Origin of the sequence: Ferrimonas aestuarii, assembly GCF_005116665.1 — a bacterium.
GTDB lineage: Bacteria > Pseudomonadota > Gammaproteobacteria > Enterobacterales > Shewanellaceae > Ferrimonas > Ferrimonas aestuarii.
Window position 1 is genome coordinate 1 of sequence record NZ_SWCJ01000018.1, and the last position, 57,671, is coordinate 57,671.

Here is a 57,671-nt window from a genome sequence, read left to right on the forward strand (position 1 = left end):
TGTCCGAGTGGCTGCCAAGATGTAGCAAAGAGTCACGCACAGCGTGCGACTCAGCCACCAATCAGCGAGTTAGATTCAGGCTCGTAAAATAATGGATCAGATATCTGGTTAGGTGTCCGAGTGGCTGAAGGAGCACGCCTGGAAAGTGTGTATACGGCAACGTATCGAGAGTTCGAATCTCTCCCTAACCGCCATATAGCAAAAAGCCCCTGCGCGAAGCGTAGGGGTTTTTTGTTATATGCGTTGTGGAGAATTTGGTTTGAACTCTTCAGTTCGCAACGCAGCGACGAAGGAGCAAGTAACGCCGAAGGCGGTAATCTCTCCAAGCGGCTTGCCGCTTGAGTTGAAATCCTAGTGAACTTGATGCCTGCACAACGTATCGAGAGTTCACTAATACCAAGTCTGGCTCCCCGCCATATATGAGCCGAATGCAACGCATCATCGAGGCGTTAAAATCTAGGACTCTGGCCCCTGACGTGCGCCAGGGAAACGGTGGTAAGCCCAATAGAGGGATTAAGTTTGCCGCTTGAGTTGAGATCCTAGTGAACTTGATGCCTGCACAACGTATCGAGAGTTCACTAATACCAAGTCTGGCTCCCCGCCATATATGAGCCGAATGCAACGCATCATCGAGGCGTTAAAATCTAGGACTCTGGACCCTGACGTGCGTCAGAGAAACGGTGGTAAGCCCAATATAGGGATTAAGGTTGCCGCTCGAGTTGAAAGCCTAGCGAACTTGATGCCTGCACAGCGTATCGAGAGTTCACTAATACCAAGTCTGGCCCCGCCATACATAAGCCAAACTCAGCGCATCATCAAGGCGTTAAAATCGAGGACTCTGGACCCTGACGTGCGTCAGGGAATATGTGGCGATCCAATAAAGACTAGGCTTGGCGCAATCACCCTCTAGCCATTACCGGTAATTTTAGTGCGTAAGCCCATGGGCTATTGGGCATCATCCACCACGTGAAACGCTTTAAGAAAATCATTGCGGCTGTTGGCTTCAAATCGTAGGTGACCGTGAGCATTCATCGGCCGAGAGGGCTCGCTGAAAGCGGGCATGATATAGCCCCAGCTTGAATTCCGAGCAAAGCAGATTACGTAATCCACATTGGAATGGTGCCAGCGGTTTTTCAAGGTCTGGTTTTCACCGCAAGCGTCAATGGTTTTAATTTGGATTCGAAAGTAGTTAGGACCATCTGAAATCAAGATGTCGGTTTGATGGCCATTATCCAGTACCGGTGTAAACACCTGCCAGCCATCGTACATCAGCCAACTGATCACCATACTCTCATAACTCATGTTCTTGAGCGTTTGGTGGGTCTCTTTGGTGGTTTGGGTTAAGCGTCTGGGCATATCGGCTCCGGCAGTGAAAACTGGCAAACGGTCAAATCGACCGCTTGCCATCAAGTGTAGCGCTTACGCCAGATACCCCCCATCGACGGGCAACTCCACCCCAGTGATGTACGCAGACGCCTCTGATGCCAGAAACAGAAACGCGGGTGCAATCTCTTCTGGCTGAGCCGTTCGACCTTGAGGGATCAACGGCATGATCTGCTTTAACAATGCTGGGTTGTCCGTAAGTGCTGAAGCAAATTTGGTCTCAGTCAGGCCGGGCAACACGGCATTGACCCGAATGTTATAGGGAGCGCATTCCTTGGCAAACGCGGCAGTCATGCTATTAACCGCAGCCTTGGTAATGGAGTAGATCCCCTGCCCCGCCGCCGGGCGTTTGCCATTGACTGACGCGGTGTTGATGATCACCCCGCCCCCTTGGCTTCGCATGCGCTGACCCGCAAGCTGAGCCATAGTAAAGTAACCCGACAGGTTCACGTCCACGGTCTTTTGAAGGGCCTCTTCAGGGGTATCAAGGATGTGGCCAAAGTATGGATTTGCCGCAGCGTTATTCACCAGAATATCGAGCTGACCGAAGCGTTCATCAATGCGATCGAATAGGGCTTGAATCTGAGCTTTATCGCCGCCGTGACAGGCAATAGCCTCAGCATCACCGCCGGACTCCACGATACTCGACGCTACCTCTTCCAGCGCCTCTTGACTGCGACTGGTTAAGATCACACTCGCCCCATGTTTGGCGTACAGACGGGCAACCGCCTCGCCAATTCCGCGGCTGGCCCCAGTCACCAGCGCCACTTTTCCGGTTAGATCCAACATGCCGGTTTGAGTGATCTTGTCGAAGTATTGCTGACGTTTTTGCGTCTGCTCTCGCTCAGTGATCACTCGAGAGGCTTGATCAATCAGCCGTGCTGCCAGCTCACCAAATTGTTTGAACGCCGGGTGCTTTCGCGAGCCCTCAACGTAGCGATACCAGATCTGCTGTACAATCACCGCCAATCGGAACAGACCAAATACGTAATAGAACTCGAACTGGCTGACGTCGGTGCCGGTCTTCTCGGCATAGTAGGAGACCATGCGCTGACGAGTCCACATACCAGGCAAATGAGTGGGTAGTTGCCTGAGGAGCTTAAGCTCAGGGTTATCTGCCGCCTCCACCCAGTAGGCCATGGCGCAGCCCAGATCCATCAACGGATCCCCCAAGGTAGCCATCTCCCAATCCAGTACCGCTCGGATGTCGCTAAAATTGTGCTCGGACAGCACCAAATTATCGAACTTAAAATCGTTGTGAATCAGGGCAGATTCGCTGAACTTCGGCATGTTTTTATCCAGCCACCACACCACGCGTTTGGCACAGCGAGCTCCGGGAGTGGTCGCTTGAAGGTAACGGCGGCTCCAGCCTTCCACTTGGCGCTCAACGTAGCCGTCTGGTTGCCCCAACTCCGACAACGGCCCTTTGGAAACGTCCAAACTGTGCAGTGCAATCAGGTTATCGATCATCGACCGACACAGGTTCGATGCCTGCTGTTTTGACAGCCCCACCTCTTTGGGCAAGTTTTTGCGCAGAATAAGCCCGGGTTCAAAGCTCATTAAATAGAACGGACATCCCACAACTGACTCGTCATCACAATAGTGAATGACTTCGGGAATCGGCTTATATTGGCCTTGCAATGCTGACAATACCCGCACTTCTCGTCCCATGTCGTGGGCGGTTTTTGCCTTGGTGCCCGGAGGCGGCATTCGCAGCACTACCTGAGCATTGGACATGGTCAACTTGAACGTCAGGTTTGACGCTCCACCCTCGAACACATCGAGCTGCTCAATGCTGCCAAGATCGCTGCAGTGAGCTTCTAAGTAACCGGCTAGCGCCTTAGGTTCAAATGGCAATCTCACCGCCTGAGCTGCATTATTTTCCATACATTTTACTCCGAAATTATCCCTAATCGTTGCAGTAAATAGTGGCAGTACTCATCCACAGCGACTCCCTGCTGTTTAAAATGACTACGCCGTAGATACCAGCCTTGAAGCTGATGCTTAATCAAACTGACCTCCAGTTCAGGGGAGCTCACCGATTTACCGGTTTTACTCAACGCTTCTAGCAGAAGCGTGTCCACCTGATTGGACATCGCCAGCGCTTGCTGTTTTGCCTGTTTAGAAAGGTGGCGAGACTCCATGTAGGAGAAGAAGAACCAAGGCTGCATCAACTCGCTTAGATAGAGGTGATACCGGCACAGTGTCGCCAGTTTTTGGCTCTCATGGGCGTGCTCATACTCAGGCAGCAACCAAGCTCGAAACTGATGGTCAATAAATCGATGTACACTGGTTGCTAACGCCTCTTTGCTGTCAAAATAGCCATAGAGACCGCCCAAGCTCAGGCCGCATTGCTGACTCAATTGCCGCAAGCTCATGCCCTGAAACCCACCTTGGTTGGCCAAGCGGAATGTGGCCTCCATGATGAGCTTCAGCTTTTGCTGAGCCCGCTGGGGATTTTTCAGATTGGTCAGCCCGGCGCCATGTTCAGCAAACGCTTGCCACATCCGCGCTTCGCTCCATTGGCGCTCACGCCGAAATCGGGCCATGGAGTCGCAAGGCTTAAGCGCCGTAGCCGCAATCACGCCATTCCCTGCCTTATCAGTTGTTTGGCCGCAGAAAGCTGATGCACTTCATCTGGGCCATCGTAGATGCGCGCGGCTCGCTCCTCACGGTAGATAAAGGCCAACACGGTATCGTCGGTAACGCCCAATCCACCGTGCAGTTGCACGGCCATGTCCACCACTTGTTGCAGCATCTGAGCGGTTTGAAACTTGATCATTGAGATGGCAGCTTTAGCATCGGTAAAGTTCTGCTGATCCACCTGCCACGCGGTGTGCAGCACCAACCAACGGGCCGACTCATACTGCGCCCACGCTCGCGCCAGCATCGCTTGCGCCACCGGCTGCTGCGCCAAACTCAATTCGGCACTGACCATGCGACGAGACAGGTAATCTCGAGTCTGGTGCAAAGCCCGCTCCGCCAACCCTAGCCATCGCATGCAGTGATGAATCCGACCGGGACCGAGCCGGCTTTGTGCCAATGCGAACCCCTGACCCCGTTCGCCAATGAGCGCCGTTTTAGGCACTCGAACTTGCTCAAACTTCATCTCTGCATGACTAAAAGGACCGTGGCCACTGCTGCCCATCACCGAGATGTTCCGCACTCGACTCACCCCTTGGGTGTCCATGGGCACCAGAAACATGCTGGCTTGCTTATGTTTTGGGGCATCGGCATCGGTTTTGGCCATCACAATGGCAAATTCAGCACCCTGTGCCGCCGTAGTAAACCACTTGTGGGCATTGATCAGCCAATGTTCACCATCAAGCTCAGCCCGGCTCTCCATCAAGGTTGGGTTGGAGCCCGCCAGATGACGCTCGGTCATGGCAAAGCAGCTTCGAATTTCGCCTAAGGCTAGCGGTTGCAGATAGCGGTCTTTTTGCGCGTCACTGCCTGCGTGCAATAGCAGTTCAGCATTGCCCGCGTCCGGCGCCTGACAACCGAATGCCAGATGCCCGAGAGGAGAATACCCAAGGCATTGAGACAACTGGGCAAACTCTAACAGCGACAACCCCATTCCACCTACCGATGCAGGCAGGTGCGGCGCCCAAAGTCCCTGCTGTTTCACCACGCGCCGAACCTTGTCAATCTCGACCATCAGCTCGCTGTATTGATGGGCTAACAACAACGGCTCTAGCGGCAGCAACTGCTCTCGAACCAATTTTTGCACAGGCTCAAGCAGCGATTGCACTCGAGCAGAAGGGGTAAAATCCATATCACCTCCAAGTTAGCATCTGCTGTCGGCGCAGATGACCGTTAATGTTAAATGCCTGCAGGTGCCATTGACCTCGGGCGTATTTCAGATGGGTAATGCTGCAGTTATTGACCTGATGAATCAGCTCCGCCATCGGCCGTGGGCCATCGCCTGTTGCCAGTGCGGTCATCAAGCTAATGACGCCACCGCTGGTTACCGCCAGTGTGGGCCTGTTGTGATCGCCATGTTCTGTGAGTGCGGTTAACACTCGCTGTTGAAACTGCTCAAAGCTTTCGGTTACCTGACCTTGGCCATCGTCCATCCATAAACGAATGGCCTCAGACAGCAGCGGCATAAACTGGTGCACTTGCTCGCTGGCTTGTTGCGGGCTGATGTCCAGCCCCAATCGAGCGCAGGCTTGAGGCCAATACACCGGCATCAGCTCAGCGACGTTGATCTCATTAAGTCCCGCATCGGCGTTGGCATCAACCAGCCACTGCTCAGGCAGGCGCTCCCCAAGGCCTGTGTGCACCCCAGCAAAAGTTTGTTGCTGGCGCTTTAATGCCCCAGTCATCAACTTGGCGTGGCTAAGTTGCCACTGGCCCAACTCATCCCCAAGGCACAATGCCTGTTTGTGCCCCAAATCGCTCAAGCGGTCATAGTCTTTACTGCCAAACATTGCCTGACCGTGACGAAGTAGATAGAGCTCCATGGATGCGCCTTGATTGAAATTACACTTGTTTTCACCCTACAAGCTGTTTACTTTATCGTCAACAATGAACAAACGTTCGTTTTATTTTTTGGCAGTATGATGCGTAAGGAGCGATATGGAGATCCTGCTGACGGGCGCCTGTGGAGGCCTAGGGAAAGCGCTGGTACAACAACTAGTCAATCAACACCCTGAACACTTGGTGCTGTGGTTAACCGACAGAGATGACGCTCAGTTAACCCAGTTTTGTGAACAGCTGGCCACGGGCGATAGCAAAGGCCGCCTAACCATCCGCACCTTAGCGCTGGATCTGTGCCAAGAGGACGCCAGCGAGCGCCTACAACGCTGGCTTGAAGGCGCTCGACTTACCCTGGTGTTTAATAATGCGGGCATCGCCTCCGGCGGCGCCTTTGATGCCCTGCCAGAAGCCGAGTGGCAACGCTGCCTAGAGGTGAACTTAATGGCGGCCATTCGCGTGGCTCGATCGTCCCTACCCTACCTCGGTCGAGGCAGCACCTTGATCAACATCGCGTCTATGGCGGCCATCGCCAATGCACCCTTTATGGCGGCCTACAATGTTTCCAAGGCCGCCCTGCTTAGCCTGTCGGAAACCTTAAGGCTAGAGTGGCAACCCAAAGGGATTCAGGTCAGTGTGGTGTGTCCAGCGTTCTTTGATACGCCGCTGCTGGATTCTCTGAATCAGGAAGGGCAAGGGGTCGCGAAGGTGGCACGCAAGATGATGACCAAATCTGAGCTCAGCGCAGAAGATGTGGCCGGGTACATCTTAAAACAGGCGCAGCGAGGGGAGTTTATGATTCTGCCCCATGGCAAATCTCGCCAAGCTTGGCGATTGAAGCGGTGGTTGCCGGAGCAGTTTTACAAGATCATCCTAAAGCAGAGCTTTCGCTAACTCGAAAGCTCTGGCGGAGATAACCGACTTAGAGCGATACGGCAGTACGCTGCTTAAACGCGAACTGCAGTGAGGTCATGCGGAACGTCTTAATGGCCTCAACAATGCTCAATGCGGTCGGGATCAAGGTCCAGCACGTGGCGAGGTAAAGCGTACCTTTAAGGGGCTGGCCAAGATAAAACTTGTGTACGCCAAAGCCACCTAGAGTCAGGCTCAGCCAAGCGGTCTTTCTGCGACTTTTAAAACAAAGATGTGGATCAATTCCTGCCAATGCATCGAGATGAAGGGCGGCGCCACAACTCTGGCATAGCGCCAGTTCTAAGGGTTGGTGTTGTCCGCATTGGCTACAGGCGTGCTGCATGGTTCTCTCTTTCTGTTGTTATTGGGTCGTCCTATCTTGATTATGCGTACACGCGTTCGCTGAGTCCGAGATTAAAATCACAAAGTTGAAACTTATTTCTTAAATTGACGTGGCCTCGGTAGCGGTCAACGAACGCAGACACCTGGGGCTACCTCTCCAAGCGTTGCTCCTCTGGCTCAAGCCGCTTGATCACCCGCGCAGGGGTACCACCAACCAAACAATCTGGTGGTACATCGCTGTTCACCACAGCGTTAGCCGCCACAACCGAGCGAGCACCAATGGTGACGCCTTGGTTTATCACCACGTTGCCGCCAATCCAAACATCCTCCTCGATGTGGATGGGCTTGCAGGTGGTCTCCCAGCCACGGCGTTGACGGTAGTCCAATGAGTGAGATGCGGTGTATAGCTGTACGCTCGGACCAATCATCACGTTGTCACCAATGACAATCTCCGCCCCATCTAAAGCCACGACACCGAGGTTAATGAACACCTTATTGCCCAACGTTATTTGCTGGCCAAACTCGCAGCTAAAGGGAGCCCGTACAATACAGCCCTCACCCATGGCTCCGAATAGCTGGGCAAACAGCGGTTGTGTCTGTTCGAAGCGGTCACAGTGTTGTATCTGGCGTTGGAGATCAAATGCCCTATCTCGCACTTGACTGATCTCAGGGTCGGCGCCGTTAAACACTTCGCCCATCAGCATTTTTTGATATTCGGTCATGATGGTTATTGTCATTATTTATGGCAAATCTAAGGTGAGCAGAGTATATCCCTCACAGGCAAATGCTGGCAGAGAACCAACTCACTAAAGCGATAAAATTCTCCTTGGCACCCATAACGCCCCAGCGGCCGTTTTTTGATATGGTGATCATAATAACCTTAGCGAGAGAGCCCATGACCGACACCTTCCGCCAGCATCTTGCCAACAATGGCTTTGGGCCAGCAGAGATCGCAGACACTCTAAAAGCGGCCGAAACCATCACCATTGCCAGTCATACGCCACTTATCGAGCAAGATGCCGACGCCAACTCGCTCTACTTCGTGGTTCGCGGAATCTGTCACGGGGCCTACCTCACCGACGACGGCAAACAGTACAGCAAAGAATTTTACTGGGAAGGCGACTGGATCATCGGATTTGAATCGTTGATTCGTCAACAGCCCCTGCCCTTTCTCATTGAGTCCATCGAGAGCTGCCAGTTGGTGCGCTTACCGATCCGTTGGTTAACCCAACTTCGCCGCCAATGCCACCCGTTCTATCTCAATTTGGTCGAAACTCAGCTGTGCCACAAAGAGAACAAAGAACGCTTTATGCTGCTGAACACGCCAGAGTCGCGGTATCGACGGTTCTGCCAAGATTACCCCAGATTATTGACCCGACTCAGTGACTATCAGATCGCGGCCTATCTTGGCATTACCCCCATCAGTCTCAGTCGAATAAAAAAGCGGCTAAGCAGTTAACAATGGTTAATGAGCACTGGCATCAAGCACGCTAAAGTTGCCTCACAATAACAACAGACAAAGGCATCACCATGATCCACTGGAAACTTATCCCTTTTCATGCGCTCACTAACATGGAGCTGTATCAACTGCTAAAACTGCGTACCGACGTGTTTGTGGTTGAGCAGACCTGCCCCTACCCAGAGCTCGATGACAAAGATCATCAACAGGGGGTATACCATCTACTGGGTTACCAAGAGGATGAACTCATCGCCTGTGCTCGCCTGCTGCCAGGGGGCATAAGCTACGCCAACGCCAGTATCGGCCGCGTTGCCACCAAACTCAGTAAACGAGGTGGTGGCCTTGGGCATCAGCTATTGGAACAAGCTCTATCCGCCTGTGAGCGGCTGTGGCCAAACGAGTCGGTCACCATCAGCGCTCAAGAGCACCTGGCGGGTTATTACGGCCGCCACGGATTTGTGCAGGTCTCTGAGATGTATCTGGAAGATGACATTCCCCACATCAAAATGACGCTAGAAAAATAGGGTGCCAAGTTACTACACCGCCATTGTGCTGCTGGTCGTGGGCAACTTGGCGGCGTCACTATCGGATGTGGCCGTCAAACTGATCAACGGCGAACTGCCCACGTTTCAATATGTGTTCATTCGCCAGCTGCTGTCGGTTTTGGTGCTGTTTCCCCTTTGGCGAATGCAGCCCCCTTCCGCGCGCCCCTTAGTCCACAGGAAATTGACGCTGCTGCGAGCGCATCTGGTGCTCATTGGCAGCGGCTGCATGGTGGTGGCAATTACTCACCTGCCTTTGGCCAGTGCCAACGCGGTGTTCTACGCCGCGCCATTACTGATGCTGCCGCTGTCGGCGATGCTGCTCAAGGAGCCTCCCACCAAAAGCAAGCTGCTGGCCAGTCTCATTGGCTTTGGTGGCGTGCTCATTGTACTCAGGCCATCGGAGTTTCATTGGGCGGCCCTGTTTGCCCTTGGGACCGCGTTCACGCTGGCGCTGTTTAATGTTACGGCGCGAAAAATCCCCAAAACTCAGAGCGTGATCTCAAACCTCTTTTGGACTTCACTGCTATCACTGCCTGTCTCTGCCATCTTGGCTCTGACATTTTGGCAGCCGATGTCAGCCAAGACGTTACTGCTCACTCTCGCCAGTGCGGGTCTGATTCTCAGTTACAATGGCCTCGCAGTGATGGCGTATCGTCGAGCCAGCGCCAGTAACATCGCCATTGCCGAAAACTCCGGCTTGGTGTTTGTCACGGCGTTTGGTGTACTGTGGTTTAATGAGATTCCAGATGGCTTTACGGCTTTGGGGATTGTGCTGATTGTGACGCCCTTGCTGCCATGGCGGCGACGCCGACAAGCAGTGGCTGTGCCCAGATAACACAGAGCGAAATCGCGATTGCGCTAATGGTTGTATCATTCCGCTGAAGTGAATCGGTTCTCAGGCAAGAAAGCGAAGCTTGAGTGACTCTACGGTGAGATTTACTAACGCTGTATGAGGGCTAATTAAAGCCCCCCTTCTGCACGGCACAACATACTAATGAAATCGGCATAGAGAAGAGTCCGGGGGCATTGCCCCCGTAAAGATGACTGCGCCGAGATTACTTATCCTGCTGACGCGCCTTAACGGCTTTTTCGACTGCCCGAAGCGCATGGGCTTCAGTGGGCACCTCACCCGCTTCAAGATCCAGCGGCACTTGCTTGTGCATTCCGGTGACATCTTCGGCCAGATGCAGCCAATTGGGGTGCCAATATAGCGTCACTTCGGAGTCGACCTGCCAACGATGAACGCCGCTGTCTTCCCCTTGATAGTTAATGTTGCCTGGTTCCCAGTCCATAATGAATTCCTCGCGGTTAATTTAATGACCCATGCAGCGTACAACACAGCCCTCGCCACAAACCCGACGCACATCACAAAATAGGAGATAACTTGATCTAGCGCCACGCAGCTTTTACTAGACTCATTCCATTTTTGACCCAAGCTTACCTTAATTAAAGCAGTAGATTACGCAGGCTGAGCCTCCACTTCTGGCAACGGCTGTAGGTATTTACTTAGGTCGACCGCATCAATTTGCGAAGGCTTAAGAAAGCGCTCCGCATACTCCAGATAAACCCCGGTGGTAAGAAACAGCCGGAACACCTCTTCGTCGACATGGTCATCTTTTACCATATGGTGAAGAATGTTGATGGCGCAGCTTAAAGACTTGGCTTTTTTATAGGGTCTGTCGTCGGCGGTCAGAGCTTCGAAGATGTCTGCTAATACCAATATGCGCTCCCCCACGGAAAGCTGGTCGCCGGTAAGCCGCCGTGGGTAGCCCGTGCCTTTCAAGGTCTCGTGATGAGTTGATGCATACCGAGGGACGTTGGCCAATTCAGGTGGGAATGGCAGGCTTTCTAAAATCTTAATGGTGCTGACCGTATGCTCATTGATGCGGAACCGCTCCTCATCGTTGAGAGTGCCTTTGCGAATGCACAGGTTATAGAGCTCCCCTTGATTGTTTTGCAGCTCTGTGGGCACCAGCTTAATACCGAGAGCCGGATCGTAACTGTGCTTACGCTCCCACGGAATGCAGTGTTCCGGCTTATTGCTCAGCAGGTTTTCCGTCGCCGGCAACGACACTTTGGGGTCGAGATAGCGCTTCTCCTCCAATGGCCCCAACCCCAAACGATCGTCAAAATGACGCTGCCAAGTTCGCTTGGCGATGCTCTTGAGCTGGTCAATGCTCTCGTCTGCCATAAACTCTCCCCCCACATTGCAGGTGGCGACAAACTCAAACTGCTGTTGTAACTCGCGCTGGCTTTGATCGCGCTCGGCTCTTAACTCAAGCTCTCGCTCAGGCGTTGCCTGTACTGCCTTTAAGTAGTGAATCTCTTCATCTCGCCACAGCACTTCGAATCGAGTGCGAATTTCATGGATGCGGTTGTAATTGGACTCCAGCTTACTGCCCTTATCAACCACATGCTCTGGCGTACTGATCTTGCCGCAATCGTGCAGCCAAGCTGCCAACTTGAACTCTCGATGTTTGTCCTTATCGGCAATGGAGAAGCCCTTAAACGCCTCACTGTCACTGATGCTGGCTTCTCTGGCCATCATCAGTCCCAACTCTGGCACACGGTAGCAGTGGCCGCCGGTGTAGGGAGACTTATCATCGATGGTTTGGGCAATCACCTCAACAAAGGAGTCCATCAGCCGTTGCTGCTGGGCTTCATGCTCGGCAATGGCCGCCGACATCTGCACCAGAGACGACGACAGCTCGTCCACCTCCTTGATAACCGATGGCTGCCTTCGTACTTGTTGATACTGGCGACGCATCACCTTTTCGTTCTGTTTGGCCAGTTGACGTATCGGGTTGACGATGGGGTTGGCAAGTAGGTAGCAAAGAGGCAGCAGCGCCAATATGCAGATGGCCGTGGCTGCTGCCGACACCATCACTTCACCACGACTTACTCGCAGTACGGCATCTTCATCCACCGCCAAAGCGAAAAAATGATCTTTACCCACTCGCAGTGGTTCGATGTACAAGAAGCTATCTCGACCATCCAGTTCCACTTGATTAAGCTGGCCCTGCAGCGACCGGTCCAAAGCCGTTGTCATCAACGCTTTGTAGGGCACAATCAGTGAGTCTTGTTGGCGAATCTGGCCCATATCTCCCAACCAGCGCTGGGCCAAATACTGGCGTTCATCGGGACCAACCTGAGCCAATGCTCGGTCGAATAGGGCTGCCAATGGCGCCAACTCGGGTTGGAACACCGCCCTTAGCCCAGCATCAAAGTTAACCGAGCCGATATCCAATTGCGGCTCGATGTGCAGCCCTTCGATAAAATAGACGCGCTGGGTGTAATCGAGGATGATTCGAGTTTCTAAGGTGGCGTCGGCTTCGCCACTGGCCACGGCCCTCAAAGCATCGGCAACACTGGCAACCTCCACAATTCGAATGCCTGGATAAGCCGCCTCAATTTCAGGGATGATCGACCAACCTGCAGGCACCGCTAAGACCGAGCCGTCCAGCGCTTGCAAGCTTGTATATCTGGCGTCCTGCTCTCGTGTCGCCAGCGCCATCGGCATCTCAACCATCGCAGCGGAGAACTGCCCCCAATCGCGGTTGCTGCCGGTGCGATATACTGGCGTCAGAACTTCCAGATCGCCCCGCTGAAAGTGGGCCACTAAGGTATCCCAGGAGACACCATTGATGAACTCTACCGACAGTCCAAGGCTGCGAGCAAGCATCTGAATAAGCTCCACGGTGTAGCCTCGAGGCTGGCCGGCGATCGAGTAATCCAAAGGCGCCCAGTCGGTCTCATTGGCAATGCGAACCGTACCTAAGCCGTTGAGGTAGAGACGTTCTTGCTCTGTGACCGGCAGCATCGGCAGATCTCGACGAGGCAGTTCGATGGCCGCCGCGCTGGATGCCACCAACTTTCCCTCCAGATCGTAGAGAAACACTTCGCTGTGCTCCAATGGCGTGCCACTGGCCAGTTGCTGAGTTAAAAACTGCGACATGGTGGACAGGGCGATGTCCACAGCAATCACCGCACCACTTTCCTCCATCACCATGGAAAACGTCTGTCCGGGCGCTTGCAGATGTTGAAAAAGATAGGGCTTGGTGCGACTGGCATTGATGGCATCGGCTATCTGAAACCAAGGGCGAGTTCGAGCGTCATAATCGCTGGACTCGACGAATTGGTGGCTAACCTCAAACGCCTCATTGAGAAACAGTGTCTGCTTGACCCGCCGCCCATCCAGATCATGAATGACCACCTTAGCAAACCGATCCGTTAAGGAGGCGCCAAGCTGATCTCGAATCAAGGGGCTGGCCTCAAGGTTGATGAGCTCGTAAAAATCCCCATTGGCTAAGCCTAGATAGACGGCGTAGAACTCATTATTATTCTCCAGCAGATTGGCAAACAGCTTATCGGTGGCCACTTCATCCACTTGGCCCGCTTCCACCAATGCGGCATTACGAGCGAGAATTTCCACTGAATGCGCGGCTTTAGTATGCAGCCCCTCCACTTTGGCTTGGGTGTTTTTAGCCAGAATTTCCGCTTGGGCAGTGACCGCTTCGGTGGCGATTTTGGAGGAGAAAAGGTATTGAAGCGTAATCGCCGTGGCTGCGGTAATAAGGGTACCGATAATAAACACGAACACCACGGTAACTCTAATAGAGATGCCTCGGTTCTCTAAGCTTGACATAGTGGTCTCCTCAATCCTTGAGTTTGCCAAATTCAGGTCATGCATCGTCGATGCCGTCTTAGGGTTCCTCGGGCATCAACATCGAACAATCATCGGATTACGCTTTAATTCAGCCGTAATCAGAAATTCCTTTCCTGTTCAATATTTACGCTACCGCTTATCGGTTTAAATGGAAAGTCATAAAGTATCAATAATTTGTGATTTAAGGCTGGGGTAATCTCATCGCCATAGTAAACTGGGCAGCGTCGTCACTCTGCCTTAGGAATTACCATGCCCCATTTTGTTATCGATTGCGCCTCTGAACTGCTGGACATCCAATCAGAGCAAACTCTATTAAAGGCCATCCACCAGGTTGCAGTTAACTCAGGGTTGTTTAATGAGGCGGCCATCAAAGTTCGCATCAATCCCTACAGCACCTACCTAGCAGGGGGAGCACAACAACCTTTTATTCATCTCTTTGCCCACATCCTGTCTGGCAGAACCCAGGAGCAAAAATCGGAACTGTCTCGATTGTTGGTGATGGAACTGACGAGGCTGTTCCCAGCCCTGACTAAGATCGCCGCGAACGTTTATGAGATGGATAAAGGCAACTACGTCAGCCGCCAGATGCTGGAAGAGTAATCGCCTTCGCCAAGGCTGGGGATTATATGAGTTTAGGCTGAGTTCGTAACTCGGGTAGCCAGCATTTCTAGCTACCCTAGCCCTTCAATTACAGAGCTTTTTCTGCCTTGGCCCGATAGGCTTCCAAAGTCTCATTCAGCAGTTCAGCAACACTGTCTTCGCCGGTTTTAAGCTCCTCTTGGGCCGCTTCGAGTAGCTCCATGATCTCTGGCTCGCCGGAAAATACCGCTTTCTGATACCAAAAGATGGCTTCGGGGATATTTTTCTCAACCCCAACGCCGGTGTGATAGAGGATCGCCAAATGCCCCTGTGAATGGGCATCGCCTTTTTTTGCGGCCGACTCATACAAAGCGAATGCTTGCTGTGGATCTTTCTCAACCCCCAACCCATTAAGGTATGCATGAGCCATAGAGCCGATGGCACGCAGATCACCGAGCTCTGCGGCTCTTGAGGACAGCAAGAACGCCTTATTGTAATCGACCTTTACCCCCATTCCGTGGTGATAGCACACCGCCAGATTCTGAATCACCTCCCCCTGAGTCCCCGCCTCCGCGAGGGTTAGCCACTTCACCGCTAACTCATGATTCAGTTCGACACCTTTTCCAAGCAAATACATGGTTCCCAACATACCTGCTGCCCTCAAATGCCCTTGATTGGCAGCCTGTTCAAATTTTTTCGCCGCCAAACGCCGATTTTCATCATCGGCCAATAGGTACTGACGTAAGCCGGACTCATACAGCTCGTCATTTTCGTCCTCTTCCTTTTTCTTCGGACCCAGACAGAAAAAGCATAAGGCCGCAATGCCCATGAGAACTAAAAATTTGCCGACCATTAACTACCTCAAAAAACAACGTCAAACACAATTCCATTACCAACTTGTCGTTCATCGGAATTCACTGCCTGAATCACCAAAAGCGAAGACCACAGCGGAGATCTGTCTTGCGAATGCACGAAATGAAACAGAGACTGAACGACGGACAGTCATTCCTTCACGGCTGAAACCACCAGCGACTAGATTGGTTTCGGGTATTCTAAAGGCAAGATCTTTCCATGTATATCAATGAGTTAAGCTCGTACAAAAACGCGAAGCTCACTCACAAACCTCAGTCAATGACGCTGATTTTTGATCAAAAAACAGAGCAAACAGCAGCGTAAAACCACGGGTATCAATATCGATCGGCTGAAAAAAATGAACAAGCCGCTCGTCCGTATGCAGTAACCGCTGTGACAACACTGCGCTTATTAGGGAAACTCTGCCCCAGATACGGAAACGCCCAAAGTTATTAGCTTTGGGCATTTCTTCTAGCAAGCAGGGCTACGACTAACCGAGCTTTACAGTGTCATGTGCAGAATTGGAAACGGTTTTCCCATATCATCAAGCGGTGAGCGTGCAACGACCTTGAACCCCATATGCTGATAGAAGCCTACAGCTTGCGGATTCTGTTCGTTAACATCCACCTTAGTCGCACCTAGGTGCTCCATTGCGTATTGCAGCAAAACTTTGCCTATGCCCTTCCCTCTGGCCTCATTCAAGATGAATAGCATCTCAATCTTAGCGTCATGCGTCCCCACAAAGCCAAGTATTGAACCGCTTGCGCTTTTTACGCATCTTAATGCAACAGCAGGGAAGGCTTGCTCAATGATAATTGGTTTAAAAAACTCAATATCTTCTTCTGTTATGAAGCTATGAGTTGCTCGGACTGAATTTTCCCAAACATTAAGCATTTCAGCGTAATTTTCGGGAAGCACATTTTCTACAACCATTGTGTTCTCTCATGGATTGACTGAATTCTATGTGCAGCCGCGAGCGCGCAGTTTAGCCTCAAAAAGCCTGAGGGTCTATGACCACTTGGGACTTATGGGATATACAGTGCAATTGCAGTCACGCAAAACAACTAAGTGCGATACAGCACCTTCACCACATGCCAACCGAATTTGGTTTTCACAAGGTGCGGCGTTAACACTTCACCACTAAAACAAACCTTGTCGAACTGAGGCACCATCTGCCCGCGGCGAAACTCGCCCAGATCACCGCCCTTTTTACCCGATGGACAACTGGAATACTTACGAGCCAAAGTCTGAAACTTTGCGCCTTTGTTCAGCTGTTTAATGATGTCTTGAGCCTGCTCTTTGTGTTTCACCAAGATATGCAAAGCGTGGGCAGTATTGGCCATGGAGGCTCCTAATGGTGGATGGAAAACGGCGGGCATTGTACCCGCCGCCGTGCAGAGATTAAAGCCAGCCTTTGCGCTTAAAGAACCAATAGGTTCCGACGGCACTGGAAAGCATCAGCCCTAAGGCCAAGGGGTAACCGATCTCCCACCCCAGTTCAGGCATGGAGGCGAAGTTCATGCCATAGATAGACGCAATTAAGGTCGGGGGCAGGAACACCACCGCCGCAACGGAGAAGATCTTGATGATCTTATTCTGCTGCAGACTGGTAAAGCCCATGGCCGCATCCAATAGGAAGTTGATCTTGTCGAACAAAAACTGGGTGTGAGGTAGCAAAGACTCGATATCGGAAAGCATCTCTTTAACATCTTTTAGCTCACTGTCTTCCAACTGGCGGCGATAATAGCGCTGAATAAAGCGCAGGCCTCGCTGGGTATCGAGCAAAGACAAGCGAACCTTTCCGTTACCGTCTTCCTGCAGGGTGATCTGCTTGAACACCTCATCCAGATCATCCGCTTCAAACACCTCATCAGACAAGGTATCCAATACGGTATAAACGTCCTCAAGCTGATCCGACAGATATTCCACCTTGAGGTTGAACAGCTCCACTAACAAGCTTTGAGGGCGGGTCACTTCCACTCGACCTAAGCGAAGATAGTTACGCATCAAGCGAATCAGGCCAACGTCTTCCTCACGGATGGTGAACAGCCGATTGGGCTGCAGCAGAAAGAACACATTAATGGCTCGAACTTCCGAACCCACTCGTTGAGGGAACAGAGAGTTTACGTGTAAGCCATCGTTATCAAGGAAAAAACGGGACGAAGCCTCAATCTCATTGATGTCCTCTTCATCTGGCGCTTCTTCATAAAGAAACCGAGACAGCCACTGACGCTCATCGTCATCAGGGCGATAGAGATCCACCCAGATGGTGGACTCAGGAATACTGTCTTCCGCCGTCAATTCTTGAGTAGTCCAGCGGTCGTCACGTAAAAGATAGGCAGTGATCATCTAAGTTCTCCTTTGTCACTGTCTTCGTGCTGGAATAGATGATACAAGAGCTGTAAAAAAATGTTAGCCCTTATTTTAATTCAGAAATTTCTAAACGATCGCTGGCACCCAGCTCCACGTAGAGCCCCTCTTTGGTAGTAAAACGACGACCATCTAAGTCTTTACGATAGACCTGATACTGCTGAGTTTGCTGTGAGTTGGCATCGTGAACCCGTACTTCAAGCAGTTGTTGTCCCTGCCACCATTGCCAGCCAGAATAAGCCGCCGCCGCCAGCAGCACCGCCCCAGCAATCGCAGGGGCGAGAAACTTAAGCCAAGTAGACGCCATCGAGGGCGGCTGGCTGTACTGCTGCTTCTCTTGGGGTTGACGCTTCTTCATCGACATCATCGCCACCACGATCACCAATAGGGTGACCAAAATCTTTGTCAGCATCTGCGCTCCTACGAAAAAAGGGCCGCAGCCCTTTTTAAAACTTAACCGTGAAAGTATATCGCGGCAAAGGTAACTAATTCACTGACGGATCAGAAAAACTCTGAACTGGATCAGGATTGACGCGCCAGCAAAATGGTCAGCATCCGGCGAAGTGGCTCTGCCGCGCCCCACAGTAACTGATCACCCACGGTAAACGCCGACAGGTATTCACCGCCCATCGCCAGCTTACGTAGGCGCCCTACCGGAATCTGCAGCGTGCCTGTGACGGCGGTTGGAGTCAGCTGAGCCCGAGTGGCTTCCGGCGTATTTGGCACCACGTGAACCCAAGGGTTGTGGTTTGCCAGCAAGCCTTCGATGTCAGACAGCGGCAGATCCTGTTTCAGTTTAATGGTTAGGGCTTGGCTGTGGCAGCGAAGGGCCCCTACTCGCACACACAGGCCATCGATGGCCACCGGTGTATCGGTATCCAAAATTTTGTTGGCTTCCGCCTGCGCTTTCCACTCTTCACGGCTCTGGCCGCTTTGCAGTGGAGAATCAATCCAGGGGATCAAACTGCCCGCCAACGGCACACCAAATTCGGTGGCATCCAGTTCGCCGGAGTTCATTTTGGCGGTAACGTTTCGCTCTATCTCCAATACCGACGAGGCCGGATTACTTAAATCTTCCGCCACACAATGGTGCAGCTCACCCATCTGTTTGAGCAGCTCCTTCATATGGCGCGCTCCCCCACCGGACGCCGCTTGATAGGTCATGGGGCTCACCCACTCCACCAGATCCGCTTCAAATAGGCCCCCTAAGGCGAGGAGCATCAAAGACACGGTGCAGTTACCGCCAACAAAGGTCTGCTTGCCTTCATCCAGCGCCTTGGCGATCGCATCGCCATTGACGGGATCCAAAACAATGGTGGCCGAATCGTCCATACGCAGTGATGACGCCGCATCAATCCAAATGCCTTTCCAACCACTGGCCATCAACGGGCCGTGCATCGATTTGGTAAACTCAGAGCCTTGGCAGGTAATAATGGCGTCCATTTGTGCAAGAGATTGCAGATCGTGAGCGTCTAGCAGTGTTGGTTCCGTAGCCTCGCTTGGTGCAGGCTGTCCCGCCTGAGAGGTACTAAAAAAACTCGCTTCAATCTTAGAGAAATCCCCCTCTTCACGCATGCGCTCGACTAAAACGGAGCCAACCATGCCCCGCCAACCAACAATACCGATTCTCATTAACTCACTCCCTTAGCGAATGTCTTGTATAAAGAATCGACAGTAGCATTTGGACGGCTACACGTCTATTGATTAACCAGTTATGCTACGAAAAATTTTTTGTTACACTGAGCCTTCTATTGTGATGTTGGATCATGAATGAAAGGGCGCATTTTATTCGCGGTTGCTGCGATAACGATTACTGGGTGGGGCAGTACGCTGAATTCCGCCGACCCAGCCGCGCCTGAAACTTACGGTCGCTGGTTCTCAAATCTATTTAACAGCAGCGATACCGCCTCAGGTGATCCCGAACCAACGGATGAGCAGCACGCTCAATTCGCTGCAGAGGCGATCACAACCACATCTGAGTCCTCCACAACAACTAGATTAGGTCCCACTGCACCGCAGCAGGGAACCTCAGCCGCTGTGATCCACAATGGAAAGCCCGCCTTTAAAAGCGCCAGTCGCAGCGCTCAAACCGAATCGGGTGAGGACGCCAAGCAGATTCAGACAGCCACCGCAGAACAACGCGTACTGCGCAGTGACGACCCACGCTACTTTGAGCTGCTTGATATGACCGAACTGGACGTCCCCCTAGTGATGGGAGACTGGGTGTTCATTCGAAAGGAGTTTCAAGGCGAAGTTTTCTTCCGGCAGTTTACGCTGCGCGAAGCCAAATTTATCTACAACAACCCACAGCTCTATGTGGATACGCAGTTGGCCATGTTAAGTCAGCTTTCCGAGGCTGGCGAGTGGGAGCAAAACTGGGGAAACCTACCTGAAGGTAATCATGAAACCCTGATGCATCTGTGTCGAGAGCAGGCCTGTCTACTGCAAACCAGCTTCGAGACCATGGAGGAAGCCGAGCTGTTTGTTGCCGAGTTCATCGCCATCAATGACAACGTCTGGGTTGAACCTCTCGCGTGGGACGACCAACTGCTATTGGAATATTGGCTGCAACCACCTGTGGGCACTCGCGCCGAACTGCCCTTTGATCCGCCGCCATTTGGGGATGGCCCCAATGGACTTCCCATCGAATTGGCGCAATTACTGCCTGAAGGTTTTGACCCTAACACCATGCCGATTCCAGAAGAGGTATTGGCGATGTTACCGGACGATGTGGAGATCGCTTTTGTGCCACCACACCAAGGGGCCCCTCACCTTCCAGTTGAAGGTGAGGAAGATTTTCGCATCACCATCGGCCTAGGAGACGGCCCGTTTCCACCGCCCCCGCCTCCGCCTCCACCTCAGGAACAAGGAAACGGTGACCTAGCAGATAAACCAGACTCTCAATCACCACCGTTTTTGCCCATCAATCCGCAACGACCTGAGTATGGCAACGTAATCCACGTTAAGAGCAAAGTGCCATCTTGGTACATTTCCAGATAGCCACCTCTGAAACAAACGAAAACAGAGCGCATTTGCGCTCTGTTTAAACAACCAAAGCCAGCAGCAATGCCTGGGTCTTTAGTTAAACTGCTATCACACCGCGTTTCTAAAGCAGGTCTTTAGGTGGCTATTGATGGCACTGAGTACTCGACTCCGGTCGATGATGCCAACCACCCTTCCCTCATCGAGCACAGGATAGATCTTAGGTTTTTGCCCCAACATGGTTTCCGCCACGGTCAGCACCGAATCGTTGCCCGTTACTGTCAGCACCTCAGTGCGCATACAGTCCGACACAATGGCATTGAGCTCACAGTGGTAACTGGCTTTCAGCATCAAGGACAAACAATCTTGTTCAGACACAAAACCAACTAGGTTGTCGTTGCTGTCTACCACCGGTGCTCCCGGCTGCTTGGCCTCAAGTAACGTCTCTACCGCCACGGCCAACGGCGTATTCGGTTGAAAGGTTACCGGGTGGCGCTGCATATAATCTTGTACTTTTACGGATTCCATTGTCGTCCCCTATATCACCAGTTCCTATTAACCTTAGCGGTGAACTCGGTTTTTTTCCTGTAATAAAAATCGGTTGTGACAATCGAGTCTTCCGCGATTTACTTCCGCAACTTCAATTTGTTACCCGGTATTTTTCTCGGCAATTGCTTTGCCACGAAAGCAATAAGCAAGTAACTTACCTGCTCCAATTAGTATTAGGACCAGATGATGTGGGTTGCCTTTACCCTATTAGCCGCATTTAGTCAGGCATGGCGCAACGCGCTGCAAAGCGAGCTCAGTAAAGAGGTTGATGCTCTCGGAGTTACTCTGGCTCGGTTTGTCTACGCCGGACCGATGGCCGCCCTTTACTTAAGTGGCATTTACTGGCTATGGCCAGCGGCACTGCCGACCTGGTCCTGGCAACTTGGCGGATTTATAGTCGCTGCCGCACTTATGCAAATCCTGGCAACCGGACTTATGATCCGGCTGTTTCAAATGAAAAACTTTGCTGTCGGTGCTGGCTTGGCAAAGAGTGAAGCCCTGTTCGCCGCCATCTTTGGTGTTGTGGCATTTGGCACCAGTTTGAGCCCGTTGGGCTGGCTGGGGGTGTTTGTCGGTGCCGCAGCGGTTCTACTGCTATCAGGCAAAGATGGCTTTAAACAATTGTCTTGGCCCACACTACTAACGGGAATGGCCTGTGGCAGCGCCTTTGCATTAACGTCGCTGTGGATTCGAGAAGCCAGCTTGGTGGTCAACGCGCCCTTTCCCCACCGCGCCGCTTGGGTACTACTGTTGGTCATCAGCCTACAAACCCTGATATTGCTCATCTATTTGGCACTAGTAAAACCTGACACACTTAAACACCTGCAACAACGCCGAATTTCAGTGCTTAAAATCAGTGCCTGCAGTTGCTTGGGCTCCATTGGCTGGTTTAGTGCGATGGCTTTAACGGCCGTGCCGCTGGTTAAAACCTTAGGCCAGATAGAAGTGCTGTTTACTCTGATGGTGGCGGCCCTGTGGCTTAAACAAAAAGTGCAGGTAAAAGAGGTCGGTGGTTTAGTGCTGATCGCCATCGCCGCCATCTTGGTGATCTGGGGATAACCGCCAAACTGATTCTGACGTTGACCTGTCTATAAATGTTAGGTTTACACTAAAGATGATTAGAGGAGATCCCATGCTAACCATAACTCAATTGGCCAAGGCGTATAACCTGTCCCGAACCACCCTACTCTACTACGAACGTCAAGGTTTGTTGATGCCCGCAAATCGGTCTGAAAACGGTTATCGATGGTATGGCGACAAAGAGCAACAACGATTACAACACATCGTAAACTATCGTTCTTTTGGGGTACCGATTGCCCAACTAAAAGCGCTATTGGAGCGACAAGATACCAACAATCAACAACAAGTGTTGGAGTGTCAATTTCATGCATTAGGGCAGCAAATTCAGTCGTTAAAACAGCAACAGCAGGCAATATTAGCCTTGCTGGAAGGTCGGCCAGACTGCGGCAGTGGTACCCTTGATAAAGCCCGCTGGAGCGAAATAATGGTGGCGTCCGGGATGAGCGATACCGAGATGGCGAACTGGCATACCCAATTTGAACGGCTAGAACCACAGGCGCATCAGCAGTTTCTTGAGTCGCTGGGGATCCCTCAACTCGAGATCACGCGACTGCGTAAACGCTTCTCCAACTAATTAATGCAATATCTGCTGGGCTGTGAGCTTTCGTGCGTAGCCGTAAAGCAAGCCAGCTACCACAAAGATCACCGCAGTAAAGATCAATGAGGCGCTGTCCCCAACCACCTCCAAGCCGTTATCCAGCACGAAGTTGTGAAAGGTGGTAACGATCATCGCTAACCAAGAGATGAGGAATACCGAAGCCGCCACCTTTCGCCGCATCAATAGCAATAGTGAGCCGAGCACGCCACCCCAAACTGCCACGGCCCAGCACGCCACAACCCAGGTGGGAAAGCCAAAGAAAAACTGCAATTGCTGCTCAGAAAATTGCGCTAAATACTCCGCGTTTTGGGTTTGGGTCATCACGTAGTCCAGCGATCCCATGGCATTCCACAGCAGCGCCAGTATGGCGATTACCCAGAAATGCCAAGGCGGGGTTACCGTTGTTTGCGACATCACAACCTCAAGCAGTTAAAAAATGGATGTATTTATTTTTAGCCACAAAGCTTTAACTGTCTAGTCAGTGGGTTAGAACACCAAAAGACAGTGACCTTCACTGAAGTTCCCATCAGCAGAAGAATCTCTCTCTATGAATGCCCCTCAAACTGGTTTGACCAGATAGTGTTCAACTGACACTATGACCCACAAACTCAACCGCAACGAGTCTCACTATGGACAGCTACAACGAGCAACAGATTCGCATCCAGTGCCAGGATGGCACTGAACTGGCGACCACTTTCTACTCGTCACCTCAACCCATTGCGGGGGTGATGCTGGCACCGGCCACGGGCATCAAGCGGCAGTTCTATACCCATTTTTGTCGCTTCCTGTGCCAGCAAGGATTTTCCGTACTGAGCTTTGACAACCGCGGCATTGGAGACTCCCTTGAAGGCCATGTAAAACACAGCTCGGCATCACTGCAATGCTGGGGTGAGCAGGATATGCCGGCAGCCCTTGAAGAGTTAAAACGCCGAGTCCCCAATGGCCCTTGGCATCTCATCGGTCACAGCGCCGGAGGCCAGTTAGTCGGGTTAATGGACAACGCGCTGGAGCTTGCCTCCATGGTGGCCTTTGCCAGTTCATCGGGCAGCCTGCGTAATATGAAGCTCAGTTACCAGCCGCTGGCTCAGTATTTTATGAACCTGTTCATTCCGGTAAACAACTGGCTATTTGGCTACACCAACAGTCAATGGGTTGGTATGGGGGAGCCTCTGCCCAAGCGCGTCGCCAACCAGTGGCGTCAATGGTGCAATGGCCAAGGCTATGTGAAAACCGCCTTTGGAAAAACCGTACATCGTCATCAATACGATGAACTGCAACTGCCAACCCTATGGATCAATGCCATCGATGACAACATCGCCTGCGATGCCAACGCCACCGACATGCTTTCGGTGATGCCTAAGATCAATGCCGAACGGGTGCGGCTGGACCCCAAGCAATACGGGTTAAAAGAGATTGGCCACATGAAATTTTTCAGCCGTCAGTGCCAGCAGTTGTGGCCAATGGCCAGCGATTGGCTGCTGAAACAGAGCCAGATCGCCGCCAAGGCCGTTTAATGAGCTTACTGAGTCGCCTTTGCAGCGGCTTCAAGGGCAACTTTATTTTCCATCACCCACTGCTCAAATGACATCGGCTTACGCCCAGTTAGCGCCTCAAATTCGTCACTGCTACCTTCACCATGACCTTCACGCCCGTGACGGTCGAAGGAGACGCTCATCTGGGCGATCGCTTCGGGTAAACCAAACCCCTTAAGCTTCTCAACAAAACTGTCATCGCTTACGTGAACCGTCTCAATAGCGAGCGCCGTGTGTCGATTCAACGTTGCCACCATCTCATCCACCGTCAAAGACTCAAGGCCGTTAAGCGTTAAGGTGCGCTTACCTGATGCTGGGCTAACCAACGCTTTAGCAGCCGCCAGCGCCAGATCATTGCGACCAATGTGGGCGACCTTGCCGCCCGCCGCGCTGGTCAGCCAATGCCCTGCCAAATTGGCACTTTGCAGCTCCAATAAGTTTTCGAAATACCAATTGTTGCGAACAATGGTCCAGCTTGGAATTTGGCTCAGCTCAATTGCCTGTTCACTGGCTTGGTGCTCATGGGCAAAGGTGACCGGCGAGCTATTGGGCACAGGCATGGAGGTGTACACCAGATGCTTTACGCCTGCCTTATCCGCGGCGGCAATCGCATTTCGGTGCAGCTCAGTGCGACTGCCAATGGCATCAGCGCTAATGAGCAGCATGGCATCGATGCCAGTAAAAGCCGCTTCCAAGCTGTTGCTGTCGGCGAAGTCTGCCACTCGTGTCTCAATGCCTTGCTGGGCATAGTGCGCCAGTTTCTCTTGGCTGCGGCCACTGACCACGATCTGAGAAGCGGGTAGGAGTTTTCGCAGCTCAGCCACCACCCCTTGACCCAATTTGCCCGATGCCCCTGTTACTAAATAGGTTTTGATTGTCATGACAGTCTCCCAATGACTAAAGGTTAAAATGGCGGTGCCAATGGTTACTGGCTTACCGGTGGAGACCAGCATAGAGAGTTGACGGCGGTGGATATACGGGGGATGATTCAACTCACTGTTAAGCCAAATTAACCAATTACCAAACAGTAGAGGCATAAATCATGCAAATGCAGGGGGCTTTAGATGACATGCTGGTGTTTGCGACTGTGGTGGAACAGCACTCTTTTACTGGCGCTGCCGAGGTACTGAATCTAACCCGAGCCCGAGTGTCTCAGATCATCTCTCGCTTGGAGCGACGCCTCGGCATTAAGCTGCTCGTTCGAACCACCCGCAGCCTGTCATTAACCGATGCAGGCCAGCAGTACTTTACCCAGTGCGTCGCCATTCGCGAACTCGCCGAACGTGCCAACAGCAGCCTTCAGCAGCGCAGTGAGCAGCCTCAAGGGGTGCTCACCATCGCCATGCCAATCGGCGTTCAGTTTATTATCGATCGCTTAAGCGAGTTTACCCAGCACTACCCAAAGCTGCAGATTAAACTGGTGGAGAGTGATCGCATTACCAATCTGGTCGATAAGGGAATTGATGTGGCCATTCGAGTGGGCCAACTCAATGACTCCAACCTCTATGCCAGTCGCGTTGGGGAGTTTACCGACATGCTGTGCGCCTCCCCTCAATACATTCGAAACCACTCATTGCCCACCTCGCCTGACCAGCTCCACAGCCTTGACTGGCTCAGCCACGGCGCCGCTCACGGCCATAAAAAGCTGACCCTGATCGGAGCCTCTGGGCAAGTGGTTGAACTCAAATTAAGGCCTCGTTTTGTGGTGGGGTCGGTTCACTCTTTAAAGGCACTGATGCTCGGCCATTGCGGTTTTGGCATTGCGCCGTCATTCGCCATCGAAGATGAGCTTAAAAGCGGCAAGCTGATTCGCCTGCTGCCCGATTGTCACGACGTTCAAGTGCCCATCTATGCGGTCTATCCTGAGAAAACCCTGATGCCAGTCAATACCCGAACTCTGGTGAACTTCCTAAAACAGAGCCCAATCTCTGCGTCAACGCCGCCAAGCTAGCCCTAATCCCATAAAGGGCCACAAGCAGTGGTGAGCAGGTATTTATTCAGGTTGATTTTAAGCTGGCCTAAACGCAAAAAAGCCCCTTAAGAGGAGCTTTTTGCGTGCAATATCTATGTGCCGAATTAACGGTAGTGGCGCATCCTTGCGAGGAAAGATTCTCCTCTACAGCGGAGGGGATTTCCACTTTGATAAACATTCACATCCGGCAGTTGTGCAGTGGTTCACAAAAGAGTTAGAGTCGTGAGCCAAGCCGCACAGGCTCAGCATCACAAACCCAATTCAGGTCAATAACCCAGGGTTGCCGACCCCATTCGGCGAGGGTCCGATGCCCCCATCAATCCTTGCTCAGTCCGCATGATCGACTGAGTGCTGCCCATGGACGATTTCACCTTCACTTTGTGCCCCATGGCTTCAAGCAGCGCCTTGGTATCAGGATTTATCGACTTCTCCACTCGCAGTTCGTCGGGCCACCATTGATGGTGAACCCGTGACGCAGCCGTGGCCTCAGCAATGTTCATGTCGTGATCCAGCACATTGAGAATCACCTGCAAAGTGGTGGTGATGATCCGCGAGCCACCCGGGCTACCGGTCACCAGATACGCTTGACCATCTTTTAGCACGATGGTCGGGCTCATGGAGCTTAACGGACGTTTGCCTGCCTCCACCGCATTGGCTTTGCCACCAATCAAACCAAAGCCATTTGGCGTGCCCGGTTTGGCGGAGAAATCGTCCATCTCATTGTTAAGCAGCACGCCGGTACCTGCCGCCACCAAACCTGAGCCATAACTGAAGTTCAAGGTGTAGGTATTTGAAACCGCATTCCCCCAACGATCCACAACAGAATAGTGAGTGGTTTGATCGCTCTCATAAGGTGCTAGCTTACCTGGGTGAATGTCGTCGCTGCGACTGGCCTTTAGGGGGTTGATGCTGTCAGCCAACTGTTTGGCGTAGGCTTGGCTAGTCAGCGCCGCTACCGGCACATCCACAAAGTCAGGATCGCCCAAGTAGAGGCTGCGATCCGCGTAGGCGCGGCGCATGGACTCGGCCATAACGTGGATGCTCTTAGCGCCGTTGGCGCCATACTCCTTGAGAGGAAAATGAGACAGGGTATTTAACATCTGGATGATGTGAATGCCACCGGAGGACGGTGGTGGCATGGAAACCACCTGATAGCCGTGATACTCCCCGTTTACCGGCGTACGCTCAACCACCTTGTAGTTGGCCAGATCCACTTCGGTCATGACGCCGCCAGCCTGCTGCACCGCCGCCGCAATGCGTTTGGCGGTTTCCCCTTTATAAAAACCAGCCTGCCCTTGTTTGGCAATGCGCGTGAGCGTCTGCGCCAGATCCAGTTGGATCAGTCGCTCGCCCGCTTTATAACTGCTGCCATCGGGCTTGTAAAAAATGACCTTGGTGCTGGGCCACTTACCGAGGCGGGATTTCAGGCCATTTAGGGAGTTAGCCAGATCCGGCGTAACAACGATCCCCTCCTTGGCCAATTTGATTGCCGGAGCCAGCACCTGAGGCAAACTCATGGTGCCGTATTTCTCCAAAGCTGCGATCATGCCAGCAACGGTTCCAGGCACGCCGACAGCCAAGCCGTGTTGGCGAGATAGAACCGGATCCGCTTCGCCATCGTCACCCAAGAACATGTCTCGATGCGCTTTTCCCGGCGCCATCTCTCGGTAATCGATGGCCACCTGAGTGTTGTTTTCAGCGCGGTGCAGCAACATAAAGCCACCGCCCCCTAAGTTACCGGCTCGCGGTAAGGTCACCGCCAAAGCGAATCCGACCGCCACCGAGGCATCCACGGCGTTACCGCCCTGCTTGAGAATCTCAACCCCAACTTGGGTGGCCAGCGCCTCTTGAGAAGCCACCATGCCATGTTCGGCCCACACAGGGTGGGCGGTGTCGATGCTACTGTAGATGGATTGGGATTTGGCGCTAATGCCGCCACTCACCAGTGCCAAAGGCAACAGCAGAGACGCAGCAATGGCTGAACGTATTTTGACTTTCACTTCATATCCTTATCGGAAAACTCCATTGCCAGCCACTCTACCTAAAACCCCTTTCGGATACAAAATCCGTAATTAATAAGGTTTACTTAACCTGATTATCTAAGCCCTGAACACAAATTCGGTGCTTTTTCATTTCTAGCGAAAGCAAGCTGTGGCTGAGATTGGTGGAAATAACGAGGTTAGGCTTAGGGTACTGCTCCGGTAAGGTGGTTGACTTAGCTACAGCGCTAATTGCCAACAACCAAGAGGCACTGTTGGACTGAAGAACAGTGTCCTAGGCATGGCAAGCATCAATATCGAGCGGGTTACCCCCAAGAACTCAATTTTCGTCGGTATAACACCACAAGAGTAAAAGGCAGCTTAACCCCACCAACTATGGTTGTCACAGTTGATGGGGTTAGTAGACTCTAGTTTGATGAGCTTTAGGTCTTCTTTCGGCCAGTAGCGGTCATTGGGTGGACTGGAGTAACGCCTCAAACACCGGCTTGGCGGAGATGACGGATTTTTGGGAACAAAAAAGGTAACAGCTTTGCTAAGTTCGCGAGCTTTGACCTGTTATAGGGCTTCACTGACCAAACTTCCTTCTTAGAGACTCAATTATTGGAGCATTACTTACTCCTACCGGAATTAAAGGGTCATCATCTGATTGAATGGCCATCACTTCTATATCATTTGGTCCTATCTTCCATGCTTCCAGAACATTAATATCAAACTTTCGAATTGATTTTTTCTTCGCTGATGAGTTCTCTATAATCCGTTCATTCTTAACTACTGAATAGCTCAACAAATAGCTTTTTCGGTCGTCAAATTCAGATAGAAATCTATCAAGATTTTCAGATGTCGAAGGGGTCATTGTGTTTATTCTGGCAATCATCTGTACAGTTTTGTTAGAGTCAAAACTAAAGTTTTCACTAATACAAACTCTGTAATGCGCAGGATTTTTTCGGTCAATATTTCTAATAATTGATATTCTTAAACGATCTTCTCTGTCTTCATTACCAATTTCATTTTCCAAATCTGCAAAAATCGCTTCTGCAGCTTGTCCATCTTCATAAAGTAAAGTTAATTCAATGTCCCCATTGGGATATAGAGCATATCCAGTTCCACGCCATACAGTTCTATCCCACAACCTTATTTTGATAAGATCCTGTACCTTCGTATCTTTATGGGTCAAGCTTTCACCATCAATCAAGCCTTCGGGTAGTTCTCCCTTACCAGGCTTCAAATCGGTCAATGGATTGATTGCCGGTTTGGGCTTTGGAAAGCTAGAATCCCATGGCAAAATTCGGAGCATGTCGTAATTTTTGTATTCAGGATCAAGCAGTAGAGACTTAATACGACTAACGGCATCATTACCCATTACGTTTTGTAAACCAACAAAGCATGATCCAAATGATACGGAACGCTCTAGAGCCCTGTCTTCACCAAGCATAGATTCCATAGTCCTCTCTGTATCTTTGGATCTGACCATGCGTGAGTAAACGTCAATTACAAAATCATGAAGCCATTCTTGAATAATTCTTTGCCCAGAAACGTTCAACATATCAGAGGTGAATGATGAACACAGTACATTCATTTTCAGCGTTCCACTTATATCATCTACTTCATGTGATATCTCAATTTCGTCATCGTCATCGGCTGTAATTTCAATTTCAAGGCGAGGCTCGTATACAAATACTTGATCAACCATTCCTGTTGATAAAAAACCTTCTATAACAGAAAGTAGTGTTTCCGCTAGTTCCACCAAAGGACTTCTAAACGGAAAAGAAACTCCAATTTCACAACCCATAACATAACTTTTCAAGTGACCATACCTTTCTTCGCAATTAATTAGTTCAGCCACAGGCGCACCTAAATCTGTATCTCTAACCATTTTTAGATAATCTATATACTCGTTGTCTATATTCAGTTCATACTCTTTTCTCACAAGATCTTCATGACCCAGTGAATATAACAACATAGATCTACTAACGAATAATTGCGCCCTATCCAAAAGATCGGGTAATCGCTGAATAAAACGTAGCTCATCGATAGGGGTATTGAGTATGCATTGAGACAAATATGCATCGAAAGAAAGGTATTCTGTTTCTGATATGGCTTCTTCTTCAACTTTAGACGAGACAACAGATGCCAGCTCCCACCATGCGAGAGCGTAATTTACGCGGCCTAACTGAAGTTCAATTTTAGCAAGCCGTACATATGCATATACTTGAGCAGATAGAATGTCACCGCTACGCCAAAATTCATCTGTAGCTATTGATGCAGCGAGCAATAAGTTCGCACGCGATGCCCAAAGCAAACCAACCTTCCTGTAAGCCGCTGAAAGAATATTTAATGCAGCATAAAGGTCTTTTTGGGACTCCTTCTTGTATAACGCGGCAAGAGATTTACCAATCAACTTTATTGATTGATATGGTTCGTTAGATTCAAGGCGCCTTGCACCCCTTTTTAGCCAGAGAACAGCTCCCCTAACCTCACCCTCACGACGTGAAGTGCACTCTGTGATATAGTCAAGTAAATTTTCATAACTCTCTAATTCACCAAAAAAACTATCCAACTCGGTAACCAAATCGGATACTTCATTAAATGAGAAGCCTACTAAACTCTCACCTTCTTTCATAATTTCGTGCATTGATGAAAATATGGCTGAAGCTTGGTCTATATCCTTGATGGAATGCAAATTTAGCAATTCAATATAAATTCGAGACATCAGAGAATTACTAGGTCGCTCATCTTTTTTTGCAAGCTTATTGAGTTCGCTGTTTGCCTCTAACAGAAGCGATTCAATATCCAAATCACTTTCACCTTCACTACCTCGATAGTAGCTCGAATAGAGACCAAGAAGCGATACTGTATCTCCCCATTGAGCAGATTGCTCAATTCCTTTCGCTATCTGTAAACATAACGAAAGCTGCTCGCCAAATATAGCAATATCTTCAAACCACCAATAGGCGGCCCAAGCATACTGATAATGAGCATTAAATCGATGGAAATTAGTGCCAAATTTGTCAGCCGCTTTAATAGCTCTTAGAAAAAGACCCTGAGTTTCAATTGAGGGCTTTTCGAGTTCCTTTGACAATACCGCGACCTCTAATAACCAATCTAATTGGTGAGGGAGCACCTTACTAGTGTCTATTTCATTTTTTATTAATTCTTCGAGCTCATTTAGCCTTACATTTCTAGCGTAGTCATTAACTCCGATTTCTATTTCTCGGCGCCAGTCTATGTCAATCGACAAACAATCAATCGCCAATTGTTCGTAGCCATTGGAAAAGATTTGATCTAGTATCCAAGAGATATCTAAAATTCTTACATCAATTCCAGTTTCATCCCTTAACGAGTCTTCCAGCTCACTTCGCTGATTAGCTTTTGTATACATATTTGTTACACAAAATGCTTTTTTGTAATCTCGGTCAGTGGCTTTTATTTTTCGAACATCTTTCCTGCACTTAGCTTTCCAATCTTCTTGTGTGCTTACTGCAAAAGCCCAACGTTCGTTATTGGAATTCTCTTCAACTCCAATATACCAAAGAACTTTAGATTGCTCTGATACAGGAAAGGTTTGTGTATCTACCTTTCCATCACCACCCGCAACCGGACCAGTTTGCTCTAGTAGATTAGGACAAATGACTTTTTCACAGAGTCTTTTAGCGAAATCTTCGAATGCCAACTCCATATTTCTTCTATTAAGCGTAGACAACTGAAATTCCAAAACAGAACGATCTAGTTTACCTACATCCTTTGTTATTGAATCTGAAAAACGCTCTGGTCTTCTAGCTTTTAGAAATGATTTTGGTGAAATACCTGAAGTACTTGCTATCTCTGCTTCCATTCTTCACCCTTTTTACTGTGAATATTTAAAGCCATTCTTTTAAAGGTTCAACGTTTAGTAGGCCTTTAAACCATCAATAAGCCCTATAACGCCGCGTTAAGTAGTGAGCAACGCCACCACTGAACCTAACCTGTTGTGCCGTAATCACTAAAGTTGACTCAAACCCAAAATGCCAAGCGTTGCGAATCCACCTTAAACGATTTGTTAGTTGTAATTCACGCGATGTAAAAAACACCAAGCCCAATAACAGCGATACCAATTAAATCTAGTATAGTGCCAATTTTTGTATTTGTTCTATTTCTAACTGTAAATTTGTACTGTGGAGTTACCGTTGTTTCGGCAGGGTGGTTTATCCACTCACCAACCCCAATTAGAAGAAAGCCTACTGAAATAATTGAAACAAGATCATTTGAAACCATTAAAGGGTATTTAAGAGACAGAAAAAAAGCGAACGCTGAAACAACCAAAATCACCTTATAGTATTGATCTAGTTTTAATGTTGACAAGACTTTTTCCATAATTTCTCCTTACAACTAACAGTATGTTATTGCGAATTCGCAATAAGTCCCGAACCCAGCAGGTGACCGCCCACGGTCACATAACGTACAACAATGTGACTAATTTACATTATTACCTATTAAAGACAATGGTTTAGATCAAATAGCTTGCGTTCTGGGGACGAAACATTAAATTCTTGAACGGCTGTAGTCACATATAGAAGCGAACCCTGATTCGGTCTAAGGGGCAAAGCTCAAGTTCAGGGTCACTGGATACCGGCCTTCGCCGGCAAAGCGATTATCGGCTCGTTGGGAATGACGCCTTTGGGCACATATCTGACAACAGGTTCCCTGCCATTTCCAAGCGCCTAGATCGAAGTTGGCCAGGTTATTCGCTTCTCTGAGCAGATGCATATGCATTCTTCCACCTCTAAAAGGCTAGATATGACCTTCGCTCCACTAATCTTCGCTGGCGGCTACAAAATCTCCCTAAACAAAAAAGCCCAGTGGTTAGCTGGGCTTGAATCGATGATGAAATAGAAAAAGGAGGCTAGAGAAAGCCGTTAGAAGCCGAGGTAGCTCACGCTGACGTACACTTCGGTGCCTGGGCCGAAGTAGCCGGCGTTATTCACCACCTCTTCGTCGAGCAAGTTGTTGGCTTTAATGCGCAGCTTCCAGTTCTCGGAAACATCATAGCCAACAGACAGGTTAACGATATGATAGGCATCCAGTTCGTTTGAACCATCGGTGGTTTCGCCTCGATAGTTGTACTCCAGCCCCAGATCCGCGTTGTCCCATGCGTAATTCAGCAAAAAGTTAGCGCTGTGCTCACTGCGGTTGTCCAACTGCTTATCGGTGGCGTCATCGACGGCATCCAGATAGCTGTAGTTCAGTTCAGTCTGCCAGCCACCCTGTTGCCAGCCAATGCCGGTCTCTACGCCCTGAAGTGTGGCTTCATTAACATTAAATGGCTTGTAGATTGGCCAGCCCCAATCATCAAGTTCATCGGTGGCTTGCCAATCAATAAGGTTTTCAACGTCGGTCTTATAAGCACTGACAAAAGCGCTCCAGTTTCCACGCTGATAGTTAAGGGTTACTTCCGAGGTTTCCGAGGTTTCTGAATGAAGATCTGGGTTACCGGAACCTGGGTAGTAAAGATCGTTAAAGGTTGGCACTTTGAAAGCGGTGCCGTGGGATGCACTCAATCGCAGTTCCGGCGTCAACTGATAGCCAGCGCTCAAGTTGTAGGTCGCTTCGCTGTCGACACTGCTGATCTCATCCACGCGCACCACCGCTTCGGTAATCAGTCGGTCTGTCTGGTACTGAAGTGCAGTAAACAGGCCAAAAATATTACGGCTGTCTTTACCGTAAGCGGTGCCATCCACCTTCTCTTGGCCCCAATCGAAACCGGTTGAGACAGTAAGTGCTTCCAGGTTCACCTTACCCAACCAGCTCAATTGGTCGCGATTGGTCACAAAGTTGCCGCTTTTCTTACCATCAAGCAGGGTCTTGTTGTCGTCCTGCATCTGAGACAAGGTAATGCTGCTTTGCAACAGATCGTTGTCGAAATGCGCACCCAGTTGGTAGTGGTAGTTCAAGTATTCGGCGCTGTTAGCACCGGGGTCATAGTTACTGTCGTAGTCGTATTCACCGTCGGTCAACTGCCCAACCCAGCTCAGTCGCCATTGATTGTTGAGTTCCTGCTCGCCATTAAGGCCAATACTGACTCGCTCATAACCATCGTCGTCGGTTTCGCCGTCGTTTTTCGCATCAAAACCGTCGCTCTGTTCGCCATTGACACTCAATGTGGTGTTGCCATCACCATGGCTGATTCCCACGCCCGCAGAGAGACGACCATAAGCATTTGAGCCAGCCTCACCAGTGGCATACCACTCCCCAGATTCCAGCTTACGGGTGAAGATCTGAATCACGCCACCGATGGCATCGCTGCCCCACATGGCGGCACGAGGCCCGCGAAGCACTTCAACTCGCTCAACCTGCTCTGGCGGCAAGCTAGAGAGATCCGCCCCGCCAGTTGTCGCCGAGCCAATGCGAACGCCATCGATAATCACCAAAGTATGAGAGGTATTGGCACCTCGGATGCTCACAGACGTAATCTGCCCAGCACCGCCCGCATTGACCACATTAATGCTTGGCACTGACATCAGCAGATCCGCTACCGATTTAGGAGCAATACGATCGATCTCTTGTCGATCGATGGTGTCGATAAGCATCAACTGGTCGTCGATATTCTGTTCGAAGCGTGAGCCGGTAACAACGATGGTTTCAATGTCATCGTTTGCAAGCGCCGGCGCCGCACAAAACGACGCAGCAACCGCAATGGCCACAGAGGTTGGAACAAAGCGCAATAACGCACTCATAGAGAACTCCTAGTAATGAGTGGATGCGCGGGAAACTGGCGAATACGCCAAATAGCAGACAGGCAAAAACCAAGAAAAGCCGTCAGCTCAAGAAACCCGCTTGAGACAAACTAATACTTTTAGGTAGGTCTCCTGGCTTTCAGCATCCCAATGTGTCCCTTCCCAGTCTTCACCAGTGGATATGACACATCGCTCTGAATCACAGTTGCAGGTACAGCCGCGGATTCGCACCGCGTTCCCCGTTATGCCCTAAGGCACCTAAAAGATGGGGGCAATATAATCCTTAACACTGGCTGAAACCATGCGGAACATCACACTCAAGCGGGATGCCGATAAAGTGTGTGAAATATTACAGTAATCCCGTTAACTCCACGCTGGAGCCGCGAACTTGGTTTAAAAAGATCAAATCCCATTCAGTGAATTTGGCATAAAAAAACCCAGCCGAAGCTGGGTTTCTCGAACGCATGAATAACGCAAATTACAGGGCGTAGCTGAAGCTCAACATCACCATGTGGGCGTTGTAGTTGTTATCAAGCTGACCTAACGAGTACAGGCCGTACACGCCATCTCCGGGATAGTTCAGGGTATCGATATTGGCATAATCGGTATCGAAATAGCGCTCATACTGATAGCTCAAGCCCAAGGTCATCTTTTGGCTTAAATCGTAGTAGCCCGCCAGCTCAACACTGTGACTGTATTGACGATAGTTACCCAGATCATCCTGAGATGAGGTGTCGGTCCAGCTCTGGGAGTAGCTCAGAGTGTAATCCAGCTCAAAGCGAAGCCCCAGATCCGCCAGTTCATACCGGGCACCGGTTCCCACATAGCCGAACTCATCGTCATTGGTTGCGCCCCAGTCCTGGCCATATTGCAGGTTGTCTACCCACTGATAGCCACCAAACAGATCCAGATTCAGCGCTTTGGTGACACGCCAGTTTAGGCTGCCATCCAGACCGTAATCCTCAGACTCAATTAACCCCACTTGGGTGTCATCGTAATCATCGAACGCATAGTGAGCTTCCAGATCCACGCTCACAGCGGACGTTGGGTAGTAACTCACGCGGCCTTCAACGTAACTGCGGTCGCGGTCGGCCAGATGATACTTACGCATCAGATCGCTGGTCTCACTGGAGGTCAGTGCATTGGCTTCAAAATCATCGCCACTGCGCTGAGCCAGACCGGCTTTGATGCGCACATCAAACAGCTCCGGTGCGGTCCAGGTAACCTTAGCCCACAGATCCCCTTCGTCGGTCTCTTCGCGATCGCCGCCGCTACGCTCAGTTAGGGCGTAATCGATACCCGCACTGAAACGTAAGCCTGACGCGATACGATAGTCTGCGGCCAACTTATAACGCTGACGGTCAACGTCATAACCCACATAAGAGCTTGCAACACCGGTCACGGGATCGATGGTGATGGCACCTAAGCTGGCGTAATCGGTTTGATTATCACGCTCACTGTAATCGATGCTGGCATTCACTCGCAGTCGAGGTGTGATGCGGCTGCTTAGTCGCAGATTGGCATTCAGCGTATCGACTTGGGTTTCCGCGCTTTGAGTGGGATCGCTCCAGCTGACGATGGCGTCATCCTGACTCATTTCACCGGCGGCGATGCGGCCACTGATGTGGGTGGCACCCACACGGTAAAAACCATCGAGATAACCGCTGTAAGCTTGGTTATCGGTCGCTTGACTCTGGGTCAATGGGTTGCCATAAAACTCATAATTGATGGCATCCACATCGTTTTTAAACCAACTGCCCTGGTATCCCGCCGTGGCACCCCAATTGGCACCGCCAATGCGAGCGCCCGCATTGAGGTTGGTGGTGTTATCGTCAATCTCTTGGGCATAGTTCGCCGCATCAATGCCGCCACTGGTCAGGCTGGCACGTCTAGCGCCATCACGAATCTGATGATTCATGTCCACAAAGGTGGTCACCATGCCCATTTTGGCTTCGGCTGCAAAACCGATAACGTCACGACTTTTCTCCAGTTCCACCGACTGCGGTGTCTCCAGCTGTGACGCACTGTTGCCATCGATGCTGACAACACTCTGGCCATTAAGGCTATCGACTTTATGCAACTGGGCGTAGCTCAGTTCATACTGCCACTTGCCCGCTTGTACGGTCTTAACGCTGGCTGAGCCATGCTTGGAGCCCATCTCATCCAGCACCAACTGACTGCGCATGCCATCTTGATGAACTTTAAGCAAGTCAGCATTCACCGCACCAGCAAAGCCATCCTCATAGCCAGTGGCGTTGGAGGCATGATCGTTATCTTGATCTGCCGCCCCCGCCTTCACACCAACAACACCGGTAAGCGACGCGTCATTGCTGCAACGTTTACAGGCCCATTTGTCCTGATTGAGTTTTTCGGTATTGGCGCTGTTAACACCAAAATCGAAAGCGTGGGCGCCAAAGCTTAAGCTCGCTAACGCCAGGGTGATCAGATTCAGTTTCATCTCTGTAACTCCTTAACGTTAAAACTGCAGAGCTCGACCCTTAGGGCTATTTGAGCCGTGGATCTGGGTGTGGCAGTTCAAGCAGCCCTGACCGGCAACTTGGATAGACTGATTGGTACCAGGAATGGTGCTAGGGTGGCCATCTTCGCTGTGGCACTCCTTACACAACATCGGTACGCGAGTCTTCAGTAGGTTGTCGTTTACGCTGCCGTGGGCATCGTGACAAATACTGCAATCTTCAACGACGGGGGCGTGCTCCCATAGGAACGGGCCGCGCTTATCGGCGTGGCACTGGTAGCAGTTGTCATTCAGCACCGGTTGTTTCAGTGCTGCATTACCAATGTCGCCGTGGGGGTTGTGACAACTGGTGCACTGCATCTGATCGCTAGCAATAGGGTGAGCACTGCGTTTGTGGGCAGCGCCGGCCTGGCTTTGGTGGCAGCTTTGGCAGGTGTCATTTTGAGTGCGCTTGTCCAGAATCGGATCTTGAGCCACGTGAACCTCATGACAACTTACGCAGCTCACTTCCTCCATGTCATGGAGTGAATTGTGCCACTGGGACTGCTCGCCATCTTGGTGGCAGGCCAAACAGACAGAGTTTTGCATGGAGGCATCCAGAGCCGACTCATCGCCAAAGGCGATCATCGGTTCATTCTTACCTTTGTGCTTACCCTGGGGGCCGTGGCAGGCCTCACATTGCAACCCGGCCATGGGGCCTTGTTGAGTGTTGCCATGCACCCCGTCAAACAGAGCCATCACCTTGTCATTTTTCTTGTGGCACATCAGGCAGCCATCTGCGCCTTTCTTCGAATACTTGCCTTGCTCAAACTTGTGCATCAGCACATCCAAGTCAGACTTGGGCGTTTGAGCCGCATAGCTAGAGGCGCACAAACCCAGCATCAGCGGGGCGAGCAGCACGCCCAAAGGACGAATTTTTAACTTCATATGGTTATCTCGATTCATCATCACATCAGTACCCCTTTTGAGGGATTACCGAGGACAGTAACCAAGGCTTTTTTAAAAAGCTCTGGGAGTTTTCACAGCTTTTTAGGGAGTGAGATCGAGGTCGCCTATGAAGTTAACGAAACCGCAAGAAAAGAGAGTAACAAGGAGGAGTTAGGCAAAAAAACGCCCGAGCGACAAGGCTGCGGGCGAGTCAAGGAAAACCATTTTGGCTCAAACTAAGAGGGTCACACCTCAGGATTTAAGATGACCGGACGTAATAAATTGTGAGAAACGCTCACACCAGATGATGGCGGCTTCATACTGGCTCAGATCGACGCCGGGAGGCAGTGACAACGTAAAGCCGTCAAAGCGGTCGATGGCACCAACATGCAGCGCTTGGGCTTTCATGGCCATAAACTCATCCTCAGTCTCGACGTACTTAGGGATCAGGTAGAGCTTGTAATCCGGGCCGGGAGCCAGCTCGCCGCGAAATGCGAACTCGTTGTCGTTGATAAAGAACTCCCCTTCTCCCCAGTGCAGGGCATCACTGTCGATACGATTGCGATCAAATACGCCGGAATACTGCGCAGAAGTTTCCACCTGAGCAATGTGCTCACTGCTGACCGCCTCTCCTTGAGTCAAAACGGGCAGCAGATAGATCCCAAGGGCCAATCCCATTAAAAACACCACCACATGGGTAAAACTTAATACCAGTAACCGCGACATTCGCTTTCTCCTTTTCGTCATACTGTTCTATGTAACGTGGTGGCGCCCCACTCTTAACCAACAAGACCTAGGAAACGGCAGTTCCATTTCAATATATTTAAAAATAAACTTTAAAACCTAACCTAGAAGCCTCCCCACAGCACAGTATTGTTGATTGCCGTTGGAGGCTGAGTACGCTCATGATACTTTGGCAAAAAATCATGAGTTTAACTGCCCCATGCCACTGCAACCTGAACCTCACTGGTGGGATCTGCGCCGCGCCTCTGCCATTCAACGCCTGTTGGTTTTGCGCACCTTTATTTTAGCGGCCCTGACTCTGCTGCTGCCTCTGGCGGATCTGGTCGATGATCAAGTAGGCCAGTTTGCTAACTTGATCCCGGTGATCAGCCTGATGATCGCCTTCCACATCCTTAGCTTAATGCGCTATCGCCACAACCGAGTCATTAGCACCCGAGCCATGCTGATTCAGGTACTGAGCGATCTGGCCTTCCTCACGGTCATTCTTCACTTTAATGGCGGCGCCACCAACGCCTTTGTCTCGCTGCTGCTGCTGCCCATCGTGTTCGCTGGCGTGAGCCTGACGGTAGGCTATCTGGTGCTGGTGACCCTACTGGCCGTTATCGCCTATGGCTATCTGCTGGCCACCATGCCAGAGCACGCCATGCATATGATGGACATGAAGCAGCACTTTATCTTCATGGGCGCCAACTTCGTGATCTCTGCTTTGGTGATTGCGCTGGTAGTCGGAGCCATGGCCAAGATGATCGCCGAGCGCGAGCGCCTGATGGCAAAACAGCGCGAGGAGCAGCTTCGTAAAGAGCAGCTTCTGGCTCTGGGCACCGCATCGGCTCAAGTTACCCATCAGCTGGCAACCCCGCTTAGCAACCTGCAGCTGCTGTTTGAAGAGCTGCAGGAAAACTACCCAAGCGATCCCGCCGTCACCGAGATGGCCGAGCCTTTGGAACAAACCGCGCATCACCTAGGCTATTTTAGAACCCTCGCTACCGCCATTCGAGAGGGCAAGCATCAACCCATCACCATCAGCGAACTGGCACACACCCTCAGTGAAGCGGCGCTGCTGCACTTTCCCAACCAGCAGCTCTCTGTGGCGCCCATTGAAGAGGATGCCACACTGATTGCCGATGCCATGCTGCTGCCCGCCTTGCTGAATCTGGTGCAGAATGCAGCCCGAGCAAACCAGCAAGCCAACCAGAGGCAGATCGAACTAAGCAGCGAAGTCTCTGGGGAGATGGTTACCCTTCGCATCCGCGATCATGGAACAGGCATCGATGTGGACAAACTCAAACGTTTGGGCGCCCAGCTGCAGCGAAGTCAGGAAGGGCTAGGCATGGCGCTTATGTTGACCAACGCCACCTTCGAACGCCTAGGGGGACAGCTGCACCTAAGAAACCACGTGAATGCCGGCGCCATCGCCGAAGTTCGACTACCCATAGAGAAGCCCGCCGATGAAACTGCTCATTATTGAAGACGATCTGGCCTTTGCTAACACCCTGTGCCGTCGTATGGCTCACCATCAATTTGAGGTGAAACATGGGGCGACCCCCACCGACGGCTTGTTGATTGCGAGACAGTGGCAGCCCAGCCACATCTTGCTGGACATGAAACTTGAACAAGAGAATGGCCTGACTCTGATAAAGCCGCTGCGAAGCCTGCTGCCTGAAGCACGCATTGTGCTGTTGACCGGTTTTGCCAGCATCGCCACGGCCGTGGAGGCGATAAAGCTTGGGGCAGATCACTACTTGGCAAAACCCGCCACCAGCCAAAGCTTGCTGCAAGCCTTGCTAGATAAAACGCAAGCGCCAGCAATTGAAGAGACCGAGGTGATGTCTCCCGAGCGACTGGAGTGGGAACACATCCAACAAGCCCTACAAGCAAATGGCGGCAATGTCTCCGCCACCGCCAGAGCCCTAGGCATGCACCGACGCACCCTACAAAGGAAACTGCAGAAAAAGCCCGTCAGCAGCTAGCACACCGCCCTAAAAGCCGCCGATAACCGGCGGCTTACCTCGCTCCAATCGGCATTAAATGCCTTCTAATACAGACAGATAAATTCAACATTTGTCCCGTCACCGCACACATTCTCGGTAACATTTGACGTTTGACCTTGATGGCCACTCAAGATAGTGTTTACAAAAATACAACATTACCAAGCAACACAGTTTTTATAAGGACTTTCATGCGCATACTGCCAAAAGGACGTCGAGGCCTCTCGATGGGGCTGCCTCTGTTGTCGGTCACCGCTCTGCCCCTGCTTTTGATGCTGAGTTTCAGTTCAAAAGCCGAATCTCAGCTGCAGCTCGAGCCCTGTTACCTCGATGGATTATCGGAGAAGGTCGAATGCGGCAGCCTGACGCTGCCAGAAAACTACGATGCCCCCGATGGCAACACCATCGAGGTGCACTTCGCCCGCTTACCCGCCATTAAGCCCACCCCAGGAAAGCAGCCACTGCTGCTGATCTCCGGAGGACCAGGTCAATCGGCCATCGACAGTGCCGAAATGTTTGATCTGCTGTTCAGTAAAGTGCGACGCAAGCACGATCTTATCCTCGTGGATCAACGGGGCACCGGCCGCTCCAATGCCCTCACCTGCCCTACTGAGCTGCTCGGTGACGCACTGGAGATCAACGATGAAACACAGCCCATGCCAGAGCTGATGCGCCAGTGCTATGAGCAACTCTCCGGAGACGTTCGTTTCTACGATAGCCAGTCGGCCCTTAAGGATCTCGAACAGGTGCGAGCACACCTGAATATCAATAGCTGGCATGTCTATGGCATCAGTTATGGCACCCGCATGGCACAGCTCTATATGCGTCACCACCCCGAGGCACTTAAAACCGTGACGCTCGATGGCGTGGTACCAATGCAGGAGTCGGTAATGGCCATCGGCCCAGCAATTAGCAACGCCATGGACGGAGTATTTGCCCAGTGCGCTGCCGATGAAAGCTGCCAACAGCGCTACCCAAACCTAAAAGCTCAGTTGGACAAACTCAGTGATGAGCTCAGTCAAAAGCCAAAACAAGTGGCGATACTCGACCCTCTGAGCGCCGAATCAAAAACCTTCCTGATCACCCAAACCAAACTGCTTAGCAGTTTGCGTATGGCGCTGTACTCACCGCAATCTCGAAGCCTCATTCCCTTCATCATCGACTCTGCCGCCAATGGCAACGTTCAGCCGCTGTTGGGTCTTCAGGGCAGCGAAGAGGAGATGGGTTTGGCCATGGGGATGCATCTGGCGGTGGTTTGCAGTGAGGACGCTGGCCGAGTGAGTGAGCTGGCTAAGCAGGAGCTTAAGCACCATTCGCACCTATCCAAAACGCTGATCGAGCTGTTTGACGCCGCCTGCCCTATCTGGAACATGCCTCAAGTGGGTGAGGACTTTAGTCAGCCCATCGACAGCAGCATTCCAACCCTGCTGCTCTCCGGAGAACACGATCCGGTTACGCCTCCCGCTTGGGGCGAATTGGCAGCGGAGAAACTTGGCAACCGCCTGCACCTCATTTCGCCCTACGCCACACACGGGGTGATCATGCAAAGCTGTGCCCCCAAGCTGGTGCATCAGCTTATCGAGGACAACAGCCTGGATAACATCGACAGCGAATGCATGGGGGACGATACCCACCGCGCGTTTTACCTGAATGCCAACTCCGTTGAACCCACTACGAGACTGTAACCATGATTGAAGTAACCGGATTAAAAAAACGCATCGGTGAGGTTCAGGCGCTTGACGGCTTAAGTTTCAAAGCCAATAACGGCCAGATCACCGGCTTACTCGGCCCAAATGGCGCCGGTAAAACCACGGCGCTGCGCACGCTATTTTCCATGCTCAAAGCGGACGAAGGCCACTGCTTGGTTGATGGCATCGATGTGGCGAAACAGCCTCAGCTTGCCAAGCAAAGCTTAGGGCTGTTCCCCGATCCCTTCGGCCTTTATGACCGCTTAACCCCTCGGGAGTACATCGCCTTTTTCGCCGAACTCAATGGCATGAACAAAGCGCAAGCGGCGTGTGCCACCGACGCGGTGCTTACCCAGATGCAGCTTCAAGATATTGCCGATCGTGCCTGTAAGGGCTTTTCTCAAGGGCAAAAAATGAAAACCGCGTTAGCCCAAGCCATCGTTCACAAGCCCACCAACATCGTGCTGGATGAACCCTCTCGTGGGCTGGATGTCATGAGCACTCGCGTGCTGCGCCAAACCCTGTCCACCCTTCGAGATGAGGGTCATTGCGTGCTGTTCTCCAGCCACGTAATGCAAGAGGTGGCTGCCCTTTGCGATCAGGTGATCGTGATGGCCAAGGGCAAACTGATCGTACAAGGCTCACCGGATGAGCTTTGCCAACTGGCTAATAAAGACAATCTCGAGGATGCCTTCATCCACCTGATTGGCACCGACGAAGGAATCGCAGCATGAACCGTATCGTTACTTTATTTATGAAGGAGTTTCGGGATGCGTTTCGTGACAAACGCTCCTTCTCGCTGATCTTGGGCTATGGCATCGGTATGCCGATCTTTTTTGCCGGCATCTTCTTTGTCACCATCCAAAGCTTTAGCGAAAAACCCAATATTCCAATCTCCATCCAAGGGGCTGAAAACGGCCCAGATCTGGTGCGATTTCTAAATCTCGCTGGCGTTCACCATGGTGAGGGCGAAGACACCAATGAGATCACCTTAATCATTCCAGATAGCTACGCAGAGCAGCTTTCCAGCGGCAAACCCGCCGAGGTGATCATTGAGGTGGATACGTCGAAAAAAGAGTTGATGCAGCCGCTATCTCAGTTGAAAAACAGCTTGAGAAGCTACTCTCAGGAGATGGCAGCACTGCGACTGATGGCTCGAGGCATTAATCCGCAGGTGGTTCACCCCATCGATCTGGTTACCCATGATTTGGCCACCAACGAGTCGAAATCGATCATGATCCTTGGCTCACTGTTGATGTCCTTTATGATGACGGTGTTCTTCTCTGGCATGAACGTGGCCATCGACACCAGCGCGGGAGAACGGGAGCGTAACTCACTCACGCTGCTGCTATGCCAGCCGATCACCACCAAGGAGATTGTGATTGCCAAGTCGCTGTTGGTGAGCTGTTTCGCCATGCTGGGTTTGCTGCTGACATTGGCCGTGTCAATGGTGGTGTTCCCGCAAGTGCCTTGGCAAGAGCTGGGCTTTAGCTTCAATTTGGATGTGGCCGCTGCCGCGCTGATCTTGATTGGCTGCTTGCCTTTAGCGCTAATGGCCAGCTCGCTGCAACTGTTTGTGTCTTTCTTTGCCAAAACCTTTAAAGAGGCGCAGACCTACCTCACCATGGTGTTGATGGTGCCTGTGGTGGTGGCCATGTTGCCGATGTTTGAAGTGGCACCGGACGTAATGAAGTGGCTGCCCCTGTCGGGCCAACAGATACTGTTCAGTGATTGGCTCACGGGCCGCGGGCTGACTTGGGAGCCGATGATCTTCAGCACCCTCACCACCTTGGCCATTACCGCGGCGCTCACCTATGGCAACATTCGAGCTCTGCGAAGCGAAAAAGTGATTTTCGCCCTGTAACTTGGTAACGCGCCCTCGTCACTGAGGGCGCTAACACTGACACCCTTTTTGCTTAGGCTGGTAATCCAGCACCCCGTCCTGACCCACCTCAAAATCACAGCAGGCCGTCAACTTGCGCTTTAACTGCTGTCGTCCTCGCTGCACTCGGCTTTTGGCTCCGGATAATGACAGCGACAACGCATCGGCGATCTGCTGCTGGGTCTGGCCTTCAAGCTCCGCCATGATCAAAGGTTGACGATATTTGTCCGCCAGCTCATCAATAAAGGGGCGGATGCACTGGGCAACTTGCTGATGTGCCAGCCCCACCTGCTCGGTTTGTGGCTGGGCAAGCTCCTCCGGCAGAGGCTCATGGGGTTTCGTGCGTCGGTAGTGATCCATGATGGTATTGTGAGCGATGCGATAGAGCCACGCCGACAAACTGCCCTTGGCCTTAAGCTGGTGCAGCTGGGTGTGGGCTTTGAGGTACACCTCTTGCAAAATGTCATCCACCAGATCCTCATCGTCGACATAGTGGGCCACATAGCCCCGAAGTTTGTGTTTAAGCTGTTGCCACTGTTCCAACATCAGGCGTTTCATCCGCAGGTTTTGAGTCTCAATTGGAGTATGACGCAGCCACTTTGAAAAAGACGCAAAAAATGTCCCTCAATGGCCAAATCCTGTTACCCCTTGAATTCCCAACCTTAGCCCCAATAACTTAACCAGATTCATTTTAGACAGAGGCAATCGTGCGACATCCCATCTCCGCGTATAACGAACAGGGCGATCTGAAAGCGCCAATGTGGCTCTATCTGTTGCTGGCTTTTCTAGGCCGCACCTGGTTGCTGTTCGTCATTGCCGCCGCCAGTCGCGGGGTGGGATCGGATCTGTTGGCGCTGTTCTACCCCAACCACTACTACTTTTATCTGGGACTGGCCAGCGCCACGCCAACCATCGCGCTGCTGCTCGTTGGCCGACTTAAAACCTCCAAAAAACACAAAACGCCGCGCCCTTGGGCACAGCGATTATGGCAATATGGCCCTGGGATCATCGGCGTCAATCTGGCGGTAGACGTCAGCTTGCAGTTGATGGCGCTCAGCCACCAACCACAGGATCTGTCGCTGTATCAATTGCTGCCCCTTCTGCTCAGCTTCTGGCTAAGCTGGTACCTATTAAAAAGCCGCCGCCTCAGTGACTATTTTCAGGGCAAGCACATACTTCATGACGCCCTGAAAGGACAAAGAGCGTAGATTTACCGTTACGGCTCAAGTCCAGCTTTTCCCTTAAAACTAATTTGACCGTAACCACTCCTACCTTTTAGTTTTAATAACGATAGAATAGAGGCACTTACGAGGAGAACCTATGGAAAGCGCAATGGAATCATTAGCGGGCATTGGCCCATTTTTTCTGTATCTGGCCATTAGCTTGGCTCTACTGGTGGTCTTTAAAGGGATCTACACCATCATCACCCCGTATGATGAGTGGGGACTGGTCAAAAATGAGGGCAACCAAGCCGCAGCCATCGGCATCGGCGGCGCCATGATCGGGTTCACCTTGGCGCTGGCCGCCGCGGCCAGCAACTCCGTCTCCATCACCGACTTCGCCCTGTGGGCAGCAGTGGCACTGGTAGCACAGTTATTGGCGTTCACCTTGGTTCGATTGGCCATTTTGCCCGGATTGGTGGAAAAAATTGAACAAAACAACATTGCCGCTGCCTTGGTTTTGGCCAGCATCAACATCAGCGTAGGCCTGCTAAACGCCGCGTGCATGAGCTACTAGGAGAGTGCGATGAAACGCAGTAAAGGAGTCCTCACTCCCCGATTTAAAAAACGCCTTAGTGTTCCAACGGCCTCCGCCGTGGCGGTGTCTTTGACCCTAACCGGCTGTAGCCCAGAGCCGATGCAGGAAACCGCTCAGGTCTACAAAGACGTCACTGAGTGCATTCAAGTCAACCCAGATCAAGCCCAACTGTGTGAGTCGGTATTCGGTGAAGCCTTAGCCATTGCCGAGGAGACCGCACCGCAATTTGCCTCTCTGGCCGACTGCGAACTGGAATTTGGCGCTGACCAATGCATGGCGGGCGGCAGTGATAACGACAACGCAGACAGTGGCGGCGGCTGGTTTATGCCGATGATGTACGGCTACATGCTGGGTAATATGCTCAGTGGCAGCAAGCGCTACAAAACCGCTCCCGTGTACAGCTCCAAAAATCGCCGCTCTCCCATGTACGGTAAGTTGGTGACTGGCGCCGGTAACACCGTGGGCCGAGCTGGGGATCGCATCGTGCGTACCAGCCCAAGTAACTTCACGCCACAGAAGGCCACTAAAGTGAGCAGTCGTGGTGGGTTCGGTAAGATTGCCCAAACCAAAGCGGTACAGTCGAGCAAGAGCACCTCTAGCCGCTCTCGCTCAAGCAGCCGAAGCTGGGGCGGTTAATGAAACGGCATCTACTCGCGCCTCGCAGTCATTGGCAAAGCCAAGCGGAAACCTACGGCTTTAAATTTCACACCATGTATGGCGAGCCTTACTGGGATGAAAGTCGCTATTACGCCTTTACCTTAAAGCAGATTGAGCAGGATCTGGAAGATCCCACCACAGAGCTCAATCAGATGTGTTTGGAGGTGGTGGATAAGGTGGTGGAAGATGAGCAACTGCTGCGCAAATTCGCCATCCCAGAAGCCCATTGGGAGATGATCGCCCGCTCGTGGCGTCTTCAGGACCCAAGCCTGTATGCACGGCTGGATCTGGCCTACGATGGCCATGGCCCAGCAAAACTGTTGGAGAACAACGCCGATACCCCAACCTCGTTATACGAGAGTGCGTTTTTTCAGTGGCTGTGGCTCGAAGACCGCATCAAAGATGGCAGCCTGCCCCAAGATGCGGATCAGTTCAACGGCATTCAGGAGCAGTTGATCGCTCGTTTCGCTGAGCTCAAGTCCAAATGGCCACCGGTCCCCCTGCATTTTGCCTGCTGTCAGGATACCGAAGAGGATCGCGGCACGGTGCAATACCTGCAAGATTGCGCCGAAGAAGCGGGGCTGGAAGCCAGATTCACCTTTATCGAAGAGATCGGCGTTACCCCGCAAGGGGGCTTTGTGGATGGCTCTGATGAGCCGATTCGCGCCGCGTTTAAGCTCTATCCATGGGAGTTCATGCTCAGAGAGGAGTTTGGCCAGTATCTGGATAAAGCCCAGTGCCGATGGTTGGAGCCAAGTTGGAAATCGATTCTGTCCAACAAAGCGCTGTTGCCGATGCTGTGGAAGCTGTTCCCGAACCACCCTAACCTATTGCCTGCCTATTTCAGCGATGAGATCAGCCAGGCTCGGGAATCCCGCTTGGTGGAAAAGCCAATCTACAGCCGAGAAGGGGCCAACATTCGCATTCTCGACGGTGGCAATGCCATCGCCGACAGTGACGGCCCATACGGTGAAGAGGGGGTTATCTATCAAGCCTATCAGCCTCTGGCTAAGTTTGATGATGACTACGCCCTAATCGGCTCTTGGATTGTTGGCGATCAGGCGGCGGGGATCTCCGTTCGCGAAGATCACAGCAAGATCACTCAGGATCTATCACGCTTCGTGCCCCACGCCATCATCGACTGACCCCAGTCGATGCAGACGCAGAAATACAAAGGCCACTCAAATGAGTGGCCTTTGTCGATGAGGCTGAGAAATTATGCGGCGTTTAGAAGATGAACGATGCCAGGCAAACGATCATTCCCAACGAACCGACAACGGCACCCAGTGCGTACTTAACATTAGTATCCATGGCACTACTCCTACATTTCCATGCAAACGATATTGACACCAGCTTACGCCTTATGATGGGTGGCTCAATCCTTAGCCACCGCATCTGTTAACTGGATCACATCAATATTTTCTGAGTGATTAATCGGTTATCCCAATCTGTGCGCTAGAGTATCTGGACATCAAGATCCGCGAGTTTCTCTAACAGTGAATTGGGTACCGACTCGATGGTCACCGACTCTGTGCCCGAAAATTGGATGTAATAGTCGTCATCCCCTCCGAACCGGCAACGTCCGAAGCAATCTCGGCCGCCAGCAAGGGTTAGCTTGCCTTGATAATCACCGGCGCTGACTTTCACCACCACCGGCTGCTTGAGTAGCTCTCGATACAGTTGCTCACTGTAGTCCCGCTTTTTACGTTCACCGCTGTTGGCATACTTTTCTACTTTGACCGCCCAAGCACTGCGCTTTTGACCAAATCCACGCTCTTGCAGCTGCTGGTACACAAAGTGCCCTCGATTATAGGTGTGAAAATCGCGATTAAGCCCATCGAGGATCGGCTTGTGAGGCATGGTCCAACTGATGGGCACCAACAGATCCGAATGGCGGTCATCCGCGGGTCGAATCTCGATATCGCCGATGGTCAATTGAGTCTGCTGTTTGATGGTTGCCACCACTTGCTCGTTAAGGGTGTCCGTTGCCTGCTGCCACTGAGTCTGCCCCTTGCCTGTCAATGCCTGCCAATCGATGGCTTCGCCTTGCTTGGAAAGCGTCAGTCTGCGAATCTCCTCGCCTTGGTGGCGTAGCACCAAACTCAGAGTCAGCTCTGCGCCCGAGTTAACTTGATTCAGGCTTAACCCCGTGACGGCAATCGGATTGGCTTCCTTGTAGTTAAGCAGCGGCGAACGTTGCCCAAGATGCTTAGTCAGAACCGTAAATTGATCGTCACCTTTGCTGTTACAGCGACCTCCAAAGCAGTCTTGACCCAGTGCCAACAACACCTGAGCATGCTGGCCTGCGAAACTGGCCTCCAATGCCAATTGGTGCTTCACCAGCCACTGGAATAGATCCGCAGAATAGGGGTTGTTCTGGTGCTCGCCTTGGTTCCAGATGCGACTGATGCCAAAGCCATTGGGCTTGCCTTGACGGCGATTGGCCTTAATCACATCCTTAAAAGCGATGCGGCGGTTTTTGTAATCATGAAAATGTCGATTGGCAACCTTAAGTAACGGCGCAGCATCCAGCTGCCACTTAAACGGCACCAACAGCGTGTATTTGCCATCTGGCGTCGGCATCACCGACAACTTACCCTGCGCAACGAACTCTGGTTGCATCATGGCAAACAACAGCTGCTCGCGAAGGTCGGTTTTAGCAGACTCCACTTCACCCTGAACCTGTTTGGCTTTATCGGCCAAACTGCCTTTAGGCAGCGCAACCTTGGTAACGTTGCTCGCGGAACTGTCCGGCGTCGATTTACGCTGCTCTTGCTGTTCACGCTCAGCTTTTTTAGACGCATTTAGTGCCTGAACCGCTTCCAAAGAGCGGCGGGCCTGTTTACGCTGCTCTGTTTTATAATCTTCATATGCGGCATTGCCAACCACTAGCCCCATGGCGACCAGTAGCGCTATCAAAAAAAGTTGGGCGCCTTTACTGGTTTTTGGCGAACCCCAATGTTGGCCATCAGCACGATTCGGTTTCTCGGCATTCGAAGCCTTGGCTTGTGCTTGATGTTTGGCTTCGGCCATCTGCTCAAGCTGCAGTACGACATGATCGCAGCGACGAACAAACTCGTGCTGATCGTCAATTTCAAATCCCTCTTCGTGAACCGCTTTGTTACGCACAGTCGCAATCCATCGGATCTGGCGCACCAGTAGCTTTGGCAACTGACTTTCACAACTGCTGAGTTTTTCATGCAGGCCCCGCCCTTCGGCACCCAGCTCACTGACTAATTTCGACTCAATCCGTTTCGCTTGTTGAACGGCAACTTCAATACTTCCCACACACTACCCTTGTACTTATTACTTACCTGTTCGATTGGCTGTAAATTCTCGACTTACCAATCATTATCAAAACTAGAGCTGCAGCTAAAACTGTCATCGAAACTGCTGCCCATATTGTCATCGAAGCTGCTGCCCATACTGTCGTTCATGCCAACGCCTAAACCAAAGTCACTACCGATACCAGTGTCGATTCCGATGCTATCTGAACAGCCAAAGGCATTCCCTCCAGCATCCACCCCGCCCAGTCCTCCCATCATTGGCAAACTGGTGGCAGGATTGATATCCAACGAGAAATCATCACTCAGTGCTGTTGAATTCAATGAAGGCTCATTTGGTTCCAACATATCGTCAAAGACCACCTCGGAATCCGTTGCATTGGCTCTGGAAAACAATTGGTCCCCCACCAGAGTCAAATTGTCATGCTTTTGTTCAAACACACTGGCTTGGTTCGAAAACAGGGATTTTCCCTCCGACTCTATGGCCTCCCCTTGCGGTTCAGGAACCTTGGGAATGTCAGAGTTGTCATCGGAGAACGTCGGGTCTTCCCCAAAGGGATCGGAGTCTTGTGCCGACTCGGCCTTTGGGTTACGGCTAGCGGCGAGTTCTGGAGTTGGCTGCTTATTGACAGCAAACCATCTTGAGAGAAATGACAACAGGGCGATGATTCCCGTCTTACTTTAAACACAGCTCATTCTAACAGGTGTAAAGCAAAATCTTCATTTTAAATAATGAGTTAACCTAAATGGAGAACAAATATAGAGTAAAACTATTACCCTACACTGACTCTTCCACTTCAGACCCTTGATTGTGACCATCGCCATCAATTAATCCATAACGATATGCCAATCCAATCAAATGAGTACGATTTCGAGCATTGAATAACTGCTTCAATCGATCCAGGTGATAATTCACGCCACTTTCGGTCAACGACAGTTGCGCCGCCAACTCAGCGCTGGAATGGCCAAAAGCGGTTAATTTTAAGATCATCAAAGAGCGCTCTGAAATGCAGTTGAAGTTGGTGATGGGATTAAGCTTAGCAATATGACGCTCACTCAATAAGCTGGAGTAAAGTGACAATCGCAGCTCTGTCTCCTTCTGTTCAACACTGAGGTTTTGCAACAACTGGTCTCTGGACAAATCAGAAAAAAACACAAAAACCGCCAACCAGTTAGGGCTGTATGAACTCGGCAAATGCCACACACCGCGACTGCGCAAACCGTAATCTGACATTAGTCGCACCAATTGCGACCCAGTCCGGGTTTTCTCATCGGGATCGTCCCACACACTCAAGCCCATTGGATGGCGATTAAAATATGCCTTGTCTTGTGAAGCAAAGTGCTGCAAATAACGGCTGCGAAATTGCAGAATATCTGAACTTGAAGCGACCGTATAAGCGGCTCGGTTCATCTCACTGGGACGACGGCGATACAATTTACGGAACTGATGGGGGCTCTGAGGTTGCAATCGTGTGGTAATCCCATAGAAGAACTCGGTTATCCCGTACTGTGACAAGTACCGCTTAAGGTGAGCCATTAGTGCTTCGTCTACCGGGCACGCTAGAGTTAGAGAAGAATCGTTAGAAGTTATAGACATCGATTTAATAAACCAAATTAGTTAAAGGCTGGCGATGAACGCCAACCTCCATCGTTACTGTGTGTTTGGGTGGCAAGTCATACACGAATAGGGATCGGGAAAACTGGCACTCATGTCCCAATCGGAATTCTTAGCGCTCCATATCGCCTCATAAGGTTCATAGTTACCAAACTTATCCCTAGGCAGTGCATTCACATCCGAAGGGTAATTGTTATAAATCTTACCGTTGCTGACCAATTCATCGCCTTGGTATAAACGCTGAGTCGACGCCTCACCGTGATGTTTAGGAACGTGACTCTCCCCTCCATGGCACCAAAAACAACGAGCCGTTTCATTATGCCCTAAAGGAGCTCCATTACTGCCGTGACAGGTTGCACAATAATAGGGCTGAGTTTGGTCGAAGCCATCAACACTATTAATGGGCCAGTTTTGACCACCATGACCTAGCGGCTGCTTAACCTCATTATGACACTCATTGCAGTCTGCGACGCCCCACCCGAAATGCTGCTCCGTCAGCACAGGAGATCCCTCATCAGGACTCGGCAAATCAAATGTCTGCAAAGCAACCCAATCGGAGCCATCTTTGGCGTCGCTAAAATCTCTCTGTGTGGAATGCTCCCCATTAAATTCTTCCATACCCCACAACTCGTAATGACTCATGTACCCAGCGATGACCAACTCAACGGGTTGATTCATCACCCAAGTATCACTCATTAGATGCAGTACGTTACCTCCAAATTTAAACTGCCAATCGAGACGACAATGCTCAGGGTCGACCAGCAGATCCATTCCACCTTTCTCCGGTAGATGAAACTCGCAACGACTACCTGGATTCACTATTTGCTCTCCATGCCCCTGATATGCAGCAAAGTCGCCGTTAGTCGCCATTTCTCCATAGACGGTACTCCAACCTCGTCCAACGGTGGAATCCAGCCCATCAAAACTAAACAGCGCAAAATGCTCCACTTTGGCTCCAGTTGACAGTGTCGGCCAATAATTGAACTTCACATCCCACCCCTGATCATAAGCGGATAGGAACACATCCATTTTTGTGATCACACCGGGCTGGAAGATATCTGGCCGCATATCGTGCGCCGTCACCTCCAAGTTTTGGATTACGATAGGGGCACCGCTGCCTTTATTTACCATCAGTTGAGGCACCACCACCTTGCCATCAAACTGAGCGAGTCGGGCCATTTCTCGATCTTGAACCCACTGACGGCGCTGAGTCATTTCCGTGGAAAAAGGTTGGAAACGCACTCCCATGCCTGGCTGCAACCACATCTGGTCTAACCGCTCATAATGAGCCTCTCCTTGCGGGCCCTTTCCATCCAAGCTGCCGTTGAGTTTCTTCTGCTCGCCACCGTGAGATTTAATGCGCGCATACCAATCTTTGCTATGGGAGTTGTCATAGCCATTATCATCAGCTTCATCAAAGAGGCCATCACCATTTCGATCCCACGAAACCACAAACTCGTAGGTATCTCTCCCACTCTCCGTTGGGAAAATCAACTGCTCAAAACGAAGATCAGGCCGGATATGGACCAAATAACGTAAGAGATCAAATACCGAAAACTGCCCCTCGACAAAGATATCAGGGCGCGCACTGCGCCCGCCTAGTCCATCAGGGTTGGTCGCTAAAACACTAGCCATCTGTTTCAGATCCACCTGAATGCTGACTTCTTGAGGATTATGCACGCCCGCTAAGTGGCCATCTCGCTCGTCGACATAACCATCACCGTTCAGATCCGTGGCCATATCACTTTGCAGCCAATCCTTAAGCTTATCGTCATAGCGCCCAAGATAGACGGAAACCTCACCTTCAAACTTAGCGCTAGGAGTTACGTCCACAGTCAAAAAAGGAGCCTTAGCCTTCGGGGGAGTACTCGATGACCGTTGGTGAGTATCCTCACCACAGCCAGAAATCAGGAGCGAAGCCACTGCCCCTGCGAGCAGCAATGTTGTTGTCTTCATCATTATTTTGTCTCTTGTCGTTGCCTTACCGTTTGGTATGGGCCAACAAGATTAGAGGAGGACGATTAACTCACTACTATTAGTATTATTAGTGTTTTGATGCGTAGAGTAACTCTGTGATCCAACTATCAGTCTGTCTCCACAACCTAAAACAAACTCTAGCGTGTAGATAAAAACAGCGTTCTGAACCTATTTTGTGCAACAAAAAAAACACAATTGACCTCAAGGCAAGCGTAGTACAACCATTAATATAAATGTAATTAATTTTAAAATTACAAATAATAGAAAAGGCTCAACGAATTAACAATCCAGCATACCAAGAACAGTTTCAGCTTCAATTTCAATTTCAATAAATAGAACGCGATTTAAATATTCTCCTGTAATGAAATTTAATGAAAAGTGTCACACTGCATTGATAGTTTTCGCTCTCAAATTATTGAGAGAGTATACATTATGCTTATTACTAACAAAGCCAAGTTGTCACCGTTATTTGTTACTGTATCACTACTTATTTATACGCCTGTGGCATATTCAACTGAGAGATTTCCTGTCAGTTTAGATTTGCCCATTTCAGACGCTGTAGACGCCCTCAATAATCAGTGCACCACCTTCTACGCCGATACTCAGTCCGATCATAGCTTTGAGATCAGTGATCATCACCAATCGGCTGAATTTTCTCACACGTGGCCCGACGGCAGTAAAACTCTGTTTATCTCTCACTCAGAGATGGACAGCAACGATCAGGGCCAAATACTGAGCTTTCACGCGCCCGCCTCCATGTTTAGCAACGACTTGATCGACCAACAGCGTGAACTGAAACTGGTGGAAAAACACTATATTGATGAACAGCACCCTTCTGGTATGGCATGGCTTCCCTCCCCAATAGACGCCCACCATGGCGTATTGGTCATAGCCTCCGAGGAGAATGGCGAACTGCTGTTCAAACACAGTGATGCATCAGGAAAAATTACCACGACCCAAACCTTTGTCCCTAATGATGTTGCCAACATCACCGACGTCTGGGCCTTCGAAAAAGATCAGCAGCTTTGGCTGATTGTCCACGACATGAACCATGGCCGCGGTGCTGCTTATCAGGCCAACATCGACGAACTGTTTACCTCTGATCACCAACTGGATCTCACTGCACTCCATTTCAATAACCACTATCAATCCCCTGATGAAACTGGCTGTAATAAAAGCCTAGGCCAGAACGCCCAGGTTGTACGTGATAGCAACAACGACTGGTACGTGGTGCACACCTACTCTGATGGTCTGTTCTGCGGAATAAATAGTGGCGATATCAAAATAAAAGCGTATTCAATTAATTTTGATTCCGAACTATTCAATATCAATCAAGATCCAGTTCCAAGCGTTGTGAAAACTCTTCCTTACCAAAGCAGCTTTAAAGGTTCTGGTGCCGATGGCGCAGCCGGATTCCGAATAAGCAGCCAAGGAAAACTCACCCTGATATTAGGCGAGCAGTTTGCCTCTTTATCAGGATTTAACTGGCGTTCAGCTTTAGTTGAATGCCGATAAGAAACTCTACAACATAATAAAAGCCCCAGGTTTGCAATGAAGTTAAATAAAATAAATATCGCAATAATGACCGCGTTAATCGGCTCAAGCGCAGCCTCTTTCAGCCCATTGTCTTACGCTGAAACCAGTACCGAGTCCCATATTGATGACGCGGAAGTGATCGCCGTTGTTGGCTATCGAAAGAGCTTGAAGCAAAGCCAATTTTTAAAACAGGAAGCCACCGGAACCCAAGAGAGCATTCTCTCTGAAGACATTGGCGACTTTCCCGATCTCAACCTCGCGGAGTCGCTACAAAGAATTCCTGGCGTCTCAATCTCTCGTGATTCCGGCGAAGGCCGTCAGATCTCTCTACGCGGGCTGGGACCCAACTTTACCCGTACCCGCCTCAATGGTATGGAAGCGCTATTTGTAACCGATTCGGGCATCGACCAGCGCGGCGGCGCCTCCCGAACCCGAGATTTTGACTTCAGCGTATTCGCCTCAGAACTGTTTAATCGAGTCGACGTACTGAAATCCTATGAGGCTAAACAGGACGAAGGCGGCATCGCGGGCACCGTTGATCTCTATACTGCCAAGCCCTTTGATTACGACGATGAAGGCTGGAACGGCGTATTCAGTGCCAAAGGGCTCTATAACGACAGGAATGACTCCACCGATCCTCGCTTTGCTGCGTTGGTATCAAACCGCTGGGATAATTTTGGTGCCCTATTCTCAGCTGCGTACTCGACGGTGGATACCATTGAAGAGGGCTATCACGTCTGGTCATGGAAGCAGGCCAGCTTTGGTGCGGATAACGTCGCCGATAGCGTCGATGCCGCTGTGGCCGATCGCCTTATCAATGCTGAAGGTACCGATCGCGTTTTCGTACCTCGAGCCAACAACATCGCCTCTTGGGCCAACACCCGAGAGCGCCTAGGGTTAACGGCCGCCTTCCAGTGGCAGCCCGCTGACCGTTTGTCGATGGACCTAGACCTGCTCTATGGCGAGCTCTCCAATGACCGCATTGAAAACCAACTGTCCACTGCTGGCACCAACGCCTTTACTGGTGACGTCAACAAAGGGCAGTTACTCACCGATGCGGAAATTCACGGAGACAACTTGGTTTATGCGCAGTTTGATCATTTGGATCTTCGCACCGAATCCAAAGTCAGTTATAGCGAGTCCACCTTTACTCAGTTGTCACTGAACACTAACTATGAGCTCAGTGACCGCTTGGTGGCGAACTTGCTGCTGGGTTACTCTGACTCCGATTTCGATATGCCAATTCATGACAAGGTGTTTGCTGAAGCCGCGGATCATACGGTGTCCATCGACTGGCGCAGCGGCAATCACGGCCACAACAACTACGATTTTGACGTCACCGATGAGAGCGAATGGAACCTAATGCGCTCAGACGTACGTGAAGACAGCATGGACAACAGCTACGGCACTGCCAAGCTGGATCTGAGCTATGAAGTGATGGACGACCACTACCTAATGTTTGGTGTCCATTATAAGGAGTATGAGTCCAGCGGCTGGGAGCGCCGCAATCGCGTTGACTGGCTAAACGACCCTGACGCTCCGGATGCGGTGTTCCAGCAAACCGCCATTCCGGTTCTTAGCCCCTACGCCATTGCCAACAATCAGGCGACGTTCGAAAGACTGGAAGCCACAGGCAAGATCTCCCGCTCTTTAGACGAGAGCCACAACCGTCCAGGCACCGTGTATGACATAGAGGAAGATACCTTAAGTCTCTATGCCCAGTACGAGTGGCGCTCAGAGTTGCTGCACTATCCAGTTCGAGGCAACATCGGCGTTCGCTGGGTGGAAACCGACCAAGTTTCCGCCGGTGAAGTGCAGCTTGGTGCCGATGAGTTCGATTTTGCTGAATTCAACAACGACTACACAGAGCTGCTACCAAGCTTAAACGTAGTGGTTGACCTCAACGACGATCTGCTAGCCCGTTTGGGCCTAAATCGGAATCTATCCCGCCCAGGCCTAAATCAACTGCGCGCCGCCGCTCAAGTTCAAGTCGCCGATCAGAGCATCAACGCCGGTAACCCCAATCTGGAGCCCTTTATTGCTGACTCTCTGGATCTGTCGCTGGAGTACTACTCCGATAACCTGACAGCCAGCTTGGCCTATTTCTATAAGGACATGGAGGGTTTTAT

General features: G+C 51.1%; 51 protein-coding genes, 1 tRNA gene, 1 pseudogene and 1 riboswitch (1 of these 54 running past the window's edge). Of the genes and pseudogenes, 22 read left to right on the forward strand and 31 right to left on the reverse strand.

The features are described 5' to 3' along the window. The first annotated feature begins 106 nt into the window (after positions 1-106). A tRNA-Ser gene (locus FCL42_RS17510) sits at positions 107-194 on the forward strand. Positions 195-945: 751 nt separating this feature from the next. Here FCL42_RS17510 and FCL42_RS17515 read toward each other — a convergent pair. From FCL42_RS17515 to FCL42_RS17535, 6 genes and pseudogenes are all read right to left on the reverse strand, one after another. Then, positions 946-1,356, reverse strand: a complete 411-nt coding sequence (locus FCL42_RS17515; RefSeq protein WP_136864730.1) for a hypothetical protein — start codon at positions 1,354-1,356, stop codon at positions 946-948. Positions 1,357-1,419: 63 nt separating this feature from the next. Further along, complete coding sequence (locus FCL42_RS21945; RefSeq protein WP_229359903.1) at positions 1,420-2,172, reverse strand: SDR family oxidoreductase; 753 nt, start codon at positions 2,170-2,172, stop codon at positions 1,420-1,422. 321 nt (positions 2,173-2,493) lie between these two features. Further along, positions 2,494-3,270, reverse strand: a pseudogene (locus FCL42_RS21950) (phosphotransferase family protein); the annotation flags it as partial. A gap of 5 nt (positions 3,271-3,275) precedes the next feature. Next, positions 3,276-3,968: a TetR/AcrR family transcriptional regulator gene (locus FCL42_RS17525; RefSeq protein WP_136864732.1), complete on the reverse strand. Its 693-nt coding sequence runs from the start codon at positions 3,966-3,968 to the stop codon at positions 3,276-3,278. Continuing rightward, on the reverse strand, positions 3,965-5,158 hold the full coding sequence (locus tag FCL42_RS17530; protein ID WP_136864733.1) for an acyl-CoA dehydrogenase family protein: 1,194 nt from the start codon (positions 5,156-5,158) through the stop codon (positions 3,965-3,967). The genes FCL42_RS17525 and FCL42_RS17530 overlap by 4 nt, the downstream gene beginning before the upstream one ends. A gap of 1 nt (position 5,159) precedes the next feature. Beyond that, positions 5,160-5,849 (reverse strand): histidine phosphatase family protein, encoded by a 690-nt coding sequence (locus FCL42_RS17535; protein ID WP_136864734.1) that lies wholly within the window; start codon positions 5,847-5,849, stop codon positions 5,160-5,162. A 115-nt stretch (positions 5,850-5,964) separates the two neighbouring features. Between FCL42_RS17535 and FCL42_RS17540 the strand changes: the two genes are divergently transcribed. Then, complete coding sequence (locus tag FCL42_RS17540) at positions 5,965-6,756, forward strand: SDR family NAD(P)-dependent oxidoreductase (RefSeq protein WP_136864735.1); 792 nt, start codon at positions 5,965-5,967, stop codon at positions 6,754-6,756. Between the two features lie 28 nt (positions 6,757-6,784). Here FCL42_RS17540 and FCL42_RS17545 read toward each other — a convergent pair whose 3' ends face one another. Both FCL42_RS17545 and FCL42_RS17550 read right to left on the reverse strand, forming a co-directional pair. Continuing rightward, positions 6,785-7,117 carry a TM2 domain-containing protein gene (locus FCL42_RS17545; RefSeq protein ID WP_136864736.1) on the reverse strand — a complete coding sequence of 111 codons (333 nt, stop codon included), beginning with the start codon at positions 7,115-7,117 and terminating at the stop codon, positions 6,785-6,787. 148 nt (positions 7,118-7,265) lie between these two features. Beyond that, the gene (locus FCL42_RS17550) at positions 7,266-7,838 is read right to left on the reverse strand and encodes a sugar O-acetyltransferase (RefSeq protein ID WP_136864737.1); all 573 of its coding nucleotides are present in this window, start codon (positions 7,836-7,838) and stop codon (positions 7,266-7,268) included. 173 nt (positions 7,839-8,011) lie between these two features. Between FCL42_RS17550 and FCL42_RS17555 the strand changes: the two genes are divergently transcribed. The 3 genes from FCL42_RS17555 to FCL42_RS17565 all read left to right on the forward strand — a co-directional run bounded on the left by FCL42_RS17555 (position 8,012) and on the right by FCL42_RS17565 (position 9,955). Then, on the forward strand, positions 8,012-8,575 hold the full coding sequence (locus FCL42_RS17555; RefSeq protein WP_136864738.1) for a Crp/Fnr family transcriptional regulator: 564 nt from the start codon (positions 8,012-8,014) through the stop codon (positions 8,573-8,575). 71 nt (positions 8,576-8,646) lie between these two features. Then, positions 8,647-9,099: a GNAT family N-acetyltransferase gene (locus FCL42_RS17560; protein WP_136864739.1), complete on the forward strand. Its 453-nt coding sequence runs from the start codon at positions 8,647-8,649 to the stop codon at positions 9,097-9,099. A gap of 1 nt (position 9,100) precedes the next feature. Further along, entirely contained in the window at positions 9,101-9,955 is an 855-nt protein-coding gene (locus FCL42_RS17565; protein WP_136864740.1) for a DMT family transporter, read from the forward strand. A gap of 220 nt (positions 9,956-10,175) precedes the next feature. Here FCL42_RS17565 and FCL42_RS17570 read toward each other — a convergent pair whose 3' ends face one another. Both FCL42_RS17570 and FCL42_RS17575 read right to left on the reverse strand, forming a co-directional pair. Further along, positions 10,176-10,412, reverse strand: coding sequence for a hypothetical protein (locus FCL42_RS17570; RefSeq protein WP_136864741.1), 237 nt, complete (start codon positions 10,410-10,412; stop codon positions 10,176-10,178). A gap of 167 nt (positions 10,413-10,579) precedes the next feature. Next, complete coding sequence (locus tag FCL42_RS17575; RefSeq protein ID WP_169308438.1) at positions 10,580-13,765, reverse strand: HD domain-containing phosphohydrolase; 3,186 nt, start codon at positions 13,763-13,765, stop codon at positions 10,580-10,582. Positions 13,766-14,035: 270 nt separating this feature from the next. Here FCL42_RS17575 and FCL42_RS17580 point away from each other — a divergent pair, with 270 nt between their 5' ends. Beyond that, positions 14,036-14,386 (forward strand): 5-carboxymethyl-2-hydroxymuconate Delta-isomerase, encoded by a 351-nt coding sequence (locus FCL42_RS17580; RefSeq protein WP_136864743.1) that lies wholly within the window; start codon positions 14,036-14,038, stop codon positions 14,384-14,386. An 88-nt stretch (positions 14,387-14,474) separates the two neighbouring features. Here the strand turns inward: FCL42_RS17580 and FCL42_RS17585 are convergent, their stop codons facing one another. The 6 genes from FCL42_RS17585 to asd all read right to left on the reverse strand — a co-directional run bounded on the left by FCL42_RS17585 (position 14,475) and on the right by asd (position 19,219). Beyond that, the gene (locus FCL42_RS17585; protein WP_136864744.1) at positions 14,475-15,218 is read right to left on the reverse strand and encodes a tetratricopeptide repeat protein; all 744 of its coding nucleotides are present in this window, start codon (positions 15,216-15,218) and stop codon (positions 14,475-14,477) included. Between the two features lie 500 nt (positions 15,219-15,718). Next, positions 15,719-16,150, reverse strand: a complete 432-nt coding sequence (locus FCL42_RS17590; protein ID WP_136864745.1) for a GNAT family N-acetyltransferase — start codon at positions 16,148-16,150, stop codon at positions 15,719-15,721. Positions 16,151-16,281: 131 nt separating this feature from the next. After that, complete coding sequence (locus FCL42_RS17595) at positions 16,282-16,560, reverse strand: peptidylprolyl isomerase (protein ID WP_136864746.1); 279 nt, start codon at positions 16,558-16,560, stop codon at positions 16,282-16,284. Between the two features lie 58 nt (positions 16,561-16,618). Beyond that, positions 16,619-17,566 carry a magnesium/cobalt transporter CorA gene (corA, locus tag FCL42_RS17600; protein ID WP_136864747.1) on the reverse strand — a complete coding sequence of 316 codons (948 nt, stop codon included), beginning with the start codon at positions 17,564-17,566 and terminating at the stop codon, positions 16,619-16,621. A 70-nt stretch (positions 17,567-17,636) separates the two neighbouring features. Beyond that, positions 17,637-17,999, reverse strand: a complete 363-nt coding sequence (locus FCL42_RS17605) for a hypothetical protein (protein ID WP_136864748.1) — start codon at positions 17,997-17,999, stop codon at positions 17,637-17,639. A gap of 110 nt (positions 18,000-18,109) precedes the next feature. Next, positions 18,110-19,219, reverse strand: coding sequence for an aspartate-semialdehyde dehydrogenase (gene asd / locus FCL42_RS17610; RefSeq protein WP_136864749.1), 1,110 nt, complete (start codon positions 19,217-19,219; stop codon positions 18,110-18,112). 138 nt (positions 19,220-19,357) lie between these two features. On the opposite strand from asd, the gene FCL42_RS17615 reads away from it, so the two are divergent. Next, on the forward strand, positions 19,358-20,587 hold the full coding sequence (locus tag FCL42_RS17615; protein WP_136864750.1) for a hypothetical protein: 1,230 nt from the start codon (positions 19,358-19,360) through the stop codon (positions 20,585-20,587). 93 nt (positions 20,588-20,680) lie between these two features. On the opposite strand, the gene FCL42_RS17620 is transcribed toward FCL42_RS17615, so the two are convergent. Then, a complete protein-coding gene (locus FCL42_RS17620; RefSeq protein ID WP_136864751.1) occupies positions 20,681-21,097 on the reverse strand; it encodes a CBS domain-containing protein in 417 nt (138 codons plus the stop codon). A gap of 207 nt (positions 21,098-21,304) precedes the next feature. On the opposite strand from FCL42_RS17620, the gene FCL42_RS17625 reads away from it, so the two are divergent. Next, positions 21,305-22,177: a DMT family transporter gene (locus tag FCL42_RS17625; protein ID WP_136864811.1), complete on the forward strand. Its 873-nt coding sequence runs from the start codon at positions 21,305-21,307 to the stop codon at positions 22,175-22,177. A gap of 73 nt (positions 22,178-22,250) precedes the next feature. Next, the gene (locus FCL42_RS17630; protein ID WP_136864752.1) at positions 22,251-22,772 is read left to right on the forward strand and encodes a MerR family transcriptional regulator; all 522 of its coding nucleotides are present in this window, start codon (positions 22,251-22,253) and stop codon (positions 22,770-22,772) included. On the opposite strand, the gene FCL42_RS17635 is transcribed toward FCL42_RS17630, so the two are convergent. Next, complete coding sequence (locus FCL42_RS17635) at positions 22,773-23,210, reverse strand: hypothetical protein (RefSeq protein ID WP_136864753.1); 438 nt, start codon at positions 23,208-23,210, stop codon at positions 22,773-22,775. A 215-nt stretch (positions 23,211-23,425) separates the two neighbouring features. Between FCL42_RS17635 and FCL42_RS17640 the strand changes: the two genes are divergently transcribed. Then, entirely contained in the window at positions 23,426-24,310 is an 885-nt protein-coding gene (locus tag FCL42_RS17640) for an alpha/beta hydrolase family protein (RefSeq protein WP_136864754.1), read from the forward strand. Positions 24,311-24,315: 5 nt separating this feature from the next. Here the strand turns inward: FCL42_RS17640 and FCL42_RS17645 are convergent, their stop codons facing one another. Beyond that, positions 24,316-25,209, reverse strand: a complete 894-nt coding sequence (locus tag FCL42_RS17645; RefSeq protein ID WP_136864755.1) for an NmrA family NAD(P)-binding protein — start codon at positions 25,207-25,209, stop codon at positions 24,316-24,318. Positions 25,210-25,370: 161 nt separating this feature from the next. Here FCL42_RS17645 and FCL42_RS17650 point away from each other — a divergent pair, with 161 nt between their 5' ends. Next, entirely contained in the window at positions 25,371-26,279 is a 909-nt protein-coding gene (locus FCL42_RS17650) for a LysR family transcriptional regulator (RefSeq protein ID WP_136864756.1), read from the forward strand. A gap of 287 nt (positions 26,280-26,566) precedes the next feature. Here the strand turns inward: FCL42_RS17650 and ggt are convergent, their stop codons facing one another. The 7 genes from ggt to FCL42_RS17685 all read right to left on the reverse strand — a co-directional run bounded on the left by ggt (position 26,567) and on the right by FCL42_RS17685 (position 39,139). Continuing rightward, complete coding sequence (gene ggt / locus FCL42_RS17655; protein WP_205729299.1) at positions 26,567-28,300, reverse strand: gamma-glutamyltransferase; 1,734 nt, start codon at positions 28,298-28,300, stop codon at positions 26,567-26,569. Positions 28,301-28,865: 565 nt separating this feature from the next. Further along, positions 28,866-32,132, reverse strand: a complete 3,267-nt coding sequence (locus FCL42_RS17660) for a hypothetical protein (protein WP_136864757.1) — start codon at positions 32,130-32,132, stop codon at positions 28,866-28,868. Positions 32,133-32,347: 215 nt separating this feature from the next. Further along, the gene (locus FCL42_RS17665; protein ID WP_136864758.1) at positions 32,348-32,650 is read right to left on the reverse strand and encodes a hypothetical protein; all 303 of its coding nucleotides are present in this window, start codon (positions 32,648-32,650) and stop codon (positions 32,348-32,350) included. Between the two features lie 542 nt (positions 32,651-33,192). Beyond that, complete coding sequence (locus FCL42_RS17670; protein ID WP_136864759.1) at positions 33,193-35,010, reverse strand: TonB-dependent receptor domain-containing protein; 1,818 nt, start codon at positions 35,008-35,010, stop codon at positions 33,193-33,195. Between the two features lie 105 nt (positions 35,011-35,115). Continuing rightward, positions 35,116-35,287, reverse strand: a riboswitch (cobalamin riboswitch). 201 nt (positions 35,288-35,488) lie between these two features. Continuing rightward, positions 35,489-37,468 carry an MtrB/PioB family decaheme-associated outer membrane protein gene (locus FCL42_RS17675; RefSeq protein WP_136864760.1) on the reverse strand — a complete coding sequence of 660 codons (1,980 nt, stop codon included), beginning with the start codon at positions 37,466-37,468 and terminating at the stop codon, positions 35,489-35,491. Positions 37,469-37,486: 18 nt separating this feature from the next. Then, the gene (locus tag FCL42_RS17680; RefSeq protein ID WP_407644380.1) at positions 37,487-38,434 is read right to left on the reverse strand and encodes a DmsE family decaheme c-type cytochrome; all 948 of its coding nucleotides are present in this window, start codon (positions 38,432-38,434) and stop codon (positions 37,487-37,489) included. A 231-nt stretch (positions 38,435-38,665) separates the two neighbouring features. After that, positions 38,666-39,139, reverse strand: coding sequence for a DM13 domain-containing protein (locus tag FCL42_RS17685; protein WP_136864761.1), 474 nt, complete (start codon positions 39,137-39,139; stop codon positions 38,666-38,668). 217 nt (positions 39,140-39,356) lie between these two features. On the opposite strand from FCL42_RS17685, the gene FCL42_RS17690 reads away from it, so the two are divergent. The 5 genes from FCL42_RS17690 to FCL42_RS17710 all read left to right on the forward strand — a co-directional run bounded on the left by FCL42_RS17690 (position 39,357) and on the right by FCL42_RS17710 (position 44,697). Continuing rightward, positions 39,357-40,625, forward strand: a complete 1,269-nt coding sequence (locus FCL42_RS17690) for a sensor histidine kinase (protein ID WP_136864762.1) — start codon at positions 39,357-39,359, stop codon at positions 40,623-40,625. Then, positions 40,606-41,127: a response regulator transcription factor gene (locus FCL42_RS17695; protein ID WP_136864763.1), complete on the forward strand. Its 522-nt coding sequence runs from the start codon at positions 40,606-40,608 to the stop codon at positions 41,125-41,127. Before FCL42_RS17690 ends, FCL42_RS17695 begins: the two co-directional genes overlap by 20 nt. A 209-nt stretch (positions 41,128-41,336) precedes the next feature. Continuing rightward, positions 41,337-42,830, forward strand: coding sequence for an alpha/beta hydrolase (locus FCL42_RS17700; protein ID WP_169308439.1), 1,494 nt, complete (start codon positions 41,337-41,339; stop codon positions 42,828-42,830). Positions 42,831-42,832: 2 nt separating this feature from the next. Further along, on the forward strand, positions 42,833-43,567 hold the full coding sequence (locus tag FCL42_RS17705; protein ID WP_136864765.1) for an ABC transporter ATP-binding protein: 735 nt from the start codon (positions 42,833-42,835) through the stop codon (positions 43,565-43,567). Then, positions 43,564-44,697 carry an ABC transporter permease gene (locus FCL42_RS17710; protein WP_136864766.1) on the forward strand — a complete coding sequence of 378 codons (1,134 nt, stop codon included), beginning with the start codon at positions 43,564-43,566 and terminating at the stop codon, positions 44,695-44,697. Before FCL42_RS17705 ends, FCL42_RS17710 begins: the two co-directional genes overlap by 4 nt. Positions 44,698-44,727: 30 nt before the next feature. Here the strand turns inward: FCL42_RS17710 and sigZ are convergent, their stop codons facing one another. Continuing rightward, positions 44,728-45,273: an RNA polymerase sigma factor SigZ gene (gene sigZ, locus FCL42_RS17715; RefSeq protein ID WP_229359901.1), complete on the reverse strand. Its 546-nt coding sequence runs from the start codon at positions 45,271-45,273 to the stop codon at positions 44,728-44,730. 149 nt (positions 45,274-45,422) lie between these two features. On the opposite strand from sigZ, the gene FCL42_RS17720 reads away from it, so the two are divergent. From FCL42_RS17720 to FCL42_RS17735, 4 genes are all read left to right on the forward strand, one after another. Continuing rightward, positions 45,423-45,923 carry a DUF2919 domain-containing protein gene (locus FCL42_RS17720; RefSeq protein ID WP_136864767.1) on the forward strand — a complete coding sequence of 167 codons (501 nt, stop codon included), beginning with the start codon at positions 45,423-45,425 and terminating at the stop codon, positions 45,921-45,923. Positions 45,924-46,035: 112 nt separating this feature from the next. Continuing rightward, positions 46,036-46,452: a DUF350 domain-containing protein gene (locus tag FCL42_RS17725; protein WP_136864768.1), complete on the forward strand. Its 417-nt coding sequence runs from the start codon at positions 46,036-46,038 to the stop codon at positions 46,450-46,452. A gap of 9 nt (positions 46,453-46,461) precedes the next feature. Next, positions 46,462-47,109, forward strand: a complete 648-nt coding sequence (locus FCL42_RS17730; RefSeq protein WP_136864769.1) for a DUF1190 domain-containing protein — start codon at positions 46,462-46,464, stop codon at positions 47,107-47,109. Further along, the gene (locus tag FCL42_RS17735) at positions 47,109-48,275 is read left to right on the forward strand and encodes a glutathionylspermidine synthase family protein (RefSeq protein WP_136864770.1); all 1,167 of its coding nucleotides are present in this window, start codon (positions 47,109-47,111) and stop codon (positions 48,273-48,275) included. The genes FCL42_RS17730 and FCL42_RS17735 overlap by 1 nt, the downstream gene beginning before the upstream one ends. 310 nt (positions 48,276-48,585) lie before the next feature. On the opposite strand, the gene FCL42_RS17740 is transcribed toward FCL42_RS17735, so the two are convergent. The 4 genes from FCL42_RS17740 to FCL42_RS17755 all read right to left on the reverse strand — a co-directional run bounded on the left by FCL42_RS17740 (position 48,586) and on the right by FCL42_RS17755 (position 53,862). Beyond that, complete coding sequence (locus FCL42_RS17740) at positions 48,586-50,418, reverse strand: hypothetical protein (protein WP_136864771.1); 1,833 nt, start codon at positions 50,416-50,418, stop codon at positions 48,586-48,588. Between the two features lie 53 nt (positions 50,419-50,471). Continuing rightward, a complete protein-coding gene (locus tag FCL42_RS17745) occupies positions 50,472-51,071 on the reverse strand; it encodes a hypothetical protein (protein ID WP_136864772.1) in 600 nt (199 codons plus the stop codon). Between the two features lie 121 nt (positions 51,072-51,192). After that, entirely contained in the window at positions 51,193-51,951 is a 759-nt protein-coding gene (locus FCL42_RS17750; RefSeq protein WP_169308440.1) for a response regulator transcription factor, read from the reverse strand. A gap of 114 nt (positions 51,952-52,065) precedes the next feature. Beyond that, entirely contained in the window at positions 52,066-53,862 is a 1,797-nt protein-coding gene (locus FCL42_RS17755) for a PDC sensor domain-containing protein (RefSeq protein WP_229359906.1), read from the reverse strand. 522 nt (positions 53,863-54,384) lie between these two features. Here FCL42_RS17755 and FCL42_RS17760 point away from each other — a divergent pair. After that, the gene (locus tag FCL42_RS17760; protein WP_136864775.1) at positions 54,385-55,521 is read left to right on the forward strand and encodes a hypothetical protein; all 1,137 of its coding nucleotides are present in this window, start codon (positions 54,385-54,387) and stop codon (positions 55,519-55,521) included. Between the two features lie 66 nt (positions 55,522-55,587). Continuing rightward, positions 55,588-57,671, forward strand: the 5' portion of a protein-coding gene (locus FCL42_RS17765) for a TonB-dependent receptor (RefSeq protein WP_229359902.1). 586 nt of this gene lie beyond the right edge of the window; the window shows 2,084 of its 2,670 coding nt (coding positions 1-2,084); the start codon lies at positions 55,588-55,590; its stop codon lies beyond the right edge, outside the window.

What these genes read in the sequence shown, in the direction of transcription:
- FCL42_RS17595 (WP_136864746.1), bottom strand. Translation starts at nt 16,560, where the DNA reads ATGGCCAATACTGCCCACGCTTTGCATATCTTGGTGAAACACAAAGAG.
- FCL42_RS17650 (WP_136864756.1), top strand. Translation starts at nt 25,371, where the DNA reads ATGCAAATGCAGGGGGCTTTAGATGACATGCTGGTGTTTGCGACTGTG.
- FCL42_RS17675 (WP_136864760.1), bottom strand. Translation starts at nt 37,468, where the DNA reads ATGAAACTGAATCTGATCACCCTGGCGTTAGCGAGCTTAAGCTTTGGC.
- FCL42_RS17530 (WP_136864733.1), bottom strand. Translation starts at nt 5,158, where the DNA reads ATGGATTTTACCCCTTCTGCTCGAGTGCAATCGCTGCTTGAGCCTGTG.
- FCL42_RS17555 (WP_136864738.1), top strand. Translation starts at nt 8,012, where the DNA reads ATGACCGACACCTTCCGCCAGCATCTTGCCAACAATGGCTTTGGGCCA.
- FCL42_RS17635 (WP_136864753.1), bottom strand. Translation starts at nt 23,210, where the DNA reads ATGTCGCAAACAACGGTAACCCCGCCTTGGCATTTCTGGGTAATCGCC.
- FCL42_RS17680 (WP_407644380.1), bottom strand. Translation starts at nt 38,434, where the DNA reads ATGATGAATCGAGATAACCATATGAAGTTAAAAATTCGTCCTTTGGGC.
- FCL42_RS17550 (WP_136864737.1), bottom strand. Translation starts at nt 7,838, where the DNA reads ATGACCGAATATCAAAAAATGCTGATGGGCGAAGTGTTTAACGGCGCC.
- FCL42_RS17605 (WP_136864748.1), bottom strand. Translation starts at nt 17,999, where the DNA reads ATGCTGACAAAGATTTTGGTCACCCTATTGGTGATCGTGGTGGCGATG.
- corA (WP_136864747.1), bottom strand. Translation starts at nt 17,566, where the DNA reads ATGATCACTGCCTATCTTTTACGTGACGACCGCTGGACTACTCAAGAA.
- FCL42_RS21945 (WP_229359903.1), bottom strand. Translation starts at nt 2,172, where the DNA reads ATGTTGGATCTAACCGGAAAAGTGGCGCTGGTGACTGGGGCCAGCCGC.
- FCL42_RS17705 (WP_136864765.1), top strand. Translation starts at nt 42,833, where the DNA reads ATGATTGAAGTAACCGGATTAAAAAAACGCATCGGTGAGGTTCAGGCG.
- FCL42_RS17730 (WP_136864769.1), top strand. Translation starts at nt 46,462, where the DNA reads ATGAAACGCAGTAAAGGAGTCCTCACTCCCCGATTTAAAAAACGCCTT.
- FCL42_RS17750 (WP_169308440.1), bottom strand. Translation starts at nt 51,951, where the DNA reads ATGGCTCACCTTAAGCGGTACTTGTCACAGTACGGGATAACCGAGTTC.
- FCL42_RS17620 (WP_136864751.1), bottom strand. Translation starts at nt 21,097, where the DNA reads ATGGAATCCGTAAAAGTACAAGATTATATGCAGCGCCACCCGGTAACC.
- FCL42_RS17685 (WP_136864761.1), bottom strand. Translation starts at nt 39,139, where the DNA reads ATGTCGCGGTTACTGGTATTAAGTTTTACCCATGTGGTGGTGTTTTTA.
- FCL42_RS17700 (WP_169308439.1), top strand. Translation starts at nt 41,337, where the DNA reads ATGCGCATACTGCCAAAAGGACGTCGAGGCCTCTCGATGGGGCTGCCT.
- FCL42_RS17615 (WP_136864750.1), top strand. Translation starts at nt 19,358, where the DNA reads ATGAAAGGGCGCATTTTATTCGCGGTTGCTGCGATAACGATTACTGGG.
- FCL42_RS17625 (WP_136864811.1), top strand. Translation starts at nt 21,305, where the DNA reads ATGTGGGTTGCCTTTACCCTATTAGCCGCATTTAGTCAGGCATGGCGC.
- FCL42_RS17645 (WP_136864755.1), bottom strand. Translation starts at nt 25,209, where the DNA reads ATGACAATCAAAACCTATTTAGTAACAGGGGCATCGGGCAAATTGGGT.
- FCL42_RS17575 (WP_169308438.1), bottom strand. Translation starts at nt 13,765, where the DNA reads ATGTCAAGCTTAGAGAACCGAGGCATCTCTATTAGAGTTACCGTGGTG.
- FCL42_RS17590 (WP_136864745.1), bottom strand. Translation starts at nt 16,150, where the DNA reads ATGGTTGTAGAAAATGTGCTTCCCGAAAATTACGCTGAAATGCTTAAT.
- FCL42_RS17535 (WP_136864734.1), bottom strand. Translation starts at nt 5,849, where the DNA reads ATGGAGCTCTATCTACTTCGTCACGGTCAGGCAATGTTTGGCAGTAAA.
- FCL42_RS17690 (WP_136864762.1), top strand. Translation starts at nt 39,357, where the DNA reads ATGCCACTGCAACCTGAACCTCACTGGTGGGATCTGCGCCGCGCCTCT.
- FCL42_RS17725 (WP_136864768.1), top strand. Translation starts at nt 46,036, where the DNA reads ATGGAAAGCGCAATGGAATCATTAGCGGGCATTGGCCCATTTTTTCTG.
- FCL42_RS17515 (WP_136864730.1), bottom strand. Translation starts at nt 1,356, where the DNA reads ATGCCCAGACGCTTAACCCAAACCACCAAAGAGACCCACCAAACGCTC.
- FCL42_RS17665 (WP_136864758.1), bottom strand. Translation starts at nt 32,650, where the DNA reads ATGGAAAAAGTCTTGTCAACATTAAAACTAGATCAATACTATAAGGTG.
- FCL42_RS17585 (WP_136864744.1), bottom strand. Translation starts at nt 15,218, where the DNA reads ATGGTCGGCAAATTTTTAGTTCTCATGGGCATTGCGGCCTTATGCTTT.
- FCL42_RS17710 (WP_136864766.1), top strand. Translation starts at nt 43,564, where the DNA reads ATGAACCGTATCGTTACTTTATTTATGAAGGAGTTTCGGGATGCGTTT.
- asd (WP_136864749.1), bottom strand. Translation starts at nt 19,219, where the DNA reads ATGAGAATCGGTATTGTTGGTTGGCGGGGCATGGTTGGCTCCGTTTTA.
- FCL42_RS17630 (WP_136864752.1), top strand. Translation starts at nt 22,251, where the DNA reads ATGCTAACCATAACTCAATTGGCCAAGGCGTATAACCTGTCCCGAACC.
- FCL42_RS17735 (WP_136864770.1), top strand. Translation starts at nt 47,109, where the DNA reads ATGAAACGGCATCTACTCGCGCCTCGCAGTCATTGGCAAAGCCAAGCG.
- FCL42_RS17560 (WP_136864739.1), top strand. Translation starts at nt 8,647, where the DNA reads ATGATCCACTGGAAACTTATCCCTTTTCATGCGCTCACTAACATGGAG.
- FCL42_RS17570 (WP_136864741.1), bottom strand. Translation starts at nt 10,412, where the DNA reads ATGGACTGGGAACCAGGCAACATTAACTATCAAGGGGAAGACAGCGGC.
- FCL42_RS17580 (WP_136864743.1), top strand. Translation starts at nt 14,036, where the DNA reads ATGCCCCATTTTGTTATCGATTGCGCCTCTGAACTGCTGGACATCCAA.
- FCL42_RS17670 (WP_136864759.1), bottom strand. Translation starts at nt 35,010, where the DNA reads ATGAGTGCGTTATTGCGCTTTGTTCCAACCTCTGTGGCCATTGCGGTT.
- FCL42_RS17695 (WP_136864763.1), top strand. Translation starts at nt 40,606, where the DNA reads ATGAAACTGCTCATTATTGAAGACGATCTGGCCTTTGCTAACACCCTG.
- FCL42_RS17545 (WP_136864736.1), bottom strand. Translation starts at nt 7,117, where the DNA reads ATGCAGCACGCCTGTAGCCAATGCGGACAACACCAACCCTTAGAACTG.
- FCL42_RS17640 (WP_136864754.1), top strand. Translation starts at nt 23,426, where the DNA reads ATGGACAGCTACAACGAGCAACAGATTCGCATCCAGTGCCAGGATGGC.
- sigZ (WP_229359901.1), bottom strand. Translation starts at nt 45,273, where the DNA reads ATGAAACGCCTGATGTTGGAACAGTGGCAACAGCTTAAACACAAACTT.
- FCL42_RS17660 (WP_136864757.1), bottom strand. Translation starts at nt 32,132, where the DNA reads ATGGAAGCAGAGATAGCAAGTACTTCAGGTATTTCACCAAAATCATTT.
- FCL42_RS17540 (WP_136864735.1), top strand. Translation starts at nt 5,965, where the DNA reads ATGGAGATCCTGCTGACGGGCGCCTGTGGAGGCCTAGGGAAAGCGCTG.